General features: G+C 72.1%; 50 protein-coding genes (2 of these 50 cut by a window edge). 17 read left to right on the top strand and 33 right to left on the bottom strand.

Features of this window, described 5'->3' with window-relative positions; all coding sequences use genetic code 11:
• Window positions 1–18, top strand: the 3' end of a protein-coding gene (locus ABZW11_RS23855; protein WP_345401436.1) for a hypothetical protein. Its footprint begins 144 nt before the window's first position; the window shows 18 of its 162 coding nt (coding positions 145–162); the start codon falls outside the window, past its left edge; it ends in the stop codon at window positions 16–18.
• Window positions 19–79: 61 nt separating this feature from the next.
• On the top strand, window positions 80–1,441 hold the full coding sequence (locus ABZW11_RS23850; RefSeq protein ID WP_355420784.1) for a glutamine synthetase family protein: 1,362 nt from the start codon (window positions 80–82) through the stop codon (window positions 1,439–1,441).
• A 7-nt stretch (window positions 1,442–1,448) separates the two neighbouring features.
• On the opposite strand, the gene hisF is transcribed toward ABZW11_RS23850, so the two are convergent.
• Genes hisF through hisD form a run of 9 tightly spaced genes read right to left on the bottom strand, consistent with a single transcriptional unit; the run spans window position 1,449 to window position 7,456 of the window.
• Entirely contained in the window at window positions 1,449–2,210 is a 762-nt protein-coding gene (hisF, locus tag ABZW11_RS23845) for an imidazole glycerol phosphate synthase subunit HisF (RefSeq protein WP_345401430.1), read from the bottom strand.
• Window positions 2,207–2,617 carry a Rid family hydrolase gene (locus tag ABZW11_RS23840; RefSeq protein WP_355420781.1) on the bottom strand — a complete coding sequence of 137 codons (411 nt, stop codon included), beginning with the start codon at window positions 2,615–2,617 and terminating at the stop codon, window positions 2,207–2,209. The genes hisF and ABZW11_RS23840 overlap by 4 nt, the downstream gene beginning before the upstream one ends.
• Before the next feature lie 20 nt (window positions 2,618–2,637).
• Window positions 2,638–3,360 carry a bifunctional 1-(5-phosphoribosyl)-5-((5-phosphoribosylamino)methylideneamino)imidazole-4-carboxamide isomerase/phosphoribosylanthranilate isomerase PriA gene (gene priA / locus ABZW11_RS23835; RefSeq protein WP_355420778.1) on the bottom strand — a complete coding sequence of 241 codons (723 nt, stop codon included), beginning with the start codon at window positions 3,358–3,360 and terminating at the stop codon, window positions 2,638–2,640.
• On the bottom strand, window positions 3,361–3,702 hold the full coding sequence (locus ABZW11_RS23830; protein ID WP_355420775.1) for a hypothetical protein: 342 nt from the start codon (window positions 3,700–3,702) through the stop codon (window positions 3,361–3,363).
• Window positions 3,699–4,334: an imidazole glycerol phosphate synthase subunit HisH gene (gene hisH / locus ABZW11_RS23825; protein ID WP_355420810.1), complete on the bottom strand. Its 636-nt coding sequence runs from the start codon at window positions 4,332–4,334 to the stop codon at window positions 3,699–3,701. Before hisH ends, ABZW11_RS23830 begins: the two co-directional genes overlap by 4 nt.
• A complete protein-coding gene (locus ABZW11_RS23820; RefSeq protein WP_355420772.1) occupies window positions 4,331–4,486 on the bottom strand; it encodes a hypothetical protein in 156 nt (51 codons plus the stop codon). The genes hisH and ABZW11_RS23820 overlap by 4 nt, the downstream gene beginning before the upstream one ends.
• Window positions 4,483–5,076, bottom strand: a complete 594-nt coding sequence (gene hisB / locus ABZW11_RS23815) for an imidazoleglycerol-phosphate dehydratase HisB (protein ID WP_345401418.1) — start codon at window positions 5,074–5,076, stop codon at window positions 4,483–4,485. Before hisB ends, ABZW11_RS23820 begins: the two co-directional genes overlap by 4 nt.
• Complete coding sequence (locus ABZW11_RS23810) at window positions 5,073–6,143, bottom strand: histidinol-phosphate transaminase (protein ID WP_355420769.1); 1,071 nt, start codon at window positions 6,141–6,143, stop codon at window positions 5,073–5,075. Before ABZW11_RS23810 ends, hisB begins: the two co-directional genes overlap by 4 nt.
• Entirely contained in the window at window positions 6,140–7,456 is a 1,317-nt protein-coding gene (gene hisD, locus ABZW11_RS23805; RefSeq protein WP_355420766.1) for a histidinol dehydrogenase, read from the bottom strand. The genes ABZW11_RS23810 and hisD overlap by 4 nt, the downstream gene beginning before the upstream one ends.
• A 408-nt stretch (window positions 7,457–7,864) precedes the next feature.
• On the opposite strand from hisD, the gene ABZW11_RS23800 reads away from it, so the two are divergent.
• The 3 genes from ABZW11_RS23800 to ABZW11_RS23790 all read left to right on the top strand — a co-directional run bounded on the left by ABZW11_RS23800 (window position 7,865) and on the right by ABZW11_RS23790 (window position 10,684).
• Window positions 7,865–8,068, top strand: a complete 204-nt coding sequence (locus tag ABZW11_RS23800; protein WP_345401409.1) for a hypothetical protein — start codon at window positions 7,865–7,867, stop codon at window positions 8,066–8,068.
• Between the two features lie 48 nt (window positions 8,069–8,116).
• A complete protein-coding gene (ligD, locus tag ABZW11_RS23795) occupies window positions 8,117–9,121 on the top strand; it encodes a non-homologous end-joining DNA ligase (RefSeq protein ID WP_355420763.1) in 1,005 nt (334 codons plus the stop codon).
• 87 nt (window positions 9,122–9,208) lie between these two features.
• On the top strand, window positions 9,209–10,684 hold the full coding sequence (locus ABZW11_RS23790) for a trypsin-like peptidase domain-containing protein (RefSeq protein ID WP_355420760.1): 1,476 nt from the start codon (window positions 9,209–9,211) through the stop codon (window positions 10,682–10,684).
• Here ABZW11_RS23790 and ABZW11_RS23785 read toward each other — a convergent pair.
• Window positions 10,671–11,798, bottom strand: coding sequence for an MFS transporter (locus tag ABZW11_RS23785; protein WP_355420757.1), 1,128 nt, complete (start codon window positions 11,796–11,798; stop codon window positions 10,671–10,673). The two genes, ABZW11_RS23790 and ABZW11_RS23785, sit on opposite strands and share 14 nt — an antisense overlap.
• A gap of 55 nt (window positions 11,799–11,853) precedes the next feature.
• On the opposite strand from ABZW11_RS23785, the gene ABZW11_RS23780 reads away from it, so the two are divergent.
• Both ABZW11_RS23780 and ybaK read left to right on the top strand, forming a co-directional pair.
• On the top strand, window positions 11,854–12,591 hold the full coding sequence (locus ABZW11_RS23780; protein WP_355420754.1) for a helix-turn-helix transcriptional regulator: 738 nt from the start codon (window positions 11,854–11,856) through the stop codon (window positions 12,589–12,591).
• Between the two features lie 59 nt (window positions 12,592–12,650).
• Window positions 12,651–13,106: a Cys-tRNA(Pro) deacylase gene (gene ybaK, locus ABZW11_RS23775; RefSeq protein ID WP_355420808.1), complete on the top strand. Its 456-nt coding sequence runs from the start codon at window positions 12,651–12,653 to the stop codon at window positions 13,104–13,106.
• A 12-nt stretch (window positions 13,107–13,118) separates the two neighbouring features.
• Here ybaK and ABZW11_RS23770 read toward each other — a convergent pair whose 3' ends face one another.
• Window positions 13,119–15,782: a transglycosylase domain-containing protein gene (locus tag ABZW11_RS23770; RefSeq protein WP_355420751.1), complete on the bottom strand. Its 2,664-nt coding sequence runs from the start codon at window positions 15,780–15,782 to the stop codon at window positions 13,119–13,121.
• Between the two features lie 52 nt (window positions 15,783–15,834).
• Window positions 15,835–17,145 (bottom strand): UDP-N-acetylglucosamine 1-carboxyvinyltransferase, encoded by a 1,311-nt coding sequence (gene murA, locus ABZW11_RS23765; RefSeq protein ID WP_355420749.1) that lies wholly within the window; start codon window positions 17,143–17,145, stop codon window positions 15,835–15,837.
• A 63-nt stretch (window positions 17,146–17,208) separates the two neighbouring features.
• Between murA and ABZW11_RS23760 the strand changes: the two genes are divergently transcribed.
• On the top strand, window positions 17,209–17,763 hold the full coding sequence (locus tag ABZW11_RS23760; RefSeq protein WP_355420746.1) for a hypothetical protein: 555 nt from the start codon (window positions 17,209–17,211) through the stop codon (window positions 17,761–17,763).
• Here the strand turns inward: ABZW11_RS23760 and ABZW11_RS23755 are convergent.
• Together ABZW11_RS23755 and dnaE are read right to left on the bottom strand one after the other, a co-directional pair.
• Complete coding sequence (locus ABZW11_RS23755) at window positions 17,760–19,142, bottom strand: amidase (RefSeq protein ID WP_355420743.1); 1,383 nt, start codon at window positions 19,140–19,142, stop codon at window positions 17,760–17,762. The two genes, ABZW11_RS23760 and ABZW11_RS23755, sit on opposite strands and share 4 nt — an antisense overlap.
• A 58-nt stretch (window positions 19,143–19,200) precedes the next feature.
• Window positions 19,201–22,728 carry a DNA polymerase III subunit alpha gene (dnaE, locus tag ABZW11_RS23750; RefSeq protein WP_355420741.1) on the bottom strand — a complete coding sequence of 1,176 codons (3,528 nt, stop codon included), beginning with the start codon at window positions 22,726–22,728 and terminating at the stop codon, window positions 19,201–19,203.
• Window positions 22,729–22,888: 160 nt separating this feature from the next.
• Between dnaE and ABZW11_RS23745 the strand changes: the two genes are divergently transcribed.
• Both ABZW11_RS23745 and ABZW11_RS23740 read left to right on the top strand, forming a co-directional pair.
• Window positions 22,889–24,241, top strand: coding sequence for an amino acid permease (locus ABZW11_RS23745; RefSeq protein ID WP_355420738.1), 1,353 nt, complete (start codon window positions 22,889–22,891; stop codon window positions 24,239–24,241).
• 81 nt (window positions 24,242–24,322) lie between these two features.
• Complete coding sequence (locus ABZW11_RS23740) at window positions 24,323–25,384, top strand: SGNH/GDSL hydrolase family protein (RefSeq protein ID WP_355420735.1); 1,062 nt, start codon at window positions 24,323–24,325, stop codon at window positions 25,382–25,384.
• Between the two features lie 142 nt (window positions 25,385–25,526).
• Here the strand turns inward: ABZW11_RS23740 and ABZW11_RS23735 are convergent, their stop codons facing one another.
• A complete protein-coding gene (locus ABZW11_RS23735) occupies window positions 25,527–26,426 on the bottom strand; it encodes a chorismate mutase (protein ID WP_355420732.1) in 900 nt (299 codons plus the stop codon).
• 287 nt (window positions 26,427–26,713) lie between these two features.
• Here ABZW11_RS23735 and ABZW11_RS23730 point away from each other — a divergent pair, with 287 nt between their 5' ends.
• From ABZW11_RS23730 to ABZW11_RS23705, 6 genes are all read left to right on the top strand, one after another.
• Window positions 26,714–28,711, top strand: a complete 1,998-nt coding sequence (locus ABZW11_RS23730; protein ID WP_355420729.1) for a protein kinase — start codon at window positions 26,714–26,716, stop codon at window positions 28,709–28,711.
• Between the two features lie 10 nt (window positions 28,712–28,721).
• The gene (locus tag ABZW11_RS23725) at window positions 28,722–30,644 is read left to right on the top strand and encodes a protein kinase (RefSeq protein ID WP_355420726.1); all 1,923 of its coding nucleotides are present in this window, start codon (window positions 28,722–28,724) and stop codon (window positions 30,642–30,644) included.
• Between the two features lie 76 nt (window positions 30,645–30,720).
• Entirely contained in the window at window positions 30,721–31,575 is an 855-nt protein-coding gene (locus ABZW11_RS23720; RefSeq protein WP_355420723.1) for an AraC family transcriptional regulator, read from the top strand.
• Window positions 31,576–31,586: 11 nt separating this feature from the next.
• Window positions 31,587–32,249: an AzlC family ABC transporter permease gene (locus ABZW11_RS23715; protein WP_355420720.1), complete on the top strand. Its 663-nt coding sequence runs from the start codon at window positions 31,587–31,589 to the stop codon at window positions 32,247–32,249.
• The gene (locus tag ABZW11_RS23710) at window positions 32,246–32,557 is read left to right on the top strand and encodes an AzlD domain-containing protein (RefSeq protein ID WP_355420718.1); all 312 of its coding nucleotides are present in this window, start codon (window positions 32,246–32,248) and stop codon (window positions 32,555–32,557) included. The genes ABZW11_RS23715 and ABZW11_RS23710 overlap by 4 nt, the downstream gene beginning before the upstream one ends.
• Before the next feature lie 10 nt (window positions 32,558–32,567).
• Window positions 32,568–33,980: a protein kinase gene (locus ABZW11_RS23705; RefSeq protein ID WP_355420715.1), complete on the top strand. Its 1,413-nt coding sequence runs from the start codon at window positions 32,568–32,570 to the stop codon at window positions 33,978–33,980.
• Window positions 33,981–34,096: 116 nt separating this feature from the next.
• Here ABZW11_RS23705 and ABZW11_RS23700 read toward each other — a convergent pair whose 3' ends face one another.
• From ABZW11_RS23700 to ABZW11_RS23690, 3 genes are read right to left on the bottom strand one after another with little or no spacing between them, the layout of a single operon-like run.
• Complete coding sequence (locus ABZW11_RS23700; protein WP_355420712.1) at window positions 34,097–35,026, bottom strand: RluA family pseudouridine synthase; 930 nt, start codon at window positions 35,024–35,026, stop codon at window positions 34,097–34,099.
• The gene (lspA, locus tag ABZW11_RS23695; RefSeq protein ID WP_355420709.1) at window positions 35,019–35,621 is read right to left on the bottom strand and encodes a signal peptidase II; all 603 of its coding nucleotides are present in this window, start codon (window positions 35,619–35,621) and stop codon (window positions 35,019–35,021) included. The genes ABZW11_RS23700 and lspA overlap by 8 nt, the downstream gene beginning before the upstream one ends.
• Window positions 35,585–35,974: a TraR/DksA C4-type zinc finger protein gene (locus ABZW11_RS23690; protein ID WP_355420706.1), complete on the bottom strand. Its 390-nt coding sequence runs from the start codon at window positions 35,972–35,974 to the stop codon at window positions 35,585–35,587. The genes lspA and ABZW11_RS23690 overlap by 37 nt, the downstream gene beginning before the upstream one ends.
• A gap of 465 nt (window positions 35,975–36,439) precedes the next feature.
• Here ABZW11_RS23690 and ileS point away from each other — a divergent pair, with 465 nt between their 5' ends.
• Window positions 36,440–39,586, top strand: a complete 3,147-nt coding sequence (gene ileS / locus ABZW11_RS23685) for an isoleucine--tRNA ligase (protein ID WP_355420703.1) — start codon at window positions 36,440–36,442, stop codon at window positions 39,584–39,586.
• A 247-nt stretch (window positions 39,587–39,833) separates the two neighbouring features.
• Here the strand turns inward: ileS and ABZW11_RS23680 are convergent, their stop codons facing one another.
• The 15 genes from ABZW11_RS23680 to ABZW11_RS23610 form a co-directional block, all read right to left on the bottom strand.
• On the bottom strand, window positions 39,834–41,993 hold the full coding sequence (locus ABZW11_RS23680; protein WP_355420700.1) for a hypothetical protein: 2,160 nt from the start codon (window positions 41,991–41,993) through the stop codon (window positions 39,834–39,836).
• A 62-nt stretch (window positions 41,994–42,055) separates the two neighbouring features.
• The gene (locus ABZW11_RS23675; RefSeq protein ID WP_355420697.1) at window positions 42,056–42,934 is read right to left on the bottom strand and encodes a DivIVA domain-containing protein; all 879 of its coding nucleotides are present in this window, start codon (window positions 42,932–42,934) and stop codon (window positions 42,056–42,058) included.
• 106 nt (window positions 42,935–43,040) lie between these two features.
• A complete protein-coding gene (locus ABZW11_RS23670; RefSeq protein WP_345401346.1) occupies window positions 43,041–43,334 on the bottom strand; it encodes a YggT family protein in 294 nt (97 codons plus the stop codon).
• Between the two features lie 80 nt (window positions 43,335–43,414).
• Window positions 43,415–43,915, bottom strand: a complete 501-nt coding sequence (gene sepF, locus ABZW11_RS23665; RefSeq protein ID WP_355420693.1) for a cell division protein SepF — start codon at window positions 43,913–43,915, stop codon at window positions 43,415–43,417.
• A gap of 139 nt (window positions 43,916–44,054) precedes the next feature.
• Window positions 44,055–44,747, bottom strand: a complete 693-nt coding sequence (locus ABZW11_RS23660) for a YggS family pyridoxal phosphate-dependent enzyme (RefSeq protein WP_355420691.1) — start codon at window positions 44,745–44,747, stop codon at window positions 44,055–44,057.
• Window positions 44,748–44,873: 126 nt separating this feature from the next.
• Window positions 44,874–46,412, bottom strand: a complete 1,539-nt coding sequence (gene ftsZ / locus ABZW11_RS23655) for a cell division protein FtsZ (RefSeq protein WP_355420688.1) — start codon at window positions 46,410–46,412, stop codon at window positions 44,874–44,876.
• 336 nt (window positions 46,413–46,748) lie between these two features.
• On the bottom strand, window positions 46,749–47,417 hold the full coding sequence (locus tag ABZW11_RS23650) for an FtsQ-type POTRA domain-containing protein (RefSeq protein ID WP_355420685.1): 669 nt from the start codon (window positions 47,415–47,417) through the stop codon (window positions 46,749–46,751).
• 89 nt (window positions 47,418–47,506) lie between these two features.
• Window positions 47,507–48,904: a UDP-N-acetylmuramate--L-alanine ligase gene (gene murC, locus ABZW11_RS23645; protein ID WP_355420682.1), complete on the bottom strand. Its 1,398-nt coding sequence runs from the start codon at window positions 48,902–48,904 to the stop codon at window positions 47,507–47,509.
• Complete coding sequence (murG, locus tag ABZW11_RS23640; protein WP_355420679.1) at window positions 48,901–49,980, bottom strand: undecaprenyldiphospho-muramoylpentapeptide beta-N-acetylglucosaminyltransferase; 1,080 nt, start codon at window positions 49,978–49,980, stop codon at window positions 48,901–48,903. The genes murC and murG overlap by 4 nt, the downstream gene beginning before the upstream one ends.
• Before the next feature lie 12 nt (window positions 49,981–49,992).
• Window positions 49,993–51,282, bottom strand: coding sequence for a putative lipid II flippase FtsW (ftsW, locus tag ABZW11_RS23635; RefSeq protein ID WP_355420676.1), 1,290 nt, complete (start codon window positions 51,280–51,282; stop codon window positions 49,993–49,995).
• Window positions 51,266–52,642, bottom strand: a complete 1,377-nt coding sequence (murD, locus tag ABZW11_RS23630; RefSeq protein ID WP_355420673.1) for a UDP-N-acetylmuramoyl-L-alanine--D-glutamate ligase — start codon at window positions 52,640–52,642, stop codon at window positions 51,266–51,268. Before murD ends, ftsW begins: the two co-directional genes overlap by 17 nt.
• Window positions 52,639–53,697, bottom strand: a complete 1,059-nt coding sequence (gene mraY, locus ABZW11_RS23625; protein ID WP_355420670.1) for a phospho-N-acetylmuramoyl-pentapeptide-transferase — start codon at window positions 53,695–53,697, stop codon at window positions 52,639–52,641. Before mraY ends, murD begins: the two co-directional genes overlap by 4 nt.
• Window positions 53,694–55,334 carry a UDP-N-acetylmuramoyl-tripeptide--D-alanyl-D-alanine ligase gene (gene murF / locus ABZW11_RS23620; protein ID WP_355420667.1) on the bottom strand — a complete coding sequence of 547 codons (1,641 nt, stop codon included), beginning with the start codon at window positions 55,332–55,334 and terminating at the stop codon, window positions 53,694–53,696. The genes mraY and murF overlap by 4 nt, the downstream gene beginning before the upstream one ends.
• Window positions 55,334–56,863, bottom strand: coding sequence for a UDP-N-acetylmuramoyl-L-alanyl-D-glutamate--2,6-diaminopimelate ligase (locus tag ABZW11_RS23615; protein WP_355420664.1), 1,530 nt, complete (start codon window positions 56,861–56,863; stop codon window positions 55,334–55,336). The genes murF and ABZW11_RS23615 overlap by 1 nt, the downstream gene beginning before the upstream one ends.
• Before the next feature lie 40 nt (window positions 56,864–56,903).
• Window positions 56,904–57,671, bottom strand: the final stretch of a protein-coding gene (locus ABZW11_RS23610) for a penicillin-binding protein 2 (RefSeq protein ID WP_355420661.1). 1,158 nt of this gene lie beyond the right edge of the window; 768 of the gene's 1,926 nt are visible here — the last part of the coding sequence; its start codon lies beyond the right edge, outside the window; its stop codon occupies window positions 56,904–56,906.

The following is a 57,671-nucleotide window of genomic DNA, read 5'->3' as shown; positions in this document are numbered from 1 at the left end:
TCGAGTGTTCTGACCTGACGGGTGGTTCTGTCTGCGTGAGGTGCTTCCCCGTGCTGCCCAATCGTGTTACGCAGACAGGATGACAGATCGCCTCACCGGCACCAGACCTCATCAGCTCGACCCCGCCGCCCGGCGCGTCCTCGAACGAGCCGAGCTCGAGGGCATCGAGCTGATCCGTTTCCTGTACGCCGACCACGGAGGCGTGATCCGCGGCAAGGCGGCGGCACGGTCCCGGCTGGCCGAGCGGCTCAGCTCGGGCATCGGCCACACGGTGGCCATGATGGCGATGAACATGCTCGACCAGTTGCAGGAGGTCGAGCACATGGGCCCGGTGGGTGAGGTGCGCATCGTCCCCGACGCCACCACGTACGTCCCGCTGCCGTACGCGCCCGGCGCCGCGGCGATGCTGTCGGACCTGCGCATGCCCGACGGCTCCCCGTGGGCGGCCTGCCCCCGCACGTTCCTGAAGGACACGGTCGCCGAGCTGCGCGCCGAGGGCTACACACTGGAGGCGGCCTTCGAGCCGGAGTTCACGCTCGGCCGCCGGCTGCCCGACCCGTCGGGCGGGCCCGACCGGCTGGTGCCGATCGACGACTCGCTCTGCTACGCGGCGATCGGCTTCGACACCGCCCACGACTACGCGATCAAGCTGGTACGCGCGCTGGAGACGCAGGGGCTGCGCGTCGAGCACTACCATCCCGAGCTCGGCCCCGGCCAGCAGGAGCTGTCGATCCGCCACGCGCCCGCGCTGCGCGCCGCCGACAACCACGTCCTTTACCGCGAGACCGTGCGCGGCGTGGCCCTGCGCATGCAGATGTGGGCCTCGCTGGCCCCCAAACCGCTGGCCGACCAGGCCGGCAACGGCGCCCACCTGCATCTGTCGCTGTGGAGCGACACGCGCAACGTCTTCGCCTCCGACAACGAGGTGCGTGACGGCTTCATCGGCGGCCTGCTCGCCCACCTGCCCGCCCTGACGGCGCTGACCTGCGGCAGCGTCAACGGCTTCCGCCGGCTGGCGCCGCGCATGTGGTCCAGCGCGTACGCGGTGTACGGCCCCGACAACCGCGAGGCCGCCGTGCGCGTCTGCTCCCCGCTGGGCGAGACCGGCGAGCCCAACCTGGAGCTGAAGCCGTCGGACTCGGCGGCCAACCCCTACCTGTCGCTCGGCGCGGTCATCCACGCCGGCCTCGACGGCATCAGGCGCAAGCTCGACCCGGGCGAGGCGGTGGAGGTCGACCCCGACACCCGGCCAGGCCGCTACCCGCGCCTGCCGTCCTCACTGGACGAGGCGCTGGACGCGCTGGAGGCCGACGAGGTGCTCATGGAGGCGCTCGGACCGCTGCGGCGCAGCGCGTATCTGGCCGTCAAGCGGTCCGAGGCCGCGGCGTTCGCCGGCAAGGACACCTCCTACGAGCTCTTCCACCACCTGCGGGTGTTCTGAAGCCCGCTCAGCGGACGGGGTGGCCCGCGTTCCTGAGCGTCTCCTTGACCTCGGAGATCTTCAGCGTGCCGAAGTGGAACACGCTGGCCGCGAGCACCGCGTCGGCGCCCGCCGCCACGGCCGGAGGGAAGTCCTCCAGGCGGCCGGCGCCGCCGCTGGCGATCACCGGCACCCGCACGGCCGCCCTGACCGCGTGCAGCATCTCCAGGTCGTAGCCGTCGAGCGTGCCGTCGCCGTCCATCGAGTTGAGCAGGATCTCGCCGGCGCCCAGCTCCTCGCCCCTGGCCGCCCACTCCACCGCGTCGATGCCGGTGCCGCGCCGCCCGCCGTGGGTGGTCACCTCGAACCCGCTGGCCGTCCCCGGCGCCCGCCTGGCGTCCACGGACAGCACGACGCACTGCGCGCCGAACCGCCTGGACGCCTCGGTGAGCAGCTCGGGCCTGGCGATGGCGGCCGTGTTGAGCGACACCTTGTCGGCGCCCGCCCGCAGCAGCCGGTCGACGTCGTCGGCCGACCGCACGCCGCCGCCCACGGTCAGCGGGATGAAGACCTGCTCGGCCGTCCTGCGCACGACGTCGAGCATGGTCTCGCGCTCCCCTGAGGAGGCGGTGATGTCGAGGAAGGTCAGCTCGTCGGCGCCCTCCTCGTCGTAGCGCCTGGCCAGCTCGACGGGGTCGCCCGCGTCGCGCAGGTTCTCGAAGTTGACGCCCTTGACCACGCGACCGGCGTCCACGTCGAGACAGGGGATGACTCTTACCGCCACGGTCATGTTCGCAGTGCCTCGATCTCGATCTCTACCAGCATTCGCGGGTCGACCAGCCCGGCCACCCGTACGCCGGTGCACGCGGGGCGCACCTTGGCGAAGACCTCGTGGATCGCCTTGCCCACGGGGTCGAAGTGACGTTGCTCCACCACGTAGTAGCGGACCATGACGACGTCCTCACGCGTCAGGCCGCCCATCAGGACGGCTTCGAGCGCGATCTCGATGGAGGTCAGGGCCTGCCGGTACGGGTCTCCGACGTGGCGTACCTCTCCGTCGACCGTGGCCGTGCAGCCGGACACGATCACGCGGCCGCCCGCCACCACCGCGCGGGCGTAACCGTACTTCTCCTCCCAGATGCCGCCCGAGAACACCCGGTAACCGGTGCTCTCCATGCCGATGCTGCTGATACTCATCTCGCCCCCTCCAGGCACAGCTACACGCGTACCGCGGCAAGCGCATCTTCCAGGGTGAACGCGTGAGCGTACAGGGCCCTGCCCACGATGGCGCCCTCCAGTCCGGCGGGGACGAGGGAGGCGAGAGCAACCAGGTCGTCGAGGCTGGAAACGCCGCCGCTGGCCACCACGGGCTTGTCGGTGCGGGCCAGAATGCGCTGGTAGAGGTCGAGGTTGGGGCCCTGGAGCATGCCGTCCTTGGTGACGTCGGTGACGACGTAGCGGGGGCAGCCGTCGGCCTCGAGCCGGTCGAGCACCTCCCACAGGTCGCCGGCGTCCTCGGTCCAGCCGCGGGCGGCCAGGGTGGTGCCGCGCACGTCGAGGCCGACCGCGACGCGGTCACCGTGCTCGGCGATGACCTTGCTGCACCAGGACGGGTTCTCCAGCGCGGCGGTGCCGATGTTGACCCGCCTGCAGCCGGTGGCCAGGGCCGCGGCCAGGGAGTCGTCGTCGCGGATGCCGCCGGACAGCTCCACGTTGACGTCGAGCCTGCCGATCACCTCGGTGATCAGCTCCCGGTTGCTCCCCCGGCCGAACGCGGCGTCGAGGTCCACGAGATGGACCCATTCCGCGCCCGCCTCCTGCCAGGCCAGCGCGGCGGCCAGCGGCGCGCCGTAGCCGGTCTCGGTGCCGGCCTCGCCCTGCACCAGGCGTACGGCCTGGCCGTCGGCGACGTCGACGGCGGGCAGCAATGTGAGAGACATTCAGGTCCTCCGGTCGAAAGCGAGAGTCACGACTACGGGCACGAACAGCACCGACAGCACCAGGACCGCGAAGCTGATCGGGAAGGACCCCCACACCAGCCACGCGATCACCTGGACGAGCAGGAAGCCGAGCGCCACCACGGCGTTCTGGGCACGGTGGCGGCGGGCGAGCAGGCCACCCTGCCGGTAGAAGCGCACCGGCCGCGCCATCGGACGGGGCGTCAGGCGGGTCAGCAGGGCGCGGCGCCTGGCCGCGCGGGCCTGCCGCTCCTCGTTGGCCCGGATCGCGCGCGCCCGCTCGGCCTCCCGCTCCGCCCTGCGGCGCGCACGCTCCTTGCTCACGTCAGCGCCTTCAGCCAGTTTCGCAGCAGGGCGGCTCCGGCGTCGCCGGACTTCTCCGGGTGGAACTGGGTGGCCATGAGCGGGCCGTTCTCCACGGCGGCGACGAACGGCACGCCGTGCTCGGCCCAGGTGACGACGGGCTCGGCGAACCCGTCGCCGGGCCGCAGCACCCAGTCGCGCACTCCGTAGGAGTGCACGAAGTAGAAGCGGGTGCCGGCGTCGAGCCCGTCGAACAGCACGCTGCCGGCGGGCGCCTTGACCGTGTTCCAGCCCATGTGCGGCAGCACGGGGGCCTCCAGCCGCTCGACCGTGCCCGGCCACTCGCCGCAGCCCTCGGTCTCGACGCCGTGCTCGACGCCGCGCGCGAACAGGATCTGCATGCCGACGCAGATGCCCAGCACCGGCCGGCCGCCCGACAGACGGCGGCCGATGATCTGCTCGCCGCGCACCGACTTGAGGCCCTCCATGCAGGCCGCGAACGCGCCCACGCCCGGCACCACCAGGCCGTCGCACTCCTGCGCGGCCCGCACGTCGGACGTCACCGTCACCTCGGCGCCCGCCCTGGCCAGGGCACGCTCGGCCGAGCGCAGGTTGCCCGAGCCGTAGTCGAGCACCACGACGTTCTTCTTCACCACCACAACACCCCCGCCGTGATCGCCATCACCGCGCCGACCGCGCAGATCGCCGCGCCGATCTTCAGCCCCTGTCTGGCCAGGGAGAACACACCGCCGCCCAGGAACAGCCCGATGAACACCATCACCCCGGCGAGCAGGTTGTCGGTCATAGCACGCCCTTGGTGCTCGGCACCCCGCTGGCCCGCGGGTCGAGCTCGGACGCCTCGCGCAGCGCCCTGGCCAGCGCCTTGAACTGGGCCTCGACGATGTGGTGCGCGTTGCGGCCGTAGGGCACGTGGACGTGCAGGCAGATGGCCGCCTGCGCGACGAACGACTCCAGGATGTGGCGGGTCATCGTCGTGTCATATTCGGGGCCGATCATCGGCGCCATGCCCTCTGGCTCGGTGTGCACGAGGTAGGGGCGGCCCGACAGGTCGACGGTGACCTGGGCGAGCGACTCGTCCAGCGGGCACGACGCACTGCCGAACCGCCGGATGCCGGACTTGTCGCCCAGCGCCTCGCGGAACGCGGCGCCCAGCGCCAGCGCGGTGTCCTCGATCGTGTGGTGGGAGTCGATGTGGAGGTCGCCCTCGGTCTTGACCGTCAGGTCGAACAGTCCGTGCTTGCCGAGCTGCGCCAGCATGTGGTCGTAGAAGCCGACCCCGGTGGCCACCTCGACCCGGCCGGTGCCGTCGAGGCCGACCTCCACCAGGACCGAGGTCTCCTTCGTGACACGCTCGACGCGACCTACGCGGCTCACATTGCTCCTTCCAGGGCGGCGCGGAAGGCCGCCATCTCCTCGCCCGTGCCGATCGACACACGCAGCCACTCGGGCGGGCCCACCTCGCGGATGAGCACGCCGCGCTCCAGCATCCCCTCCCACACCCCGCGCCGGTCGGGGAAGCGCCCGAACAGCACGAAGTTGGCGTCGGAGTCGGCCACCTGAAGGCCCTTGCCGCGCAGCCAGGCCACCGTGTCGTCACGCTCGCGGCGCAGCGCGTCGACCGTGCCGAGCAGCTCGCCGCGGTGGCGCAGCGCCACCCGCGCCGCCGCCTGGGTGAGCGTGGACAGGTGGTACGGCAGCCGCACCAGCAGCAGCGCCTCGATCACCGCCGGGTGCGCCGCCAGGTAGCCGACGCGGGTGCCGGCCATCGCGAACGCCTTCGACATCGTCCGGGTGACGATCAGCCTCGGGTGGGCGGGCAGCAGGGTCAGCGCCGACGGTGTGCCCTCACGGGCGAACTCGGCGTAGGCCTCGTCGACCACCACCATGCCGGGGGCCGCCGACAGCACCGCCTCGATCGTCTCCAGCGGCTGCGCCGTGCCCGTCGGGTTGTTGGGCGAGGTCAGGAACACCACGTCGGGACGGTGCTCCTCGATCGCGGCGACCGCCTTGCCGGGGTCGATCGAGAAGTCCTCCTCGCGCGTCGCCCTGATCCACTCGGTGCTGGTGCCGCCGGTGATGATCGGGTGCATGGAGTAGGAGGGCTCGAACCCGATGGCGGTGCGGCCATGGCCGCCGAACGCCTGGAGGATCTGCTGGAGCACCTCGTTGGAGCCGTTGGCGGCCCACACCTGCGCGGCCGTCAGGCCGTGACCGAGATAGGCGGCCAGGTCGGCGCGCAGCTCGGTAGCGTCTCTGTCGGGGTAGCGGTTGAGCTCGCCGGCCCGCTCGCCGATCTCCCTGGCCAGGTCGGCGACCAGGGCGGGCGAGGGAGGGTAGGGGTTCTCGTTGGTGTTGAGGCGTACGGGCACGTCGATCTGCGGCGCGCCGTAGGGCGTCTTGCCGCGCAGATCGTCGCGGATGGGCAGGTCGTCGAGGTTCACGCGGTCTCCGTCGGCACTCGCCAGTCGAATCGGGCGCGGATCGCGGCGCCGTGTGCGGGCAGGTCTTCGGCGTCGGCCAGCACCGACACGTGGGCCGCCGCCCCGGCGAGCGCCTCGCGGGTGTAGTCGACGACGTGGACACCGCGCAGGAACGACTGCACCGACAGGCCGCTGGAGTGGCAGGCGCAGCCGCCGGTGGGCAGCACGTGGTTGGACCCGGCGAGATAGTCGCCGAGCGAGACCGGGGAGTAGGGGCCGACGAAGATGGCCCCGGCGTTGCGCACCCGCGCCGCCACGGCCGCCGCGTCGGCGGTCTGGATCTCCAGGTGCTCGGCGGCGTAGGCGTCGACGACCTTGAGGCCGTCGTCGATGGAGCTCACCAGCACGATGCCGGACTGCCGGCCGCTCAGCGCCTCGGTGATGCGCTCGGAGTGGCGGGTGGCCGAGACCTGGCCGGGCAGCTCCTTCTCGACCGCGTCGGCCAGCTCGGGGCTGGTGGTGACCAGCACGGCGGCGGCGATCGTGTCGTGCTCTGCCTGGCTGATCAGGTCGGCGGCTACGTGGACGGGGTCGGCGCTCTCGTCGGCGAGGATCGCGATCTCGGTGGGACCGGCCTCGGAGTCGATGCCGATGCGGCCCTTGAGCAGCCGCTTGGCCGCGGCCACCCAGATGTTGCCGGGACCCGTGACCATGGTCGCGGGCTCGCACTCCTCGGTGCCGTAGGCGAACATCGCCACCGCCTGCGCCCCGCCCACGGAATAGACCTCGTCCACGCCGAGCAGCGCGCACGCGGCCAGGATCGTGGGGTGCGGCAGGCCGCCGAACTCCTTCTGCGCGGGGCTCGTCACCGCCAGGGAGCCGACGCCCGCCTCCTGGGCGGGCACGACGTTCATCACGACGCTCGACGGATAGACCGCGCGGCCACCGGGGACGTAGAGGCCGACCCGGTCGACGGGCACCCACCGCTCGGACACCGTGCCGCCCGGCACGACCTGGGTGGTGACGTCGGTGCGTCGCTGGTCGCGGTGGACCAGCCTGGCCCGCCTGATCGACTCCTCCAGCGCGGCGCGCACCCGGGGGTCGAGCCCGGCCAGCGCGTCGCGCAGGGCCTCTGCGGGGACGCGGGCGGAGGCGATCTCGACACCGTCGAACCTGGCGGTCAGCTCCCGTACGGCTGCCGCCCCGCGATGGCGCACCTCGTCGCAGATGGGCCGCACCTTCTCCAGGGCGGCCTCGACGTCGAGCTCGGCGCGGGGCAGCACGTCGCGCAGGTTCGCCGGCAGGGAACCGCGCATGTCGATACGGGAAATCACCCCCACAGTCTACGGAGTCCGGGCTCCGGTTCAGGCGGCGTCCACCATGCGGACAGGCTGCTCGCTCCAGGGACGCCCGCCGTGGAAAGCCGACGGCCGCGGGGGCCGCGCTCGCCGACGCACGCCCCTCGCGGCCGTCATGACCCCGGACCGGGCCTGCCGGGGCCGGTGCCGTGGCCGTCACGGGGGTACGGCCACGGCCGGGGAAAGCCAGGGGAAACTTCATTGCCCCGCAGGCACGCCCTCTAACGCACTTCTCCAAGAAAAACGTTGTGCCGCCACAAGGTGACGTTGCGTGATTTTTGCCCACGATATCCCGCTGCCGCGCGCCGCGGGCCGGGAGCGGGTCGCCGGCGGCGGCGTCCGACATTATCTGTCCATTATGTCCGGACCTTTACCCTTACCTGCATGGGACAGTGGCACGGGCCTGACGGCCTGCTCGTCGAGGCGATCATCTTGGACGATCGCCCGCTCCTGCGTGTCTCCCACCGCGTCAACGGCCGCACCTACCTGCGCGGATACTGCGCCACCGTCGCCGAGCTCGGCGAGCACGGCGTGGACCTCGCCGAGCTCGTGGAGCGCACGGAAGACAGGCCGCTTGACCATCTGTAGACCCCTGCCCGCCACTGTCGATCAGGCGGGCGGGGTACGGCATGCACCATGGTCCGGCTGCCGGTCTACACGCCCATGCTGGCCCAGGCCGGCACCCTGACCTCCGTCCAGGGCCCCGGCTGGGCCGTGGAGATGAAATGGGACGGCGTGCGCGCCCTCGCCTACGTCGAGGACGGCGCCGTCCGCCTGATGTCGCGCAACGCCAAGGACATCACCCCCGCCTACCCCGAGATCCAGCTCATGGCCGGCGCCACCGGCGGCCACGACGCGGTCATCGACGGGGAGATCGTCGCCTTCGACGACGCGGGGCGGCCCAGCTTCGAGGCCCTGCAGCCCCGCATGCACCAGCGCAACCCGGCCGCCGTGGCCGCGCTGACCAGGGCGGTGCCGGTGACGTACATGGCCTTCGACATCCTGCACCTCGACGACGCCGCCATCGTCGCGCGGCCCTACACCGAGCGGCGCGAGCTGCTGGAGAGCACGCTCACGCCCGGCTACCGGTGGCAGGTGCCCGTCTGGTTCACCGACCACGCCCAGCGCGCCTTCGAGTCCTCGAAGCAGCTCGGGCTCGAAGGGGTCGTGTGCAAGCGGCTCGCCTCGCCGTACCGGCCGGGGCGGCGCAGCAGCGAATGGACGAAGGTCAAGAACGTCAGCACCGCCGAGGTCGTCATCGGCGGGTGGAAGCCGGGCAGCGGGCGGCGCTCGGGCACGATCGGGTCGCTGCTGCTCGGCGCGTACGACGACGCGGGCGGGCTGCGGTTCGTCGGCCACGTCGGCACCGGCTTCACCGACCAGGTGCTGCGCGACCTGCGCGACCGGCTGGCCCCGCTGGAGCTGCCCGGCCCCCCGTTCGGCGACGAGGTGCCGCGCGAGCACGCCCGCGACGCCCACTGGGTACGCCCGGAGCTGGTCGGCGAGGTCCAGTACGCCGAGGTCACCGGCGACGGCCGGTTGCGCCACCCCTCCTGGCGCGGGCTGCGCCCCGACCGCGAGCCCGCCGAGGCCCGCACCTCCGGGCTGCTCCCCCACGAGGGCGACGCCGCGGCCGGCTGACGCCCGACACGCCACCCCTGACCACACATCGTCCCCTTATGGTGACTTAGAGTGACTAAAGGTATGTCGAACGGTTCGGGGGACATAGTGCGCAGAACTCTCGTCACCACGCTGGCCGGGCTCACCGGATGCACCGGGTTCGCCGCCCCGCCCGCCACGGCCGACCAGCCGCCCCTCTTCTCCGCGGAAACCGAGCAGCAGGCCCCGCCGCCCGTCTGGGGCGCCGCGTCCTCGCCGCGCATGCGCCCAGCACAGGCCGTCAAGTACTGGACCGCCGCCAAACAGGCCGAGGCCAGAGCCGCCGACCTGCCGAAGAGCCCCAAGGGAGCCGCGCGCACCGCCGCCTCCCTCAGCGTCCCCACCGCCAAGCGCCTCACCCCAGGCGGCGACGTCAACGGCTACGCCCGCGTCCGCAGGCCGTACACCGCCGTCCCCTACAGCCGCATCAGCGGCCGGCTCTTCTTCATCAACGCGGGAGGGCAGCCCGACTCCTGCACCGCCTCCGTCGTACGCTCCGCCGGCGAGCTGCTCATCGCCACCGCCGCCCACTGCGTCTACAGCGTCGCGGAAGGCACCGCCACCGGGCAGTGGCACCGCAACTTCCTGTTCATCCCCGCCTACGACGGCCGCGCCGCCGGCCTGCGGGGGCGCGAGCCGTACGGGCGGTGGGGCGGCCGGCGCGCCTGGAAGCCCGACGGCTACACCGGACTGCACGGCGGCGACTGGAACTCCAGCTACGACATCGCCCTCATCGAGGTCGGCAGGCGCGAGCGCACCCTCCAGGACGCCGTCGGCGCCTTCACCCCCATGCTCAACCAGGGCGGCAGGCACACCATCGCCACCACCGGCTATCCCGGGCTGCTCGGCAGGGAGCCGTACGACGGGCGCGACCAGCTCTGGTGCCTCGGCAGGACCCGGCAGTCCGCCGGCGTCGCCCGGACGGAGACCATGCTCGCCGCCAACACCGCCGGCCGCCCCGCAGGAAGCGGACGCATGGAGACGCACAACTGCCACCTCTACAAGGGCCACTCCGGCGGCCCCTGGTTCCTCAAGGACACCGGCGACCTCATCGGCGTGCTCTCGGCCGGCAAGGAAGACGGCGAGGCCGACGGCAACTCCGTCGCCACCGCGCTCAACCTCGAAGGCTACGGCGCCATCGTCGGCAAGGCCGACCCCGAAGGCGTCTACGACGCGCTGTCCGTCAAGCTGAGCCGCCCCGCCAGGCCCGCGAGGCCCGTCAGGCGCGGCCGCACCACGACCGTCACCGCCACGGTCACCATGCGCGGCCTCATGGCCGCCGCCCGGGTGCCCGTCACCATCGCCGCGCCCCGCGGCGCCGCCCTGGCCGCCGTGCACGGCGTCGCCTGCGCGCCCAGCCGCCGCCAGGCCACCTGCCTCATCCCGGCCGTCCGTCCCGGGCGGCCGGTCACGATCAAGGCACGCGTGCACGTCGCCGCCGGCGCGCCGCGCCGCCTCTCGCTCGCCGCCCGCGTCACCTCGACCAGGCTCGACCCGACGCAGCGCGACAACACCGACGTGCTGCGGCTGTTCACCCGCGGCTGACCTCGGCGACGGGCTCCTTCAGCGTGCGGGCCAGCAGCCAGGCCAGCACCGGGAAGACGATCAGGCAGGCCAGCGCCGTCCGCAGCGACGAGGCCTCCGCCACCGCGCCCACCAGCGGGCTCGCCAGGCCGCCCACGCTCACCGCCAGGCCCAGCGTCACCCCGCCCGCCGTGCCCACCCGGCTCGGCAGCAGGTCCTGGCCCAGCGTGACGTGCAGGGAGAACGGGGCGTACAAGGCGATCGAGGAGGCCGCCACGAACACGTACGCGGCCGGGCCGGGCACCAGCACCGCACCCGCGACCGCCGGCACGGCCAGCGCGTACGCCAGCCGCATCGTCCGCACCCGCCCCCACCGCGCCGCCAGCCTGCCGCCCAGCACCGTGCCCACCGCGCCGCCCGCGAACAGCACGAACAGCGCCACCGCCCCTGCCGCTCCCCCGCCCATCAGCAGGGCCACGAACGCGCTCAGCCCCACGTACACCACCGAGCGGAAGACGATCACCAGCGTCAGCCTGGCGAACGCCGGCCAGTCGTCGCGCCCCCGCACCGCCGCCACCGCTCCCGGCGTCCGCGCGCCGCCCGACAGCGAACGCACCGCGGGCAACGTCACCAGCGCGCCCAGCACGGCCGGCACCACCAGGAACGGCGAGGCGCCCAGGCCGCCCGCCGCCAGCAGCGGCGTCACCAGCACCGGCGCCGAGGCGAAGCCCAGCGTCCCGCCGAGGGAGAACCAGCTCATCCGCACGTGGCCGCCCTCGCTCGCGATCCGCGCCAGGCGGGCCGCCTCCGGGTGGTACGCGGCCACGCCGAGTCCGGACAGTGCCACCGCCAGCCAGGTCAGCGCGTACGAGTCGGACAAACCCCCCGCCGCCACCCCCAGCCCCGACACCACCATGCTCACCGGGATCAGCCATGGCATCCGCCACCGGTCCGTCAGCACTCCGAACAGCGGCTGCACGATCGACGACAGCAGCGTGGCGGCCAGCACGATGCCGGACACCGCGACGTACCCGTAACCGCGCCCGGCCACCAGGAACGGCACGAGCGCCGGGACCGCGCCCTGGTAGAAGTCCACGCAGGCATGGCCGGCGGCGAGCATGGGGATGCGCTTCACGTCTTCGATGATTCCTGCGGACGCCGCTGGCACGCTTCCGATAAAATGCCAAATCATGTCGGAAATCCGCCACCTGCCCGAGGCCCCCACGGGACGCCGTCCCCTGACCTCGGGCGCCGGCATCGACGCCCACCGGCACGACACCCACCAGATCGTGTACGCCTGCCGCGGCGTCCTGTCCGTCACCACCGACGCCGGCACCTGGGTCGCCCCCGCCAACCGGGCCATCTGGGTGCCCGCGGGCACCGTGCACGAGCATCGCGCCCACGGCGACACCGACCTGCGCCTCGTCGGCCTCACCGGCAACCCGCCGCGCCTGGCCAGGCCCGCCGTGCTCGCCGTCGGGCCCCTCCTCCGCGAGCTGATCATCGCCTACACCGGCGAGCCTCCCGTGCCCGAGCCCGAGCGCGACCGGCTTCTCGCCGTCCTCCTCGACCAGCTCCGGCGCGCCCCCGAGCAGCCCTTGCACCTGCCCACCGCGCGCGACCCCCGGCTGGCCGCCGTCTGCGCCGCCCTGCACCGCGACCCCGCCGACACCAGCACGCTGGCCAGGCTCGCCGCCCGCGCCGGCACCAGCGAGCGCACGCTCGCCCGCCTGTGCCGGGCCGAGCTCGGCATGAGCTTTCCGCAGTGGCGCACCCAGCTCCGGCTGCACCACGCGCTCCTGCTGCTGGCCGAAGGGGTGCCGGTGACGGCGGTCGCCCACCGGTGCGGCTGGGGGTCGGCGAGCGCGTTCATCGACGTGTTCAGGAAGGCGTTCGGGTACACCCCCGGCCGGGCCTTTACATTGTAGATTCGCTACACTGAGGTGTCGTGAGCAAACCCAAAGGTAAGGGCGGCACTCCGGCCACCATGGCGCTGACCAGGGCCAAGGCCGAGTTCACGCTCCACCCCTACGACCACGACCCCGACGCGCAGGCCTACGGCGAGGAGGCCGCCGACGCGCTCGGCGTCCCCTACGAGCGGATCTTCAAGACGCTGGTCGCCGAGGTCGAGGGCGGGCTGGCCGTGGCCGTCGTGCCCGTCGCGGGCAAGCTCGACCTCAAGGCGCTGGCCGGCGCGCTCGGCGGCAAGCGGGCCGCGATGGCCGAGGCCGCCAAGGTCGAGCGCGTCACGGGTTACGTCGTCGGCGGCATCAGCCCGCTGGGCCAGCGCAAACAGCTCCCCACGGTGGTCGACTCCTCAGCCCTCGACTTCGACACGATCTACTTCTCCGCCGGCAAACGCGGCCTTCAGCTCGAAACCGCCCCCGCCAACCTCATCACCCTCACCCGCGCCGTGACGGCCCCCATCGGCAAATCCGCCTGATGTGAGGGCACGTCACCCGGGCCGATGAGCCTGCGGCGGCCCCCCGTTCCCTCCGGGACGATCACGCCCTGGATGATGAGCGCCGTCCTGACCGTCGGGACGCGACCGTCCAGACGGCTGAGAACGACCTGGGCCCTCGCCCGACCCCTGCGGCTGAACGCGACCGGCGGAGCCGTCCTGCCGGGCCGGCTGGGGACGGGCGGGCTGACGAGCCGGAGGGCGCGCGGGAGCCGGGGCCTCCCTCCCAGGAGCCTGCGCCCTGTCCGGAGCCTGCGCCCTCCCAGCCGGCTGGGGACGCGCGGGCTGGGAGCGGGCCGGCGGGCGCGCGGGAGCCGGGGCCTGCGCCCTTTCTGGAGCCTGCGCCCTTCCTGGAGCCGGGGCCCTCCCGGGAGCCGGTGCCCCTCCCGGAGAGACCCCTTGTGGGGTGTGGGTGGCCGGGCGATGGCGGTCGCGTGGGGGCCAGTCGAAGGTGAGCTCCGTGCGGCCCTGCCGTGGGGAGATCACTTCGTCCTGGCCCATCAGCCACTCGAACAGACGGCGGTGGCGGCGCAGGAACGGGTGGGTGCCGCGCTTCCTGCGTTCCTCGTCGGCCAGGGCCTGTTCCAGGCCGGGCGTGTGGCCGCCGCCGAAGCGGGACATGTCGGGTTGGGGGAAGCCACGCGGCTCCGTACTGCGCAAGGCCAGCCGCATCGACTCCACCCAGATCGGCCCCGGCAGCGACGCCCCCTGCACCGCCCCGTAATGCCGGTCACCGATCTGCACGCCCCGCAGCGGGAACTTGTACGACCCCCTGATGTCCCCCACGCTGACCGCCGCCGCCAGGTCGGGCGTGTGCCCGGCGAACCACGCGGAGGTGTAGCCGTTGTTGGTGCCGGTCTTGCCCGCGGCCGGCCGCCCGATGCTCTGCCCCTGCATGGTGCCCTTGTCGAAGACGCCGGTCAGCACGTGGTTGACGGCGTCGGCGACGCGCTGCTCGATGGCCTGCTCGCAGGAGGGCGGCACGTGCGTACGCCGCCCGTCCCTGCCGGTGATCTCCACGATGGCGAGCGGCCGGCAGTAGAGCCCGCGCGCGGCGAAGGCCGCGAAGGAGGCCGCCACCGTCACCGGGTCCATCTCGTTGATGCCGAGCGTGAACGTCGGCACCTCCCGCAGCGGCGCCCCGTCGGCCCTGACGACGCCGAGCTTCTTCGCGGTCTTGACGACGTTGCAGAGCCCGACCTTGCGCTCCAGCATCATGTAGAAGATGTTGACCGACTTCCAGGTGCCGGTCTCGATGCTGTGCGGCCCGCCGTCGCCCTCGCCGCTGGCGTTGGTGATGCGCGTGCCGGGGTCGTTGACGGAGCGGCCGGCACAGTTCCGGTAGCCCTGGGACGGCGACAGGGCGCCGGGCGTCTGGAAGCCGTCGCCGAAGCGCCAGCCCTGCTGCAAGGCGGTGGCCAGGGTGAACACCTTGAACGTCGAGCCCGCCTGGAAGCCCTGCCCGCCCCCGTGGGCGACGTCTGCGGGCAGGTTGAAGGTGGTCCTGGGGCCGTTCTTGCGGTCGCCCGGGTTGCGGCCGAAGCGCTTGCTCGCGGCCATCGCCCTGATGCGGCCGGTCCCCGGCTCGACCATGGCCTCGGCGGCCACCTCGGTGTCCTCGGGCGAGACGTGCCGGCGGATGGCCTGCTCGGCGGCGCGCTGGGCGACGGGGTCGAGGCTGGTCCTGACCACCATGCCGCCCTTGGCCATGCGGCGGCGCCGCTCGGCGGCGGTGTTGCCGAAGACAGGGTTGGTGAGCAGTTCCTGCTGGACGTACAGGCAGTAGAAGGGGTACTCGGACTGGGCGCAGCCGCCTGGCTCGGGCCGCAGCCGCAGCCCGAGCGGCGAGCTCTTGGCCTGCGCCGCCTCCTGCTGGCTGATCAGCTTGAGCCCGGCCATGCGGTCGAGCACGAGGTCGCGCCGCCCCTTGAGCCGCTCGCGGTGCGCGCTCCCCAGCGAGGGATCGGTCGAGTACGGCATGCGCACCGCCCCCGCCAGCGTGGCCGCCTGGGTGAGCGTGAGCCGGGCGGCGGAGGTGGAGAAGAAGCGCCTGGCCGCCGCCTGCACGCCGTGGGCGCCCGCCCCGAAGTAGGCGATGTTGAGATAGCGCTCCAGGATCTCGTCCTTGCGGTACTTGCGCTCCAGCGCGAGCGCCAGCCGCAGCTCGTTGATCTTGCGGGCCAGGTTGGGCGCGCGGGCCTTGTCGCGCTCGGCGTCGGTGCGCGCGCTCTCCACCAGGATGTTCTTGACGAGCTGCTGGGTCAGGGACGAGCCGCCCTGCCGGATGCCGCCCGCCTGGGTGTTGGTGAGCAGCGCCCGCAGCGTGCCCCTGACGTCGAGGCCGCCGTGCTCGTAGAAGCGGGCGTCCTCGATCGCCACGATGGCCTGGCGCATCACGGGCGCGACCGCGCCGAGCCGCACGGTCGTCCTGTTGGCCTCGTAGAACTGCGCGAACGGCCGGCCGTTCCTGTCGAGCAGCCTGGTCACCTGGGCGAGCTGCTCCTCGCGCGGGGCGGGGGGCAGGTCCACGAAGGAGTTGACGGCGTTCTTCGCCGCGAGGCCGCCCCCGCTCACCACCGGGACGGCCAGCGCGGCCGCCAGCAGCCCGCCCAGCGCCCCCGCCAGCCCGAGAGCCCCGATGGATCTGAGTACGCTCACGTCAGATGTGTACGACGTCCCGATCAGCGGCAAACGCCCGGCTGCGAGCTCTTTACCGTTGCCTGCGGATGTTCAGACCGAGGGAGGCGAACTGCTCGAACGGCCGGTGGTAGCCGCGTTCGATGTGGTGCACGCCGCGCAGCGTGGAGGGGCCGTCGGCGACGGCGGCGGCCAGCACGGCCGAGAAGCCGGCCCTGATGTCGGGCAGCGTCACGTCGGCGCCCCTGAGCTTGGACACGCCGCGCACGACCGCCGAGTGGCGGGCGTTGGTGTCGTGGTAGCGGCAGGCAGGGCCGCCGAGGCACTGGTCGAACACCTCGATCTCGCAGCCCATCTTCTGCAGCGCGGGCACGTACACCAGGCGGTTCTCGAAGACCGTCTCGTGCAGCACGGACATGCCCTGGCTCTGGGTGAACAGCACCATGAGCGGCGTCTGCCAGTCGGTCATGAAGCCGGGGTGGGTGTCGGTCTGCACGGCCGCCGAGCGCAGGCCCTCGGGCGGCGCGGTGGCGCACAGGTACTCGTCGTTGATGTCGAACCTGGCGCCCATCCTGGCCAGCGTGGTGATGGCGGTGACGAGGCGGTCCTGGGGGCAGCCGTGCACGCGTACCTCGCCCTGGGTGATCAGCCCCGCCGCGAGGTAGGAGAACGCCTCGATGCGGTCACCGGTCAGCCAGGTGGAGGCGCCGCGCAGGCGTTCGACGCCCTCGATGACGATCCTGCGGTCGGGCGACAGCTCGATCCGCGCCCCCATCCGCTGCAGGAACAGCGCCAGCTCCACCACCTCCGGCTCGGTGGCGGCGTTCTTCAGCACGGTCTTGCCGTCGGCCAGCACCGCCGACATCAGCACGGTCTCGGTGGCGCCCACGCTCGGGTACGGCAGCTCGATGCGGGTGCCGTGCAGCCGGCCCGCCTTGGCGTAGATGCCGGCGTCCTGCACCTCCACTTCGGCGCCCATGGCGCGCAGCGCGTCCACGTGGAAGTTGACCGGCCGCCGCCCGATGGGGTCGCCGCCGACCAGCGGCACGAACGCCTCACCCGCCAGGTGCAGCAGGGGGCCGAGCATGAGGATGGGGATGCGGTTCAGGCCGGTGAACGCGTCGGGCACCCGGGGCTCGATCGCCGCGCCCCGCTCGATCCTGATCTCCGTACGGGAGATCTCGACGTCGATGCCCAGGGCGCGCAGCATGGCGGCGGTGATCTCGACCTCGCCGACCTCGGGGGCGTTGTGGATGCTGCTCTCGCCGTCGCCGAGCATGGCGGCGACCATGTGCTTGGACACGCCGTTCTTGGAACCGCGTACTTCGACGTCACCCCGGAGGGGGCCGGAGGGTTCTATCTGCCAGACCTCTTCTGCAATCACGAAGTGAGCCTAACCGGGAGATACCATCAAGCTGATTCGGACGTACATGTGAGGGGGAGTCGCGTGGCGAGGGAAGTACGCGCCTTTGCGGTAACTGTCCTCACTCTCGCCACTCTCGGAGCCGCCGCCGGCCTGCTCTGGTCCGGGCTGACGCCCCGGGCCCCCTACCAGGTCGTCGGGCAGGACGAGCCGGTGCTCGCCGACCCCACCACGCAGGCGCTGATCGCGGCCGACGGCTGGTTCGCGGTGATCACCGGCGGGCTCGGGCTGGCGTGCGGCGGCGTCGCCTGGTTCATCGCGCGGCGGTGGATGCTGCCGGTGCTGCTCGGGCTCTGCGCGGGCGGGGTGCTCGCGGCGTTCCTGACGCTCTGGATCGGGTCCTCGGTGACGATCGGGGCGGTCACGGTGGAGGCCGCCGTGGCGGCGAACGCCGCGCCCGGGGTGTCGATCGTCCCCGGCGCGCTGGAGCTGACCGCCAAGGGCGTGCTGGTGTGCTGGCCGCTGCTCGCCGTGGGGTTCTTCGCGCTGCTCGAAGGCATGCACGGCTACCGCGAGTCGCCGCTGCGGCAGCCGTACGGGATCGAGCCGGGCAGCCTGCACACCGGCGGCTGGCGCTAGAGCTCGGGCCGCCGCCTGCCGTGGCCCGTGGCGAGCTCGAACGCCCGCGCCACCCGCAGCACCCTGGCGTCCTCGAACGGCCGTCCGATGATCTGCACGCCCACCGGCAGCCCCTCGGGGGTGAACCCGGCGGGCACCGACGCGGCGGGCGCGTGCAGCACGCTGACCCAGTACGCCGAGCGCATCCACGACAGGTAGTCGGGCAGCTTGTGACCGTTGATCTCGCTGACGTGCGGATGCTCGACGGGGAACGGCGGCACCTGGCTGACCGGCGCGATCAGCACGTCGTAGGTGTCGAAGAAGGCGGCCATGCGCTGGTAGAGGCGGCTGCGCGCGATCTCGGCCCTGGCCAGGTCGGCGCCGGTGACCTTGCGGCCCTGCTCGACGTTCCAGGCGGTGTTGGGGCCGAGACCGCTCTTGTCGCCGTGGGCCAGCAGGTAGAACCAGGCACGGTAGGTCCTGAACGCGTCGTCGGCGCCCTCCAGGTCGAGCTCGACCTGCTCGACGCGGGCGCCGAGCCCCTCGAACACGGCGGGCGCGGTCGCGGTGACCGCCGCCGTGCGCGCATCGACCGGCAGCCCGCCCAGGTCGGGGCTCCACGCCACCCGCAGCCCGGCCACGCCCTGCTCCGGCTCGGGCGCGAACACCTCCTTGATCGCGTACGGCGAGCGCCGGTCGAACCCGGCGACGGCCCCGAGCATGAGTGTGACGTCCTCGACCGTGCGCGCCATCGGCCCCGGCACCGACAGCGTGTACCAGGCGGCCGTGTCGGACGGCGCGGGCACGCGCCCCGGCGTCGGCCGCAGCCCGACGACGTTGCAGAACGAGGCCGGGTTGCGCAGGGAGCCGCCCATGTCGGAGCCGTCGGCCAGCGCGACCATGCCGGTGGCCAGCGCGACCGCCGCTCCCCCGCTGCTGCCTCCAGCCGACTTCGACAGGTCGTAGGGGTTCCTGGTGGCGCCGAACACCTCGTTGACCGTGTGGGAGCCGGTGCCGAACTCGGGGGTGTTGGTCTTGCCGACGGTGATCGCGCCGGCCGCGCGCAGCCGGCGCACCATCAGGTCGTCGCGCTCGGGCACGTGCTCGGCGAACAGCGGCGAGCCGTAGGTCGTGCGGATGCCGGCGGTGTCGTGCAGGTCCTTGTGCGCGACCGGCACCCCGTGCAGCGGCCCGGTGGGCTCGCCGGCCGCCAGGGCCCGGTCGGCCGCCTCGGCGGCTTCGAGCGCGTGGCCGGCGGCGAGGGTGACGACGGCGTTGACGGCCGGGTTGACCTTGTCGATGCGGTCGAGATGGGCGCGCAGGACCTCCACGGCGCTCACCTGCCTGGTCGTGATCAGTCGGGCCAGCTCGGTCGCGGTCAGGTAGTGCAGTTCGCTCACGTGGTGATCCTCCCCTACGCGTGGCGGGCGGGCGACGGCGAGGGCTGCGGAAGGCCGCTCACGCGTTGAGGCAGGCCGGGCCGAGGAGCTGCTTGAGGTCGCCCATGAGCGCCGGCGACGGCGTGACCCGCAGCCGGTCGTCCACCCGCAGCACCGTCGTCCTGGGCCCGTTGCGCACCTGGAGGTGCACCTCGGACGTGCCGGGGTGGGTGGTGAGTATCTCCTTCAGCCGGCCCACGACGGGCGGCGTGCAGCGCGTCAGCGGCAGGCTGACCAGCACGGGACCGCCCGCCTCCTGGGTGAGGTCGGGCGCGGTCACCTCCATGGCGATGATCTTCGCGACGTCCTCCCGCTTGTCGATGCGGCCCTTGACGAACACGATCGCGTCCTCGGCCAGGATCGTCGAGCACAGCTGATAGGCCGACGGGAAGATCATCACCTCGATCGAGCCCGCGAGGTCCTCCAGCTGGGTCAGCACCCAGGTGTCGCCCTTCTTGGTGACCTTGCGCTGCACCCCGCTGAGGATGCCGCCCACGGTCACCACCTGCCCGTCGGGGCGGCTGTCGTCCTGCACGGCCGCGATCGAGCAGTCGGCCCCCGCGGCCAGGACGTGCTCGACGCCGAACAGCGGGTGGTCGGAGACGTAGAGGCCGAGCATCTCCCGCTCGAACTGCAGCAGCGTGGTCTTGTCCCACTCCCCCGGCGGGATCTGCACGTCGAACGTCTGATCCTCGCCCGCGTCGAGCGCCCCGAACAGCGAGTCTTGGCCGATGGCCTCGTTCCTCTTGATGTCGATGATCGCGTCGACGGCCTGCTCGTGCACCATGACCAGGCCCTTGCGCCGATGCCCGAGCGAGTCGAACGCGCCCGCCTTGACCAGCGACTCGATCACCCGCTTGTTGCACACCACGGCGGGCACCTTGCGCAGGAAGTCGGAGAAGCCGGTGAAGCGGCCCTTGCTCCTGCGGGCGGCGATGATGCCGTCGACCACGTTCGCGCCGACGTTGCGGATGGCCGACAGGCCGAAGCGGATGTCGGCGCCGCGCGGCGTGAAGTCGAAGTCGGAGTCGTTGACGTCGGGCGGCAGGACCTTGATGCCCATGCGGCGGCACTCGTTGAGATAGAGGGCCGACTTGTCCTTGTCGTCCTTGACCGAGGTCAGCAGCGCCGCCATGTAGGCCGCCGGGTGGTTGGCCTTGAGGTAGGCCGTCCAGTAGGCGATGAGGCCGTAGGCGGCCGTGTGGGCCTTGTTGAAGGCGTAGTCGGAGAACGGCAGCAGGATGTCCCACAGCGCCTTGACGGCCCCGTCGGAGAAGCCGTTGTCCTTCATGCCCTGCTCGAAGGTGGCGTACTGCTTGTCGAGCTCCGCCTTCTTCTTCTTGCCCATCGCGCGGCGCAGCAGGTCGGCGGCGCCCAGGGAGTAGCCGGCCACCCGCTGGGCGATGGCCATGACCTGCTCCTGGTAGATGATCAGGCCATAGGTCGTGTCGAGGATGTCCTCGAGCGGCTTCGCCAGCTCGGGGTGGATGGGCGTGATCTCCTGCTGGCCGTTCTTGCGCAGTGCGTAGTTGGTGTGGGAGTTGGCGCCCATCGGGCCGGGGCGGTAGAGGGCGAGCGCGGCGGAGATGTCCTCGAAGTTGTCGGGACGCATGAGGCGCAGCAGCGAGCGCATGCCGCCGCCGTCGAGCTGGAAGACGCCCAGTGTGTCGCCCTTGGCCAGCAGCTCGTAGCTCTTGCGGTCGTCGAGCGGCAGCGCGGGCAGATCGACCTTCTCGCCCGTCGTGGACTCGATCAGCTTGAGGCAGTCGTCCATGATGGTGAGGTTGCGCAGGCCCAGGAAGTCCATCTTGAGCAGGCCGAGCGTCTCACACGTCGGATAGTCGAACTGCGTGATGATCGCGCCGTCGGAGTCGCGGCGCATGATCGGGACGTGGTCGGTCAGCACCTCGCGCGACATGATCACGCCGGCCGCGTGCACGCCGGTCTGCCTGATCAGGCCCTCGAGGCCCCTCCCGAGGTCCATCGTGGCCTTGACGTCGGGGTCCTCGTCGTAGAGGCGGCGCAGCTCGCCCGCCTCGGCGTAGCGCGGGTGATCGGGGTCGAAGATGCCGGCCAGCGGGATGTCCTTGCCCATGACCGCGGGCGGGAACGCCTTGGAGACCCGGTCGCCGAGCGCGTAGGGGTAGCCCAGCACGCGCCCCGCGTCCTTGATGGCGGCCTTGGCCTTGATGGTGCCGAACGTGGCGATCATGGCCACCTTGTCGGCGCCCCACCGCTCGGTGACGTAGCGGATCACGTCGCCCCGCCGGCGTTCGTCGAAGTCGATGTCGACGTCGGGCATCGACACGCGCTCGGGGTTGAGGAACCGCTCGAAGATCAGGCCGTGCGGGATGGGGTCGAGGTCGGTGATGCCCATCGCGTACGCCACCAGCGACCCCGCCGCAGAGCCGCGCCCGGGCCCGACCGGGATGCCCTGCTGCTTGGCCCACATGATGAAGTCGGCCACCACGAGGAAGTAGCTCGGGAAGCCCATCTGCTCGATGATGCCGATCTCATATTCGGCCTGCCTGCGGTGCTGCTCGTCGTAGCCCTCGGGCCAGCGGCGGGCCATGCCCTCCCAGACGGTCTTGCGGAAGAACTCGCTCTCGGTCATGCCGTCGGGGACGGGGAACGTCGGCATGAGGTTCTTGTGCTCGAAGAACCCGCTCGGATCGACCTTCTCGGCCACCAGCAGCGTGTTGCGGCAACCCTCCGCCCACAGCTCGGAGGAGTCGACCGCGCGCATCTCGCCGGCGCTCTTGAGGTAGTAGCCGGTGCCGTCGAAGCGGAAGCGGTCGGGGTCGGACAGCTGCCTGCCGGTCTGGATGCAGAGCAGCGCGTCGTGGGAGGCGGCGTCGGACTCGTGGGTGTAGTGGGAGTCGTTGGTGACCAGCGGCGGGATGCCGAGCCGGCTGCTGATGCGGGTCAGGCCGTCGCGGACGCGGCGCTCGATGTCGAGGCCGTGGTCCATGATCTCCAGGAAGAAGTTGTCCTTGCCGAAGATGTCCTGGTATTTCGCCGCGGCCTTGAGCGCCTCCTCGTCCTGGCCGAGCCGCAGCCTGGTCTGCACCTCGCCCGAGGGACAGCCGGTGGTGGCCATGAGGCCCTCGGCGTGCTCGGCGATCAGCTCGGCGTCCATGCGGGGCCACTTGCGCACGAAGCCCTCGGTGTAGGCGCGCGAGGACAGCCGCATGAGGTTGTGCAGGCCGGTCTTGTCGCGGGCCCAGATCGTCATGTGGGTGTAGTGGCCGCCCGCCGAGACGTCGTCCTTGCGCTGGTGCGGCTCGCCCCACAGCACCGGCCGCTTGGTGTGGCGCGACTCGGGCGCCACATAGGCCTCGATGCCGATGACCGGCTTGACTCCGGCCGCCGTGGCCTGCTTGTAGAAGTCGTAGGCGCCGTGCATGTTGCCGTGGTCGGTGATGGCGATCGCCGGCATGCCCAGCTCGCCGACCAGCTCGAACATCTGCTTGAGCCGGGCCGCTCCGTCCAGCATCGAGTATTCGGTGTGGACGTGCAGGTGAACGAACGAGTCACTGGACGACATGGAACCGCGCCTCCCAGCCGGCTGAACGGACGTGCGGATCCGACTTTAATCCGCGCCACCGACAGGTCCTGCGGCCTCAGGAACGGCGTGCCGAGGGCCACCCGTACCCGCTGCACCCGATACCCTCGGAAGTCACCTTAAGTAGTCGAGGAGTGACGCGGTGCGCACGGAGACGGACGAGGGATACCGAAAGGCGCTGGGCAACCGGCAGGTCCAGATGATCGCCATCGGCGGGGCGATCGGCGTCGGCCTGTTCCTGGGCGCGGGCGGCCGCCTGGCCGCCGCCGGCCCCGGGCTCGTTCTCTCCTACGCCGCCGCCGGGCTGGCCGCCTTCTTCGTCATGCGGGCCCTCGGCGAGCTGGTCCTCTACCGCCCCGTCTCGGGCTCGTTCGTCGAGTACGCCGGCGAGTTCATCGGCCCATGGGCCGCGTTCGCCAGCGGCTGGATGTACTGGATCAACTGGGCCTTCACCGGCATCGCCGAGCTGACGGCGATCGCCGCGTACATCTACTACTGGGCGCCCGCCTGGCCGCAGTGGCTGACGGCGCTGATCGCGCTCGGCATCGTCATGACCGTCAACCTGCTGTCGGTGCGGTTGTTCGGCGAGCTGGAGTTCTGGTTCGCGCTGCTCAAGGTGCTGGCCATCACGACCTTCCTGGTCGTGGGGCTGGTGCTGGTGGTGTTCGCGGTCGGCGACGCGGGGCCGCACAACATGGTCGCGCACGGCGGGTTCTTCCCGACCGGGTTCCCGCTGGTGCTGATGAGCCTGCAGTCGGTCGTGTTCGCGTACGCCTCGATCGAGCTGGTCGGCATCGCCGCCGGCGAGACGGCCAGGCCGCACGAGATCATGCCCCGCGCGATCAACGGCGTCGTGTGGCGCATCGCGGTCTTCTACGTCGGCTCGGTCGCGCTGCTCTGCATGGTCCTGCCGTGGACCGCCTACAGCGCGGGCACCTCCCCCTTCGTCACCGTCTTCGCCGGCCTCGGCGTGCCCTGGGCCGCCGACGCGATGAACCTCGTCGTGATCACCGCCGCCCTGTCGTCCTGCAACTCCGGCCTGTACGCCACCGGCCGCATCCTGCGCTCGATGGCCATGAAGGAGGAGGCGCCCGGCTTCACCGGCGTGCTCAGCTCCCGCCACGTGCCGATGGGCGGCATCCTGTTCACCGCGTCGATGCTGCTGGCCGGGGTGGCGCTGTTCTACTTCCTGCCCGAGCGGGCCTTCAACATCGCCACCGCCTGCGCCTCGCTCGGCGTCATCACCACGTGGGGCGTGCTGGTGTGGTGCCAGATCCGCCTGCGCCGCTCCGGCCACCGCTCCACCTTCCCGATGCCCGGCTCGCCCTACACCAACTGGCTGACGCTCGGGTTCCTCGCGCTGGTGGTGCTGCTGATGCCGTTCGCCGACGAGGACCAGCTCGTCGCCTTCCTCCTCATCCCGGTGCTCGCCGTCGGCATCGCCTTCGGCTGGCGGATGGTACGCCGCCGTCGCGCCGCCGTGCCCAGGGCCTGACCCGCCCGGCCATACCCGGGCCGGTGATCGGCTGGGTAGTCTCGATGGCGCAGTCGTGAGAAGACGCCGCTCGGGGAGGTCGTGCTGGACGAGGCTGGACGCGGCACCAGGGGGTCGCTCATCAGGGCCGGAGTGGCGGTCGCGATCGGCGTGGCGCTCGCGCTGGCCTGCCTGCCCCTGGGGGTCTATCCGAAGCTCGCCTGCGCGGTGCTCGACGCGGGCTGCCCGCCCGGCTCGCCCGCGGGCGACCTGCCTCGGGTGACCCGCCTGACCGCCTTACAGGCCGCCCAGAGCGGCGCCTACGTCGCGCTGGGCGACTCCTACTCCTCCGGCGAGGGGGTCTACGACCTCGACAGGCAGCCGGTCAACGAGGGCGCCGACCGCTGCCACCGGGCCACCGGCTCGTACGTGCCGCTCGTCGCCGAGACCTACCGCTTCGGCGGCGGCACCGCCTTCTACGCCTGCAGCGGCGCCACCACCCGCCAGCTCCTCGCGGGGCAGCACGGCCAGCCGCCCCAGGTCAGCCGGGTCGGGCCGGGCGCCAGCCTGGTCACGCTCAGCATCGGCGGCAACGACGCCGGCTTCACCAAGGTGCTGACCGGGTGCATCGTCAAGCTGCCCTGGTCGTCGGCCTGCGTCGATCAGGAGACCGCGGTCAACCGGCGCATCGACGAGCTGCGCACGAGCGTGCTGCAGGTGCTCAGGGAGCTGCGCGTGCGTGCTCCGCAGGCGCGGGTGATCGTGCTCGGCTACCCGCGGCCGTTCCCCCAGGACCCGGTGGCCACCGTCGACAATCTGAGCGCGGCCGACCAGCGGTGGCTCAACGGCGTGACGCGGCGGCTCAACGACACGGTCGGGTCCGTGGTGAAGGACTTCGACCGGACGATCGCCGCGTTCGGCGCCCCCGGCAGCGCCGAGTACGTCGACGCCTACGAGGCGTTCAGCGGGCACGAGGTCGGGCAGCCCGCGCCGTACCTGAACGGGCTCGCCATGGAGGTGGGCGAGCTGCGCGTCAACGCCCGCAGCTACCACCCGACCGGCGACGGCTACCGCCGCTTCGCCGAGCTGATCATCGAACAGATCGCCGACGGCCCCGGCCGCCCGCTGAACAACCTCCAGCTCTCCCAGCCGACCCCCGGCTGACCCGCAGGGGTCGCCGTGGCGATCAGGGGGCGATCAGGGGGCGGTCAGGGGACTGTCGCGGGGCGATCACTGGGCGGTCACTGGGCGGCGCGGCGCGCAGCCCCCTGCGGCGGAAGGGCCCGTCAGAAGGCGTCAGCGCGGGTCAGGGGGTGGTGCGGCGCTCCGCGAGGTGGAGGCCCGCCTCGATGACGGCGTTCATGATCGGGGTGAGGCCGGGTTCGCCGAGTGACGGGGCGCGCTTGGCCATTCTGGCGACCAGGGCGCGTTCGCGGTCCATGTCGCGTCCTGCGAAGCCGCCCACCGGCTTGATGCGCTGCACGATGCCCGCCAGCTCCACCCGGCGTTCGAGCAGCGTGGCCAGGGCGGCGTCCACCCGGTCGATCGCGGCGCGGCACTCGGGCAGCGTGGCGGGCGACTCGGGACGCAGCAGCCCGCCGGCGACGGTGACGGCCTCCTCCGCGAGCGCGCGGCCCTCGGGGCCGGCCACCAGCCCGTCCGCCCCGGCGGCGACGGCCGCGGCGGCGAGCTCCGGGCCGCCGGTGACGTCCACGAGCACGGGACGCCCTGACGCGGCCCGCGCCGCGCGTACGAGACCCAGATCGGGCCGCCCGCCCTCGCACAGGATCACCCGCCCGTCGCCCTCGACGGCGCAGTAGCCGGCCAGCCCCAGCCACTCCTCGATGGACGCCCCCGGCCGCCGCTCCACGACGACCGGCAGCCCCGTCCCGGCCGCCGCCCGGACGAGCGGGATGTCCCGCGTCCACGACGCCCCCACGACGACCGCATCGGCGTGCGCGGCGATCGCCGGCAGGTCCGCCGCGGTGGCCGGCTCAACGAGCGTGACCCCCTGGGCGAGCCCGGCGGACCGCCCATCAGGCCCCGCAGCGGGCGGCACCGGGGGCGACACCGGGGGCGGTGCCGAGGTCGCGTCGTGGGCCCGTCGTCCGCGCAGGCTGACGCGGGTGGCGATGATCGCGGGGCGCCCTTCACCCACAGGCAGGCCGCCCAGCGTGATCGCCTGCCGCTCCAAAGTCGATGACATCCCGGCTCCTCATTCGGCCGGCCCCTGGAGCCGGCGGGGGAACGAAAAAAGGCAGAGACGATGGTCTCTGCCTCGTGCCGACTCCAGGTGGTCGCTAGCTGACGACCGGCTCTCCCGGAGCCGGCTCGGTAAACGCGTAGCGACGACAAGTCATATCTGAACCTTACACCCCCGCCTCCACCTGCTGGGCGGCACTTCTCGCATGACGGAGTGGCCTTCGAGCGAGTCGCCGATGATCCCTGCCTATGGGAGTATTTCTTGGCCTAGAGGAGGGTTTGAGGCCGTTGATGTCGGATCGCAAGCAGGAGGGACGCCGCATCGCCGGCCGCTACCAGCTGCAGGAACCCATCGGCAGGGGCGGGATGGGCATCGTCTGGCGTGCCTACGACGAGCTCTTGGACCGCACGGTGGCGGTCAAGGAGGTCAGGTACGCCGCCGCCCTCGGCGAGGAGGTGCAGCTGCTGAACCGGCGCACGATGCGCGAGGCGAGGGCGGCGGCGAGGTTCGAGCATCCCAACGTGATCGTCGTGCACGACGTGATCGAGGAGGACGACCGGCCCTGGATCGTCATGCAGCTGGTCCAGTCGCGCTCGCTCGGCGCGGTGATCAAGCAGGACGGTCCCTTGCCGCCCAAGCGGGTGGCGGAGATCGGGCTGGCCGTGCTCGACGCCCTGCACCGCGCCCATGAGGCGGGGGTGCTGCATCGGGACGTCAAGCCCGAGAACGTGTTGCTGGCCGACGACGGCAGGGTGGTGCTGACCGACTTCGGCATCGCCACGCTGGAGACCGAGACGCAGCTCACGGTGACGGGCCTGGCGGGCACGCCGGCGTTCATCGCGCCCGAGCGGCTCAAGGGCCTGCCCGCGCGGCGCGAGTCGGACCTGTGGTCGCTGGGCGCCACCCTCTACACGGCGGTCGAGGGCCGCTCGCCGCACGAGCGCGGCATGGCGCTGGCGACCATGCACGCCGTGCTGACGGACGAGCCCGACCCCGCGCCGCACGCGGGCCCGCTGACCGACGTGATCATGGGGTTGCTGGTCAAGGAACCGGTGCAGCGGCTGACGTACGAGGAGACGCAGCGCATGCTGCGCGCGGCCATCGCGGGCTTCTCGCAGCCGAGCGCGCCGCCCACCGCCCAGTTCCCCACCGCCCAGTTCCCCGCGGCGCAGTTCCCGCCCGAGCAGGAGCTGCGGGTGCCGGAGCCGGCCAAGCGTCCCGCCCAGAGTCAGGCGCAGAGCCAGGCGCAGAGCCAGGCGCAGAGCCAGGCGCAGGGTCAGGCGCAGGGTCAGGCGCCTCCGAAGCCGAAGCGGCCCGGCCCCGCCAAGGCGCGGCGGCCGTACGCGCCGGTGGAGGACGACACCCCCACCGACCCGAACCTCGCGAGCGCCCGCGCGCAGGCCGCGCCCGCCGCTGAGAACGTTCCCGAGACCGGCGTGCGCCTGTCCCAGGCGCCCACCGCGGAGCCGCAGCACCCGCCGTCGGGGCCGACCGGCGAGTCCACGCTGAGTGCGTCCAAGGGCGAGCCGCGGCGCATGATCACGGTGGTCGCGGCGGCCGTGGCCGTCCTGCTGGTCGCGGGCGTGGGCGGCTATCTCGGCCTGCGTTCCGCGCCCGAGGACTTGGATGGCGAGGGCGCCCAGGCGGCGGTCGCCAGCACGGTCCCGACCGGGCCCAGCGCGTCCGCTCCGAAGACTCCCCCTGCGTCCCCGTCGGCCACTCCCTCCGATGAGGAGGAGGACGCGTCCCCGAGCCAGTCCCCGACCCAGTCCCCGACCCAGGCGGCGAGCCCCACGGCCGAGCCCGAGGAGACCAAGGAGGCCGAGCCCGCGTTGCCGTCCGGCTGGAAGAGGCAAACGGACAACAAGCTCGGCTTCTCCATCGGCCTGCCCAAGGGCTGGGACGAGTGGCAGCGTTCCGGAATGGTCGGCAGCGGCGTCGAGTACAAGGGCCCCGGCGGGGCGCCCAACGCGCACGTCCGCATCGAGCGGGCTTCCAAGCTGGGCAAGGACCCGCTGAAAGGCTGGAAGAAGCTGGAGTCGCGGCTGAAGAACCGCTTCGGCGGCTACAAGAAGCTCAGCATCAAGGAGGTCAAGTACGGCAAGGCGGCGGCCGACTGGGACTTCATCTGGCCCACGCAGACGGGCAAGTCCCGCATCCGCTACCGGGGGTTCATCGCCGAGGACGGCAAGGCGTACGCGATCTACTGGCACACCCTGAACAGCCACTGGAAGGACGACCTCCACTTCTTCGAAGGCTTCTGCGCGACGTTCTCGCCGAAGAAGTAGGCTGCGCGGCGTGCACGTCAGCAATCGTTACCGCCTCGTCGAGCCCATCGGCGAGGGCGGCATGGGGGTGGTCTGGCGGGCCTACGACGAGTTGCTCGACCGTACGGTGGCGATCAAGGAGGTCCGCTACACCGGGGTCGGCGACGCCAAGCGAGCCGAGCTCAACCGCCGCACCATCCGCGAGGCCAGGGCGGCCGGGCGGCTCGACCATCCGTCGGTGGTCGTCATCCACGACGTCGTCGAGGAGGACGGCCGGCCGTGGATCGTCATGCAGCTCGTCCGCTCCCGCTCGCTGGCGAGGGTGATCTTCGAGGACGGCCCGCTGCGTCCCGCGCAGGCCGCGGTGATCGGCGGCCGGGTGCTCGACGCGCTGCGGGCCGCCCACGCGACCGGCGTGCTGCACCGCGACGTCAAGCCCGAGAACGTGCTGCTCGCCGACGACGGGCGGGTGGTCCTCACCGACTTCGGCATCGCCTCCATGGAGGCCGAGGCCGGGCTGACCGCGACGGGCGGGCTGGTCGGCACGCCCGCGTACATGCCGCCCGAGCGGCTCAACGGCGAGCCCGCGCGGCCCGAGTCCGACCTGTGGTCGCTGGGCGCGACGCTGTACACGGCCGTCGAGGGGCGGCCGCCGTTCAAGCGCGACTCGTGGGCGGCGACCGTGGCGGCGGTGCTGCGCGACGAGCCCGAGCCGCCGGCGCGGGCCGGGGCGCTCGGGCCGATCGTGATGGGGCTGCTGCGGCGCGAGCCGGACGCGCGGCTGCCCGCCGCCGAGGCCGCCCGCCTCCTGTACGACCTCGCCGCCACCGCCCCACCCCGCCCCGCCACCACCACGGACGCCCCCTGGCACGCCACCCCACCCGCCGACGGCTCCGGGCACACCACGCCACCACCCCACGCCTCCTGGCAACCGGTGCCGCCCCCCGACGGCTCAGCACACGCCACCCCACCGCCCCACGCCTCCTGGCAACCCGTGCCGCCCCCCGACGGCTCCGTGCCCGACTCCCGCTGGCACGGCACGCCTTCTCCCGAAGGTTTCGCGCCCGCCACGCCGCCTTCTGCGGGGTCCGGAGGCGCCACGCCCGAGCCGTCCTGGGCCGCCGCACCGGCTCACGCCTCCTGGCAGGGGGCACCGCCTGGAGGCGGGTCCTCCCCGGGCGGGCAGCCGACCGGGGATCGGCGGCCCGCCGGGCAGGGCCAGGCGACGATGGACCGGCCGCGGGGCGGGCGGCGCAAGACGTTGTGGGTGGGCCTGCCCGCGGCGGTGCTCGTGGTGGCGGTGCTGGGCGCCGGCGGCGTGCTGCTGTCCGACCGCTCGACGGGCACGACCGCCGCGCAGAGCCCCTCACCCACGGCGGACACCCCGACGGGCGAGCCCACGACGGGACCGCAGGAACCGACGCAGGAACCGGCGCAGGACCTCACGGACGACCCGGCAGAGGAGCCCACGGACGAGCCCACCGACGAGCCTGAGATCCCGGAAGGCTGGCGGCCCTACCGGAACGCCGACGGCCGCTTCCAGCTCGCCATGCCCGCCGAGTGGCGGGTGAAGAAGACCGACGGCCGCGACAGCGTGTCGGTCACCGGTCCGGGCACTCCCGGCAAGCTGCTGGTGGAGTGGACGGTCCCCGACATCACCTGGACGGACCCCGAACGGCACTGGATCCGCCTGGAGGCGGAGATCAAGAAGAAGGGCGAGTTCCAGGGATACCGGCGGATCGGCATCAGGTCCACCGAGTTCCTGGGCCGCCCGGCCGCCGACTGGGAGTTCACCAGGGTCCGCGACGGCGTGACGATCCACGTGCTCAACCGCGGCCTGCGCACCGCCGACGGCCGCCCGTTCGCCGTCTACTGGGAGACCACGCATGCGCGCTGGGCCCAGGACCGCCACTACTTCTACGACTTCCTCGAGACGTTCCGGCCCTTTGAGTAAGACGCTGTAGGTAAGACGCCGTAGGTAAGACGCCCTGAGTAGCACGCTGTGAGTAGAACCCTGTGAGTATGACGCTGTGAGCAGGACGACCGAGGAGCGGGCGACGTTCTGGCGGCACCCGGCGGTGCCGGAGACCGACCTGCTCAAGGCCCGCTACGTCACCCACCGCTTCTCCCGGCACGTCCACGACGGTTACGCCATCGGGCTGATCGTCTCGGGGGTGGAGGAGTTCGACTACCGGGGCACGTTGCTCCGGGCGGGCGCGGGCGAGGTGGTGCTGGTCAACCCGGAGTCGGTGCACACCGGGCACGCGGGGGTGCCGGGCGGGTGGGCGTACCGGATGCTCTATCCGTCGATCGAGGCGGTGGCGGCGATCGCGCGTGAGCTGGGCGGGCCCGGCGGGACGCCCCACTTCCCGCGCCAGGTGGTGCGCGACGCCGAGGTGGCGGCGCTGCTGCGGCGGGCGCACCAGGCGGCCGAGCGGGGCGACGCGCTGGCCGCGTCGACGCTGAGCCGCACGCTGTTCGCCCGGCTGCTGACGCGGCACTCCGCGCCGAAGCCGCCCGCCGCGCTGCCCGGCGAGGGCAGGATGGCCGTGCGCGCGGCGCTCGACCTGCTGCACGAGAGCCTGCTCGACCCGCCGACGCTCGACGGGCTGGCGCAGGCGGTGGGGGCGCGGCCGTTCCCGCTGCTGCGGGCGTTCAAGGCGGTGACGGGCCTGCCGCCGCACGCCTACCTGATCTCCCTGCGCGTCGCCAAGGCGCGCCACCTGCTCCTGAGCGGCATGCCGCCGGCGCAGGTGGCGGCCGAGTCGGGGTTCACCGATCAGGCGCATCTCAGCCGGCATTTCAAGCGCATCGTGGGCGTGCCGCCGGCGGCGTACCAGCGGGCCGCAGGATCGTACAAGAACCGACATTCCCGCATCTCATAGCCTCGGGAGGCATGGAACCGACAACTCACCGTTCCGCGGCTGTGCGGGACGGTCTGGGCGTGGGCCTGGCCGTGGGGCTGTCCGGGCTCGCCTTCGGCGCCGCGGCGATCACCGCGGGCCTGTCCGTGGCGCAGGCGTGCGTGCTGAGCCTGCTGGCGTTCACGGGCGCCTCGCAGTTCGCGCTGACGGGCGCGGTGGGCGCGGGCGGCGACCTGCTGGCCGCCAGTCTCGGCGCGCTGCTGCTGGGCGGCCGCAACACCCTGTACGGCCTGCGCCTGGCCGACCTCCTCCAGGTACGCGGCCCCCGCAAGCTGCTGGCCGCCCAGGGCGTCATCGACGAGACGACGGCCGTGGCGATGGCCCAGCCCGACCCCCGCTCCTCGCGTACGGCCTTCGTCACCACCTTCGCCACCCTCTACCTCACCTGGAACCTGACCACGCTGGCGGGCGCGTACGGCACCTCCTTCCTCGGCGACCCCGCCGTCCTCGGCCTCGACGTCGTGGGCCCGGTGGCGTTCCTGGCGATCCTGTGGCCCCGGCTGGCGGGCAGCGCCGAGCTGCGCGGGCTGGCCGCGGTGGCGGCGGCGATCGCCCTGTGCGCGACGCCGTTCTTCCCGCCCGGCGTGCCGGTGCTGCTGTCGGCCGTGGCGGTCTTGGCGGTGATGGTGCGATGACATTGTGGTGGGCGATCGCGCTGGTGTGCGCGGGCTGTTACGCGCTGAAGCTCGCGGGCCTCGCCGCGCCGCGCGCGGTGCTGGACCATGCGAAGGTGCGCAGGTTCGCGGAGCTGGTGCCGGTGGCGCTGCTGGCGGCGCTGATCGCGGTGCAGGTGTTCACGCAGGAGGGCGGGCTGAGCTTCGATGCGGCCCGTACGGCGGGACTCGGCGCCGGAATCGTCGCCCTGCTGCTCCGCGCCCCTTTTCTGGTCGTTCTGGCGGCAGCGGCGGCAATGACGGCGCTTGTCCGGTTTTTTCTGGGGTAGTCGCCGGTGCATGTCCGAATCCGCGGTGATGGTCGGTGGGCGTTACCGGCTCCTCAGGACGATCGGCAAGGGCGGCATGGGCACGGTGTGGCACGCGCACGACGAGGTGCTCGGCCGCGACGTGGCGGTCAAGGAGGTGCCTCCGCCTCCTGAGCTGACGGGCGCCGAGCGCGAGGATTTCGCTGTGCGCACGTTCAGGGAGGCCAGGGCGGCGGGCCGGGTGGCGCACCCGGGTGTGGCCACGGTCTACGACGTGCTGGAGGAACGCGGGCACCCCTGGATCGTCATGCAGCTCGTACGATCGCGCACGCTCGGTGAGCTGCTGCGCGACGAGGGCCCCATGACGCCCCTCCGCGCCGCGGACATCGGGCTGCAACTGCTGGAGGCGCTGCGCGCCGCGCACGCGGCCGGGGTGCTGCACCGCGACGTCAAACCGGACAACGTGCTGCTCACCGAGGACGGCAGGGCCGTGCTCACCGACTTCGGCATCGCCACCACGGAGGACGAGGCGCCGGTCACGCGAACGGGCGTCCTGGTCGGCACCCCGGCTTTCGTCGCCCCTGAACGCGCGGCGGGCGGCCGGGCGCGGCCCGCGTCCGACCTGTGGTCGCTGGGCGTGACGCTGTATCTCGCGGTCGAGGGCCACTCCCCCTTCCACCGGGACAACGCGCTGGCCACGCTGGGCGCGGTGATGCACGCCGAGCCGGCGCCGCTGGCCAGGGCGGGGGTGCTGGCTCCCGTCCTGCACGGGCTGCTGCGCAAGGACCCGGCGGAACGGATGACGCTGGAGGAGACCGAGCGGCGGCTGGCCGGCATCCTGGCGGGCGGTTCGTCCGAGCAGACCGGGCCCGTCCCGCTGCCCGCGCATACCGGGCCCGTCCCGCCCGCGCGTACCGGGCCCGTCATGGTGCCGCGCCGGCGGTCACGGGTGCTGCCGCTGGCCGCGATCGCGGGCGGCGCGCTGCTCGTCGGCATCGTCACGGGCGGGGCGGCCTGGTGGTCGAAGCAGGCCCGTGAGCAGCCGCGCGGCGGGCGGCCCGTACCGGCGGTGGTGACCACCTCCGCCCCGGCCGACCGCGACACGACGGCCAAACCGCCACCGGCGGGCGAGTCACCCCGCAGCGACACCGAGGTGGTCACTCCCCGCAGCACCCCACCACCCGCGCGCACCCAGCCGAGAACCCCGGACGCGGACGAACGCTCCCAGAACCGCCGCCACCGTCCCGACGACACCCCGGCCAGGACGCGGGACGAGGCCGCCCAGGAGGACGAGACGGACCGCCCGCAGCGGCAGAGCGAGTCTCCCTCGGAGTCCCCCTCGAAATCCCCCACGAAATCCCCCACGAAATCCCCCACGAAATCTCCCACGAAATCTCCCACGGAGGAGACCCCCGGCCAGATCGAAGGCTCGGACGGCGGCTGACCCCGCTCAGGGGGCCGCCGCAAGCGTGACGGAGCAAGGGGCCGCGGGGGCACGAACCGCGCCCCGGGCGAGAGCCGCTGGGCGCGAGCCTCAGACCGGCGGTTCGACGGCTCGGGTCAGGACTCGGCGCGGACCAGGTCGAGGGCCTTCTGCAGGTCCTGCGGGTAATCCGTGCTGAACGACATCCACTCCCCGGTCGACGGGTGCTCGAAGCCGAGCGCGACCGCGTGCAGCCACTGCCGGGTGACGCCCAGGCGGGCCGCCAGCGTGGGGTCGGCGCCGTACAGCAGGTCGCCGACGCACGGGTGGCGCAGAGCCGACATGTGCACCCGGATCTGGTGCGTACGCCCCGTCTCGAGCTTGATGTCCAGCAAGGACGCGGCGCGGAACGCCTCGACCGTGTCGTAGTGGGTCACCGACGGCTTGCCGCCGGCGACGACGGCCCATCGGCCGTCGCCCGACGGGTGCCGGTCGATGGGCGCGTCGACGGTCCCCCTGAACGGGTCGGGGTGCCCCTGCACGAGCGCGTGGTAGCGCTTGTCGACCGTGCGCTCCTTGAAGGCCCGCTTGAGGAACGAGTACGCGTGCTCGCTCTTGGCCACGACCATCGCGCCCGTGGTGTTGGCGTCGAGCCGGTGCACGATGCCCTGGCGCTCGGCGGCCCCGCTGGTGGCGATGGTGTGACCGGCGCCGAGCAGCCCGCCGATCACGGTGGGCCCCGTCCAGCCGACGGTGGGGTGCGCGGCCACGCCGATGGGCTTGTTGACCACGACGATGTCGTCGTCCTCGTACACGATCGTCATGCCCGGCACCGGCTCGGCGACCGGCATGGGCGTGGTGACCGGCGGCGGCATCGTGACGTCGAGCCACGCGCCGGCGTGCACGCGGTCGGACTTGGCCGGCACGCGGCCGTCCACCAGCACCTCGCCCGCGCCGATCAGCTCGGCCGCGCGCGTGCGGGAGAACCCGAACAGGCGCGAGAGCGCGGCGTCGAGCCGCTCGCCCTCCAGCCCGTCGGGCACGGGCAGGCTGCGCTGCTCACTCATCCTTGGCCGCCTCCTCCTTCGACCCGTCGATCTGCACGTTGCGCCAGGCCAGGATCACGGCCAGGATGCCGCCGCAGACGATCGCCGAGTCGGCGATGTTGAAGACGGGGAAGTAGTCGATGACCGGGAAGTTGCCCGGCAGCACCTCGATGAAGTCGACCACGTGGCCCTGGAGCTGGGTGGAGCGCCCGAACCCCGAAGGGTAGCGCAGCAGCCGGTCGGTGAGGTTGCCGACGGCGCCGCCGAGCAGCAGGCCGAGCGCGATCGCCCACGAGAGGCTGCCGAGCTTGCGCGCCGTGCGGATGATGGCCACGACGACGCCGGCGGCGATGAAGGTGAAGACGAACGTCATTCCGGTGCCGATGCTGAAGGCGGCACCGGAGTTGAAGATGACCCTGAACTGCAGCACGCCGGGGATCACGACCAGGGGCGCCTCACCCTCCAGGGTGCGCAGCACCACCGTCTTGGTGACGAGGTCGGCCGCGTAGATCACGGCCGACAGCGCGACGAGAACGGCGAACAGGCGCCCGCGTGGCCGGCCGGCGGTGCTCTCCCGTCCTACCGGCGCTCCTCCTTCTGCTTGCAGGCCACGCACAGCGTCGCCCTCGGGAACGCCTGGAGGCGTTCCTTGCCGATCTGCTTGTGGCACGATTCGCACACTCCATAGGTCCCTGCGTCGATCCTGGCGATCGCACGTTCGTTCTGCGCGACCAGATCGCGCGCATTCAGGGTAAGGGCGATCTCGCGTTCGCGCTCGTACGTCTTCGCGCCGGCGTCCGCCTGGTCGTCGCCCGCGCCCTGTGTGACGTCTCCAGAGGCTATCTCCGACTCGTGGCGCAGGATGTCCGCCTCGAGCTCATCGATCTCCTGCTGGAGCCTGCCGCGTACCTCGGCCAGCTCCTCATCCGACCACATCGACGGTGTAGCGGTCTGCGTGACTGCCGCCATGGCTGCCTCCATGCTGATCAAGGCCGTGAAATGGTGCGGGCAGCTTAGGATCCTGATAACGGAACGGCAAACGACCCGCCGGACGGTTTACCTAGCCCGTACTATCCCGCCTCGCGCATTCAACTCCTCCACACCGGCGTCCATTCCTACATCTTTGCGCCCTTTACGACTCACGTACCGCTGGGCGGCGATGAACCTCCCGACCCGGGAAACGTGGAAGCCTTGACCCCGAGTCTGCGTTATGGTTTAAGCCTGCAAGGCGTTGATGGGGCCCGCTGTGAGGGATATCACCCCGGAGCCGCCGGAAGAACGGCTCGTCAGAGCTCATTAGACCCGGCAGCAGTCGAATGAAGAGGGCCTCGCCCGCGAGCGGGGTCAAGAAGGGTGGTACCGCGGGGCCGCGAGGCTTCGTCCCTTCACGCCAAAGCCCGACCGGCCGATTCACGCGTGGAGGTCCCGCCCGAGATGTCTTCCCCAACGTTCCGCTCTCTTCCCGCGCAGGTCGACCTGCCCGCGCTCGAGCGCGAGGTCCTGGACCGCTGGCGGGACGGGAAGATCTTCGAGCGTTCCGTCGAGCAGAACGCCGGCAACCCGTCGTGGGTCTTCTACGAGGGCCCGCCCACCGCCAACGGCCTGCCCGGCGTGCACCACGTCGAGGCCCGCGTGTTCAAGGACCTGTTCCCGCGCTACAAGTCGATGCGCGGTTTCAGCGTTCCGCGTAAGGCCGGCTGGGACTGCCACGGGCTGCCCGTCGAGGTCGGCGTCGAGCGCGAGCTGGGCCTGTCCGGCAAGAAGGACATCGAGACCTACGGCATCGCCGAGTTCAACGCCAAGTGCCGCGAGTCGGTGCTGCGCCACGTCGACGCGTTCGAGCAGATGACCGAGCGCATGGGCTACTGGATCGACCTGTCGCAGGCCTACCGCACGATGGACCCGTCCTACATCGAGTCCGTGTGGTGGTCGCTGAAGGTCGTCTTCGACAAGGGCCTGCTGTTCCGCGACTTCCGCATCACCCCCTACTGCCCGCGCTGCGGCACCGGGCTGTCCGACCACGAACTTGGCCAGCCGGGCGGCTACGAGACCGTCTCCAGCCCGTCGGTCTACGTCCGCATGCCCGTCACCTCCGGCCCGCTGGCCGAGGCCGGCGCCTCGCTGCTGGTCTGGACGACCACGCCGTGGACGCTGGTCTCCAACACCGCAGTCGCCGTCCACCCCGACGTCACCTACGTCGCCGCCCGCACCGCCGACGGCGAGGTGCTGGTCGTGGCCGAGCCGCTGCTGTCGGTGCTCGGCGAGGGCGTCACCGAGGTCTCCCGCCACACCGGCCGCGAGCTGGAGCACACCACCTACAGCCGGCCGTTCGACCTGGTCGACATCCCCGGCGCCCACTACGTCGTGCTCGGCGACTACGTCACCGTCGAAGACGGCACCGGCCTGGTCCACCAGGCGCCCGCCTTCGGCGCCGACGACATGGCCGTCATCAAGCGCTACGACATGCCCGTCGTCAACCCGATCGGCCCCGACGGCCGTTTCCTCGACGACGTCCCCATGGTGGGCGGCCGCTTCTTCAAGGACGCCGACGAGGAGCTGACCGAGGACCTTCAGCGGCGCGGGCTGCTGTTCCGCGGCGGCCACTTCGAGCACAGCTACCCCCACTGCTGGCGCTGCCACACCCCGCTGCTCTACTACGCGCTCCCGTCCTGGTACATCCGCACCACCGCCGTCAAGGACCAGATGCTGGCCGAGAACGCCGGCACCAACTGGTACCCCGACACCATCAAGTGGGGCCGCTTCGGCGAGTGGCTGCGCAACAACGTCGACTGGTCGCTGTCGCGCTCCCGCTACTGGGGCACGCCGCTGCCGCTGTGGGTGTGCACGCAGGACGAGTCCCACGTCACGTGCGTCGGGTCGCTGGAGGAGCTGAGCGCGCTCGCCGGCCAGGACGTCTCCGCCCTCGACCCCCACCGCCCCTACGTCGACGACGTCACCTTCGACTGCCCGTCGTGCGGGGCGCTCGCCCGCCGCGTGCCCGACGTCATCGACGCCTGGTACGACTCCGGCTCCATGCCGTTCGCCCAGTGGGGCGAGCGCGGCAAGCCGGAGGGCGTCTACCCGGCGCAGTTCATCTGCGAGGCCACCGACCAGACGCGCGGCTGGTTCTACTCGCTGATGGCCGTCGGCACGCTCGTCTTCGGCCAGTCCTCCTACGAGAACGTGCTCTGCCTCGGCCTCATCCTCGCCGAGGACGGCCGCAAGATGAGCAAGCACCTCGGCAACATCCTCGAGCCGATCCCGCTGATGGACCAGCACGGAGCCGACGCGCTGCGCTGGTTCATGGCCTGCTCGGGCTCGCCGTGGGCGGCCCGCAGGGTGGGGCACGGCACCCTTGAGGAGATCGTCCGCAAGGTGCTGCTGACGCTGTGGAACACGGCGTCCTTCTTCACCCTCTACGCCAACGCCGAGTCCTGGTCGCCGTCCCGGCTCTCCCAGGCCGTCCCGCCGGCCGAGCGCCCGCTGCTCGACCGCTGGGCGCTGGCCGAGCTGCACCGCACGGTGGCCGAGGTCACCGCGGCGCTCGACGACTACGACACCCAGCGCGCCGGCCGCCGCCTGGCCGACTTCCTCGACGACCTGTCCAACTGGTACGTCCGCCGCTCGCGCCGCCGCTTCTGGCAGGGCTCGGAAGAGGCGTTCGCGACGCTGTACGAGTGCCTGGAGACGGTGATCAGGCTGATGGCGCCCATCACGCCGTTCATCACCGACCACCTCTGGGACGTCCTGCGCTCCGACGACGCCCCGTCCTCGGTGCACCTGACCTCCTGGCCACAGGCCAGGGAAGACCTCATCGACCCGGTGCTGTCCGACCAGATGGCGCTCGTACGCCGCCTGGTCGAGCTGGGCCGCTCGGCCCGTGCCTCCTCCGGGGTCAAGACCCGCCAGCCGCTGCGGCGGGCCCTGGTGGGGGCGCACGACTGGCCGGCGCTGCCCGGCGAGCTGCGCGGGCTGGTCGCCGACGAGCTCAACGTCCAGGCTCTGGAGGACATGTCGGGCTTCAGCGCCGACCTCGTGTCCTACACGGTCAAGCCCAACTTCCGGGCGCTGGGCAAGCGGTTCGGGCCGCAGACCAAACTGGTGGCCACCGCCCTGGCCGCCGCCGACGCCACCCGCGTGGCCCGCGCGCTGCGCTCGGGCTCCACCGTCATGGTGGAGGCCGAGGGTGTGGGCGAGGTCATGCTCGGCCCCGACGAGGTGATCGTCACCGAGCAGCCCCGCTCCGGCTGGGCCGTCGAGACCGGCGCCATCGGCACCGGCACCGGCGAGACGGTGGCCCTCGACCTGGAGCTGACCGACGAGCTGCGCCGCGCGGGCCTGCTGCGCGAGGTCATCCGCCTGGTCCAGGACGCCCGCAAGTCGACCGGCCTGTCCATCACCGACCGCATCGACCTGTGGTGGACGACGACGTCGCCCGAGCTGGTGACGGCGCTGCGCACGCAGGGCCAGGTGGTGACCGAGGAAGTCCTCGCCACCTCCCTCACGGAAGGCACCACCGCCGGCCTCCCCACCCACACGGACGAGGACCTCGGCCTCACCTTCCAGCTCCGCCGCGCCTGAACGCTGAAGTGAGCCGGCCCCTGGCGACCACCGTCAGGGGCCGTTTCATGGGACCCCTCGGCCAGGGCAACGCCCCTCGGACAGAGCCACCCCGACCGGCCACCACCGAAGACGCCCCCGGCCAAGCCCGCCTACCTCCCCGCAGGAGCCAGGGGCACGACCGCCTCGCTCAGCAACGACCACCTCGACCGCCTCCCGCAGGAGTCAGCGGCACGACCGCCTCGCGCCGGTGAGGAGGAGCCGGTTGTCAGCTGACCGTCTGGCGGTCGTGTTGGCAGACTGGGCAGCTCGTCAGGCCGGCGGCCTCCGCGGCGGCGAGGGTCATCGTCTCCACGCCGTCGCCCGCTCCTCGGACCAGGGGGCAGGAGGTGCCGTGGTAGCGGCGGGTGCCGGTGATGACCTTGACCGTCTGCCGCCCTCGTGCCTTGCCGTTTCCGTCGTCCTTGGATCCGGCCGGCTCGTCGCCCGGCTTGGAGCTGGACGATCCGGCCTTGGATCCAGCGTCCTTGGCGTCTGTCGTCCTGGAGTCTGTCGTCCTGGAGTCTGTCGTCCTGGAGTCTGTCGTCCTGGAGTCTGCCGGTCCCGCATCGGTGGTCCTGGAAGCGGTGCCGCCGTTGGACGAGCCGCTTCCCTCAGCCCGGAGTCCTTGCCCCTGGGAAGCGCCGCCCTTGGCCGCCGGAGCCCCGTTGCCGGTGCTCCCTGAGGAGCCTGAGCCGGGTCCTGAGGAGCCGGGACGCTGTCCTGTGCCGCCGGCGGCGCCCTGTGGTCTGGTGCCGGTGCCGGTGCCGGTGGTGCTCTTGGGGTCGTCCGTCGCCGTGGACGGGGTTCCGGTCTTGGAGCCTGAGCCGCCGGACGGCGGACGCTCGGCCCCGCTCTTGCCCGGTGTGGCTCCGGGCTTGGCGCCGGGAGTCCTGGACGGCGTGCCCGGCGGCAGCGGGCCCCTGGGCTTGGCCGTCGCCTCGGCCGAGGACGCGGGCCGCTCGTGCAGGATCACGGTCTCCCCCGGCGCGGGCTCATCGCCGGCGGGACGCTTGCCCGGCTTGCTCCCGGCCTCTGAGGGACGTTCCGGAGCTCCGGGCGAGCCTGGACGCTCCGGCGCACCGGGCTTGGACGCCGCACCCGCGGGCTTGGGCGCCCCAGGGCGCTGTGGCATGCCCGACGCCGTCACGCGAGGCTGCGGCGCCGTGGCGGGCCCGGCGGCGTCATCATCAGCCTCACCGGAACCGGACGCCGGCCCGGCCTTGCCGCCACCCGACCCGGCCTGCTCACCGCCGGGCTTGCTCCCCTGTCCCGGCTTCCCGGACGCGGACCCACCGGCCGCGCCGGGCTTGGCGCCCGTGCGGCTCTGGCCGGTGCCGGTGGTGCCTAGACGGGGTGCGGTGGAGCCCTGTGCGGGCTTGGCGGGCGTGGGGACGTTGGGGGACGTCTCGTCGTCGGAGGCGCCGGTCGTGTCGCCGGAACCACCAGATGCGGTCGTGCCCTTCGCGGGCGTACCCGGCTTGGCCTTCGCGGGTCCTGACGCCGGCGCTCCGGGCTTGCCGGAGGTGGAGTCGGCTCTGCGCGCGAAAGGCGGCGGCCGGAAGTAGGAGGTCTCTGCATCCGCCTGCTCGTCGTCCGAGCCACCACCGGTGTCGGTGTCGGTATCGGTGCCGGTCTCGGGGGCGGCGGAAGGTGAGCCCGTCGCCTGGTCGGCCGGGGCGGCCGAGGGACGGCCGAACCACCCGGCGGCGCCTTCCTCGTGGGCGGCGGCAGGCTCCGGGCTGGGGGTGGAAGCCTTCGTGTCGGGCTTCGGCGGGGTGACCGGCGGACGAAGGTCGCGGGTCTCCGCGGAGTTGTCGGATCGGCTCTTGGCAGGAGCGGTGCTGGGGTGGGCCGCGGGCTCGGGGTCGGCGGCAGGCGGCAGCTGCCGTCCGCCGAGCGCGGCGTCGGGCAGGCACGTCGTGCAGGGCGTGAAGCCCTCCTCGCGTGCCTCCTCGTACGTCAGCTCCTCGTGATCCCGTCCGGCCAGCTGCCTGCACCCGGGGACGTGGTAGCGCTTGCGTCCCGGGATCACCAGCACGATCGCATCCGGCGCGATGCCGGCGGCCGCGGGGCGGCGCGGAACGGGGGCCGGAACGGTCGCCGTGCGCTGCTGCGGTGCCCGCGGATGCGGTCGGGACTGCGGGGGCGGCTGCTGAGCCATGGGGCCGGTCTGGGTGTACGGCTGCGCGGGCGGCATGAGCCCCTTCGGGGGGGTGGCCGGCGCAGCGGCCTGCCCACCTCCGGGAAAAAGCTCGTTCCGTCGCAGAAACGCCCCGATCACCAGGAACAGCGCGGACAGCACGCTGACCACGATGGACCACATGATCAGGAACGGCTTCGCCAGTACGAAGCCCGCGATCAGCAGCACCACTGCCGCGAGCACCAAACCAGCACTGATAAGGATCACAGGGGGCTCTTTCGAGTGGCAGGTCCTAGTGACCCGTTACTTTACCGCCGGTCGTTGTGGGGACCGTCACCGCCGGGGAAAGCGCCCTGCGGAGCGTCGCCGCCGAACGGGCCGGGGCCTCCGGGAAGAGGCGGCTGGCCGCCCTGGGGCACAGCGTGCGACATGGCGGGTGCCTGGCCCTGCGGACCACCGGACAGCACGGGGAACCCGCCGCTGCCCTCGGCGGAGACGTTGAGCTCGGCGAGCTGGTTCTCCAGGTAGAGCTTGAGCCTGCTGCGGTATTCGCGCTCGAAGCTGCGCAGCTCCTCGACCTTGCGCTCGAGCTCGTCGCGGGTCTGCACGAGCGAGCCCATCGCCTGGCGGTGGCGCTCCTGGGCGTCGCGCTCGAGCGTCTCGGCGCGGGCCCTGGCGTCGCCGATGACCTGCTCGGCCTGGCGGCGCGCCTTGGTGAGGATCTCGTCGGCCTCGCGCCTGGCGCGGGTCACCGTCTCGTCCGCCTCCCGGCGGGCGTCGGCGATCGCCTGGTCGGCGGTCTGCTGGGCGAGGGCGAGCACGCGGGCCGCGGTGTCCATGTTGTCCTCGGCGGGAGGCATGTTCATGGCCACGGGAACCTGCGGCTGCTGCTGCACCGGCGGCGGCTCGGGGGCCCGCATGGGCTCCGGCTGCGGCGGCTGCATCATCTCGGGCTTGGGCTGCTCCTGGACCGGCGCCGAGGCCATGGGCATGTTCATGCCGCCAGGCACCTTCCCGCGCAGGCACTCGGCCAGCTTCGCGCGGAGCTCCTCGTTCTCTTGGATCAGGCGGTCGAGCTCAGCCTCCACCTCGTCGAGGAAGGCATCGACCTCCTCCTCGTCGTAGCCCGGCCGGAGCCGGGTGGTACTGAACTGCTTGTTCCGCACATCAGCGGGCGTCAGCGGCATTTTTTGGTCTCCTTGGCGCGCTTGGAGTCTGTCCGGAGGACGGTAACCCGAATCACTTCAGCGCGGACACGAGTTGGATCACGACCGGCGGCCCCACGGGCCCCGCTCATCGTGGGCCGAGGGCCCCGGCGATCTGAATCAAGATCAGAACCACGATGAACAGGACAGTGAAGCTTAGGTCAAAGGCCACCGTACCCAACCGGAGCGGAGGAATGAAACGGCGGAGGAACTTGAGGGGTGGGTCAGTTGCGGTGTACGTGGCCTCCGCCACGACGAGCACCACTCCGGAGGGACGCCACTGCCGGGCGAACGCCTGCACCGTCTCAAAGATCATCCTGCCGATGAGCAGCACCAAATAGAGAGACAGGACTACGACCAAGATCCCACTCACGATCTCCACGGCCCGGCCGCGCCTCCACTTCCGATGTGCCTCCAGGTCTTGGGGTAGACCTGGTTGGGTCCGATAGGCATACAGAGACTCTAACTCTGATTGAAGAACCCGCGTTCCGCGATTCGAGCCTTGTCCTCGGCGGTCACCTCGACATTGGCAGGGGACAACAGGAACACCTTGTTGGTAACACGTTCAATGCTGCCATGTAGGCCAAAGACGAGACCTGCCGCGAAATCAACCAGTCGCTTGGCGTCGCTGTCGACCATCTCGGTCAGGTTCATGATGACGGGGGTGCCGTCACGGAAGTGCTCGCCGATCGTACGCGCCTCATTGTAGGTGCGGGGGTGCAGGGTGGTGATGCGGGCCAGATCGGTCGTGCGGCGCTCCACGATGGTGGTCGTGGGCCTGGGTGCCGGGACCCCCGCCTCGGGCTCGTCGTCGCGGTCCTGGACCGCCACGGGACGCTCCTCGCCGGGCCGCTGCACCTCATCGTCGTAGGCGTAGTCGTCGGGGTAGGTCTCGTACCTCTCGTAGCGGTCGTCCTCCACGAGACCGAGGTAGACCGCCATCTTGCGCATCGCGCCGGCCATCGCTACGTCGTCCTCCTGCTCATGGTCGCACTCGCTCGGGCCCGTCGCCGTGCCCTGAGGCGGTAGGCGTACCCCCTGGAGCTCACCGCTGACTCGACCTCTACTTGGTCATGGGCCTGAAGACCCACTTGAGGGGACATTACCTGACGAAGGGCTTGCGACGACCGAGCAACGCCGTACCGACCCGCACGTGTGTCGCGCCGTACGCGATCGCCTCGGCGAGGTCGGCGCTCATGCCGGCCGAGACCATGGTCGCGCGGGGGTGCTGCTCCTGCAGCGCCACCGCGAGGTCGCGGAGCCTGGCGAAGGCCTTGGCGGGCTCTTCGTCCAGCGGGGCCACGGCCATGACGCCGCCCAGCCGCACCCCGTCGGCCAGCGCCACCTCGTCGGCGAGCGCGAGCAGGTCGGAGGGCCTGGCGCCGCCCCTGCCCGGGTCGTCGTCGAGCGCCACCTGCAGCAGGCACGTGATCTCGCGGCCCTGGCGGACGGCCTCCTTGCCGATCGCCTCCACCAGCCTGAGCCGGTCGACGGAGTGGATCACGTCGGCGTAGCCCACCACGGAGCGCACCTTGTTGGTCTGCAGCTGGCCGACGAAGTGCCAGGTCAGCGGCAGCCCCGCGAGCTCGCGGGCCTTCGGGGCGGCCTCCTGGTCGCGGTTCTCGCCGACGTCGCGCACGCCCAGCTCGGCCAGGATGCGGACGTCGTCGGCGGGCCTGGTCTTGGTGACGGCGATCAGCGTGACCTCGCTGCGGTCGCGGCCCACGGCGTGGCACGCCGCGGTGATGCGCTCGTCGACCTCGGCGAGACCGGCCGCGATCTCGTCCCTTCTCACGTGCCTCTCCCTCTTCGCTTCCACCAGGTGACCGGCTTTTGGCGCGTTCCCGCCACCGTACGCACGACGGCGCCGCTCCCGGATCCCTGCGGGGAGCGGCGTCAGGCGGGACAACGTGGCTACCGGCTATTTGAGGAAGTCGGGAACGTCGAGTTCCTCTTCCTGGTCCTCGAAGATCACCCGGGGACGTTTGGGGGGCTCCGACATGCGGGAGGTGATGGGCGTGGGCGGGTTGGCGGGCTCGGGCGTGGGCCGGGGGATCGAGACGGGGCCGGACGGCCCGTCGGCGGACTCTCCCAGCTCGGACCTGTGGTCGCGATCGCCGGAACCCGGACGCTCCGGCCCCTGGTCGTGCACCGGTTCGACCGGCCGCACCGGCTCTGGCCTCGACTCGGCGCGCGGCTCCGGCCGGAACTCCGAGCGCGGCTCGGGCCGGGAGTCGACGCGCGGCTCGATGCGCGGCTCGACGCGGGGCTCCGGACGCGGCTCAGGTCTCGCCTCGGCGCGCGGCTCGGGCCTGATCTCGGGACGCGGCTCGGGCCGGAAGTCCGTACGGGGCTCAGGACGCACCTCAGCGCGCGGCTCAGCCCGCAACGGCGGCGGGTCGGACTTGATGCTCGGGGAGGCCACGCTCGGCCGCGCAGGCGACGACACGGGCGGCGCGGGAGGCGCGGCGGGACGGCCCGCCGGCCGCGGCGCCTGCTTCTCCGCCGGGCCGGGCACGTCGTCGAAGCCGGCCGCGATCACGGTGACCCGCACCTCGTCGCCGAGCGCGTCGTCGATGACCGTGCCGAAGATGATGTTGGCGTCGGGCGCCGCGGCCATCGACACGAGCTGGGCGGCCTCGTTGATCTCGAACAGGCCGAGGTCGGAGCCGCCCGCGATCGACAGCAGCACGCCGTGCGCGCCGTCGATGCTGGCCTCGAGCAGCGGGCTGGAGACGGCCATCTCGGCGGCGGCCACCGAGCGGTCGTCGCCGCGGGCGTGGCCGATGCCCATGAGGGCCGAGCCGGCGCCCGACATGACCGACTTGACGTCGGCGAAGTCGAGGTTGATCAGACCGGGCGTGGTGATCAGGTCGGTGATGCCCTGGACACCGGAGAGCAGCACCTGGTCGGCCGCCTTGAAGGCGTCGAGGACGCTGACCTGCCGGTCGGAGATCGACAGCAACCGGTCGTTGGGGATCACGATGAGCGTGTCGACCTCGTCACGCAGCGTCTCGATGCCTGCTTCGGCCTGCGATGCCCTGCGTCGTCCCTCAAAGCTGAACGGACGGGTCACGACGCCGATGGTGAGCGCGCCGAGCGACCTCGCGATGTTGGCCACGACGGGCGCGCCGCCCGTGCCGGTGCCGCCACCCTCGCCCGCCGTGACGAAGACCATGTCGGCCCCCTTGAGGACCTCCTCGATCTCCTCACGGTGGTCCTCGGCCGCCTTGCGGCCGACATCGGGGTTGGCGCCGGCGCCGAGCCCGCGCGTGAGCTCACGGCCCACGTCGAGTTTCACATCGGCGTCACTCATCAGCAGCGCCTGGGCGTCGGTGTTTATCGCGATGAACTCGACGCCCTTGAGTCCCTCCTCGATCATCCGGTTGACGGCGTTGACTCCGCCGCCGCCGATGCCGACGACCTTGATGACCGCGAGGTAGTTCTGCGGTGCTGCCACGACGAGGGGCCTTTCCGCTCGTTGACTTGCCATTTCGGTGCGGATTGTCTCCGCTTTTTGTCAGTTCGGGTAACTCTCAACCTCAGGTTGAGATTTAGATTTATGTCAACCTGAGGATTGATACGGACAGTAGGAGTTACGCTCCGGGCCGGTCAACTAACCGCGCCGCAAGCACGTCCGGCGTGTCGCGCGCTGTCCGTTTCGCTCCGCAGTCACGCCTGGTGGCGAGCCTCCTATGCCGAAAGTCCGGCTTACAGGCTCTCATGTCGCGGGCCCCGCCCGGCACAGGCTCGGCGATGCCGTTGCCCCCGACTTGCCGGGCCCTGACGATCACGATCACTTCAGCGTCACCACGTCCGGGGAGCTGACGTCGTAGAAGGTGGCGGATCGTTCCTTTTTGAGAAGCGAGGCCAGGATGCGGCCCTTCTCCTCGGGACGGTCGGGCCCGCCCCAGAGCACCGTACGCCCGTCGGACAGCACCAGCGTGACGCCCTCGGCCGTGCCCGCGCGCACCTGCCTGACCCTGCCCGCGACCTCGGGCGGCACCGCGCGTACGACCTTGAGCGCCGCCGTCATGACCGGATCGCCGGGAACGGGACGGTCGACCTTGAGCACCGGCAGCAGGGGCGGCACGGACGACTCGACCTCGATCACCACGCCCTGCCCGTCGACGATCGCCACCTTGCCGCCGGCCTCGATCGCCGCGACCGGGTCGCGCTCGACCACCTCGATCTTGAGCGTGCCCGGCCAGACGCGGTCGACCTTGGCGGAGGCGAGCTGCCTGATGCCGAGGACGCGGCCCTCGACGTCGGCGAGGTTCACGGTGGCCAGGGGATGCAGGTCGGGCACGCCCGCCTGCTGCTTGATGCGCTCGCTCGGCACTGTGAGATTTCCCACGATCTCGATCGAGCGCACCCCCAGCACCGGCGAGAAGAACACCAGCCACGCGGCCGTGCCCACCACTCCCGCCGTCAGCAGCACCAGGAACGCCGTGCGCGCCTTCATCGCCCTCCCACGTACATGCGGCTCATGTCGGCACCGAACCTACGCCGACGGCGGCGTGCGGCCCGCGCGCCACGCCCAAAGCGCGGCGCTCAGGACAGGCGGGCGACGATCTGCGGCCCCAGCTCGGTGACGTCGCCCGCCCCCATCGTCAGCACGATGTCGCCGGGCCGTGCCCGCTCGGCCACCAGCCCGGGCACGGCCGACCTGTCGGGCGCGTACGCCACCCGCCCGGCCGGCAGCGGCACCCGCTCCGCCACCATGGCGCCGGACACCCCGGGTTCAGGGTCCTCCCTGGCGCCGTAGACGTCGAGCACGATGGCCTCGTCGGCCAGGCCCAGCGCGGCGCCGAACTCGTCGGCGAAGAACCGGGTGCGCGAGTAGAGGTGGGGCTGGAAGATCGCGATGACCCGGCCGGTGCCGGAGTAGGAGGCCACCACGTCGCGCGCGGCCCGCAGGTCGGCGGCCAGCTCGGTCGGGTGGTGGGCGTAGCTGTCGAAGACCGCGACGCCGCCCGCCTCGCCCTTGGCCTCGAAGCGCCGCTTGGCCCCCGTGAAGGCGCCCAGGCCCTCTCTGATCTCCTCGAACGGCAGCCCCAGCTCGTCGGCCACGGCGATCACCGCGGTGGCGTTGAGCGCGTTGTGGGCCCCGGGAACGGCCAGCCTGACCTCTCCCCTGCCCTCGATGGAGAACACGGTGCCGAAACCGTCGGGCCTGACCTCGCCCACGCGGTAGTCGTCGCCGCGCAGCCCGTACGTCTTGACCCGCAGCCCCCGCTCGGCGGCCCGGCGCGTCAGCTCGGCCGCCCCCGGGTCGTCGGCGCACAGGATGAGCAGCGAGCCGACCCGGTCGGCGAAGCGCGCGAAGCTGTCGTGCACCGCCCGCGGGTCGCCGTAGTTGTCGAGGTGGTCGGCCTCGACGTTGGTGACCACGGCGATGTCGGGGGCGAGCATGAGGAAGGAGCCGTCGCTCTCGTCGGCCTCGGCCACGAACACCCCGCCCTGGCCGTCGTCGGCGCCGAGGCCGGTGGTGACGAGCTGGCCGCCCACGCAGTAGGACGGGTCGGCGCCGCACTTCTGCAGCGCCACCGTGAGCATGGAGGTGGTGGTGGTCTTGCCGTGGGTGCCGGCGATGGCGACCGCGGTGCGGCCGGCCATGACGGAGGCCAGCGCGGCGGCCCGCGGGATGATGCGCAGCCCCTGCTTGAGCGCCTCGCCCAGCTCGGGGTTGGAGTCGCGGATGGCGGTGGAGACGACCACGGTGTCGACGTCTCTGATGTGGGAGGCGGCGTGGCCGATGTGGACGATGGCGCCCAGCTCGCGCAGCTCGGTGATCAGCTCGGAGCTGCGCGCGTCGCTGCCGGTCACGCGTACGCCGCGCTTGAGCAGGATGCGGGCGATGCCCGACATGCCGGCGCCGCCGATGCCGATGAAGTGCACGCGCCCCAGTTCTTCGACGGCGACGGGATCGACCAGCTTCACGAGACTCATCGGGCTATCTCCAACACTTTCCTGGCAAGCATGATATCGGCGTCCTTGCTCCCGAGTCTGGAGGCGTTCTCCGACATGACGGCGACCCGCTCGGGGTCGTGGAGCATGGGCAGCACGTGATTGATGATCCATTCGGCGGACAGCTCGGCGTCGTCGACCACCAGGCCGCCGCCGCCCGCCACGATGCGCTCGGCGTTGATGCGCTGCTCGCCGTTGCCGTGCGGCAGCGGCACGTAGGCGGCGGGCAGCCCCACCGCGGTCAGCTCGGCGCACGTGAGCGCGCCGCTGCGGCACAGCGCGACGTCGGCGGCCGCGTAGGCGAGGTCCATGCGGTCGACGTAGGGCAGCAGGACGTATTGCGGGTCGCCGGGCGGCGGCTCGTGCTCGACGGTGTTCTTCGGGCCCAGCACGTGGAGCACCTGCACCCCCGCCCTGCGCAGCGCGGGGGCGGCGGCCAGCGCCGCCTGGTTGATGGAGCGCGCGCCCTGCGAGCCGCCGAACACCAGCAGCGTCGGCCGGTCGTTCTCCAGCCCGAACCACGAGCGCGCCTTGTCGCCCATGGACAGCCGGTCGAGCGAGACGATGTCGCGGCGCAGCGGGGTGCCGACGTATTCGGCCTTGGGCAGCAGCTGGGCGTCGGGGAAGCCGGTGAAGACGTGTTCGGTCAGCCGGGCGCCCAGGCGGTTGGCCAGCCCTGGACGCGGGTTGGCCTCGTGGACGACGATCGGCAGGCCGCGCCGCTTGGCCGCGAGGTAGGCGGGCGTGGCGACGTAGCCGCCGAAGCCCACCAGCACGTCGGCCCGCACCCGGTCGAGGATGCTCGCCGTGGCGTTGATCGCCCCCGCGAGCCGGCCCGGCACCGTGAGCAGGCTCGGGGTGATCGTCCTTGGCAGGGGCACGGCGGGCACCAGCTCCAGCTCGTATCCCCGGGCAGGCACGAGCCGCGTCTCCAAGCCGCGCTCCGTGCCCACGCAGGTGATGCCGACGCTCGCGTCAAGATGGCGCAGCGCGTCCGCAAGGGCGAGCGCGGGCTCGATGTGCCCGGCCGTCCCCCCACCGGCGAGGACCACCCTCATCTCGGTCACTCCCTAACGTGTCGCTCGGCCTCTGGTCGTACGCCGCAGGCCCAGCCAGCTTAGGGCCCGGGCGGCGGGTCCGGGGCCACGTGCCGCCAAGGCCTCGCGCGCGCCGGGCTCGCGCCGCGCGAACGACAGCAGCATGCCGAGCGCGGAGAGGGTGGGCAGCAGGGACGAGCCGCCGTACGAGACCAGCGGCAAGGGGATGCCGGTGATCGGCAGCACGCCCAGCACGGCCCCCATGTTGACGGTCGCCTGGCCCACCACCCAGGCCACCATGGCGGCCGCGGCGAGCCTGATGAAGGCGTCGTTGACGCGCACGGCCACGCGCAGCCCCGCGTAGCCGAGCAGGCCGAACAGCGCGACCACGATCAGCGTCCCCATCAGCCCCAGCTCCTCACCGAGGATGGCGAAGATGAAGTCGCTCTCGCCGTGGGGCAACCAGCTCCACTTCTGTCTGCTCTCGCCCAGGCCGACGCCGAACCAGCCGCCCGAGCCCATCGCGATCTGCCCCTGCACGGCCTGGTAGCCGGCGCCCCGCGCGTCGGCCCACGGGTCGAGGAAGGCGCCGATGCGCGCCATCCGGTACGGCTCGACCCTGATCATGATGACGGCGGCCAGGACCGCGAGCGCCATGATGCCGCCGAACAGCTTGATCGGCGCCCCCACGACCCACAGCAGCGCCAGGAAGATCATGAACAGCACGAGCGTGGTGCCGAGGTCGCTGCCCAGCATGACCATGACGGCCAGGATCGCGGTGCCCGGCATGAGCGGGATCAGCATCTGCCGCCACTCGATCCTGCCCTGCCTGGCCCGCCTGGCCAGCAGGTCGGCGCCCCACAGCACGAGACCGAGCTTGGCCGGCTCCGACGGCTGCACGGTCAGCGGGCCGATGTAGATCCAGCGCTGCGCGCCCAGCTCGGACGAGCCGATGAACAGCACCATGACCAGCGCGATGATCGACAGCGCCATCAGCGGGTAGCCGGCCCAGCGGAAGAACTTGACCGGCAGCCGCGAGCACACGTACATCAGCGGCACGCCGATCGCGGCCGACAGCGACTGCTTGATGAACCACGAGAACGGGCTGCCGGTCTTGTTCAGCGCCTCGATGCTGGAGGCCGACAGCACCATCATCAGGCCCAGCGCGAGCAGCAGCGCGCTGCACATGATGATCAGGTAGTAGGTGGTCAGCGGCTTGTCGAGCAGCTCCTTGAGCGCGACGAGCTGCTCGCGCACGAACTTCTGCGGGCTCTCCTGGGCGCGGGCCGGCGGCCGCACCCGCTCCTCAGCGCTCGTGCTCACGTCGTGCCCTCAGCTCGCGTACGGCACGCGCGAAGGCCTCCCCCCGCGCCGGATAGTTCGCGAACATGTCGAAGGAAGCCCCCGCCGGGGAGAGCAGCACGGTGTCGCCTGGCGAGGCCAGCCGGGCCGCTTCGGTGACGACTTTGTCCATCGCACCAGTGTCCCGATCCGCGATGTCCACGAGGGGGACATTCGGTGCGTGTCGCGCGATGGCTTCGGCGATCCTGGCGCGGTCGGCGCCGATCAGCACCGCGGCGCGCAACCTTGGGGCGGCCTGGCGTACCAGGTCGTCCACGTCGGCGCCCTTGAGCAGGCCGCCCGCCACCCACACCACCGACGGGTAGGAGGCGAGCGCCGCCGCCGCGGCGTGCGGGTTGGTCGCCTTGGAGTCGTCGATGTAATCGACCTCGCCGATCCTGTCCACGTGGGCGAGCCGGTGCGGGTCGGGGACGAAGTCGCGCAGCCCCTGGCGTACGGCCTCGGACGGCACGCCGAGCGAGCGGGCCAGGGCGGCGGCGGCCAGCGCGTTGGCCACGTTGTGCGGCGCGAACGGCTTGACGTCGTCGAGCGTGGCCAGTTCCTCGGCCGCCTCCACGGGGTCGGCCACGAACGCGCGGTCCACCAGCAGGTCCTCGACCACGCCGATCTCGCCCCGCTTGGGCACCCGCAGGGTGAAACCGACCGCGCCTGGATAGGGCGCGGCCAGCCGGGCCGCCTCGGGGTCGTCGGCGTTGAAGATCACCGTGCCGGCCCGCTCGAACAGGCGGCCCTTGGCGGCGGCGTACTCCTCCATGGAGCCGTGCCAGTCGAGGTGGTCGGGCGCCACGTTGAGCACCGCCGCGGCGTGCGGGGCCAGCGTGGAGGACCAGTGGAGCTGGAAGCTGGACAGCTCGACGGCCAGCGCGTCGTACGGCTCCCCCACCGCGCGCACCACGGGCACGCCCACGTTCCCCACGGCCAGCGCCTTGCGGCCGGCCGCCAGCAGGATCGAGGTGAGCATGCGCACGGCGGTGGTCTTGCCGTTGGTGCCGGTCAGCGCCAGCCACGGCGCCGCCTGCTCGGGGCGCAGCCGCCAGGCCAGCTCGACCTCGCCCACGACCTCGACCCCCGCCTCCAGCGCGGCGGCGATGAGCGGGTGGTGCGGCGGCCAGCCGGTGGTGACCAGCCGGGTCACGCCGTCGGGCAGCGCTATCTCGCCGAACCTGGTCTCGACTCCGACCCCGGCCAGCTCTGCCGCGGCGGCGAGCTGCCGCTCGCCCTCGGTCGCCTCGACCACCACGACCCGCTCGCCCCGGGCGGCCAGCACCTCGGCCACGGCGGTGCCGGACACCCCGAGCCCGGCCACACAGGTGAGCGTCATGGCCGCGGCATCCACTCGACGTAGAACAGGCCGAGGCCGAGCGCCGCGCACAGCATCGCGATCAGCCAGAAGCGGACCACGATCGTGGTCTCCGCCCAGCCCTTGAGCTCGAAGTGGTGCTGCAACGGCGCCATCCTGAACACCCGTTTCCTGGTCATCTTGAAGAACCCGACCTGGATGATGACCGACAGAGTGATGATCACACACAGGCCGGCCAGGATGATGAGCAGCAGCTGCGTACGCGTGGCGATGGCGAGGCCGGCCAGCACGCCGCCCAGCGCCAGCGAGCCGGTGTCGCCCATGAAGATGCGGGCCGGCGGGGCGTTCCACCACAGGAACCCGATCAGCGCCCCCAGCACGGCGGCGGCCACCACGGCGAGGTCGAGCGGATCTCGCACCCAGTAGCAGTTGGGGCCGAGCTGGTCGATGCAGTTGTTGCGCAGCTGCCAGTTGCCGATCAGCACGTACGCCGCCAGCACCGTGCCGGTCGCGCCGCTGGCCAGGCCGTCGAGGCCGTCGGTGAGGTTCACCGCGTTGGAGAACCCGACGATCATGATGAGCACCCAGATGGTGAACCCGACGATGCCGATCGAGGGGCCGATGTCGCGCAGGAACGACACGCGGGTCTCGGCGGGGGTGATGCCGTAGACGTTCGGCTGGCGTACGACGAGGACGGCGAAGACCGCGCCCACGACGAGCTGGCCGAGCGCCTTCGCGCCGCTGCGCAGGCCCAGGCTGCGCTGCTTGTAGATCTTGATGAAGTCGTCGAGGAAGCCGACCGCGCCGAGTCCCGTCATCAGGAACAGCACCAGCATGCCCGACACGGTGATGGGGGTCAGGGTGGCCAGGTGGGAGGCGCCGTAGGCGAGCAGGGCGGCCAGCACGAACACCGTGCCGCCCATGGTGGGGGTGCCCCGCTTGCCGAGATGGGCCTGCACGCCCTCCTCGCGGACCTGCTGGCCGATGCCGCGCCGCGAGAACAGCCGGATCGCCAGCGGGGTGCCCAGCATCGAGAGGATGAGGCCAACCGCGCCGGCGATGATGATGTTGGTCACTGGGGGGCACCTCCGAGCACGAGCTCGGCTGTCCGCTCGAGGCCCATCGCCCTGGGGCCCTTGATCAGCACCGCGTCACCGGGCCGCAGCCACGCGGCGAGCTGTTGCGCCGCCGCCTCGGCGTCGGCCACGTGCACGACCGTCGTCGGCTGCCCGTACCCACCGGGCGGCCCGAGCGGCGGCCCCCCGGGCGGCCCCTGCCACCCCGGCACCGGCCCTCCCTGTCCGTGGGGACCGGGCACAGGAGGCACGGGAACGGCCCCAGGCGCCTGCGGCCCGGGCACTTGCGGGGCCTGCGGGCCGGGGACGGGAGCGCCCGGGGTCTGCGGGCCCGGGGTGGGGGCGCCGGGGACTGTGGCGGGGGGCTGGAAGGTGTTCTGTGATTCCATGGCGGCGGCCGTTTCCACGGCGGCGGCGCGCGCCCCCTGGAGGACGGGCTCGGCCTCGGGGCCGGCCACGATGAGCCCGGCGAGACCGGCGGCGCCGGCCATCCGGCCCAGCTCGGTGTTGAGCGCCCCGCTCTCCTCCCCCAGCTCGCGCAGTGCCGCGATGACGGCGAAGCGCCGCCGCCCGCGCCCGATGACGTCGAACGCCTGGAAGGCGGCGCGCATCGAGTCGGGGTTGGCGTTGTAGGCGTCGTTGACCACGGTCACCCCGTCGGGCCGGTCGGTGACCTCCATCCGCCACCGGCTGCGCGGCGTGGCCGCGGACAGCTCCTCGGCGATCGTGGCGACCGGCAGCCCCAGCTCGTAGGCGGCGGCGGCGGCGGCCAGCGCGTTCTCGACGGCGTGCGCCCCGATCAGCTTGAGCGCCACGTGCGCCGACCCCGAGGGGGTGCGCAGCGTGAACGAGGCCCGCCCGCGCGCGTCGACCACGACGCCCTCGGCCCTGACCGAGGCGGACTCGCTCTGCCCGAAGTACGTGACCCGCGCCTCGGTGCGCGATGCCATGCCGCGCACGAGCGGGTCGTCGGCGTTGAGCACCGCGACGCCGTCGCGTGGCAGCGCCTCGACCAGCTCTCCCTTGGCCTTGGCGATGGCCTCCTTGCCGCCGAACACGCCGAGGTGGGCGGTGCCGACGTTGAGCACGACGCCCAGCTTGGGGGGCGCGATGCGGGTGAGGTCCTTGATGTGGCCGATGTTGCGGGCGGCCAGCTCGAGCACCATGAAGCGGGTGTCGAGGCCGGCCCGCAGCACGGTCAGCGGGTGGCCGAGTTCGTTGTTGAAGCTGCCGACGGGCGCGATGGTGGCGCCGATCCGGCCGGTGAGGCGGGCCAGCAGGTCTTTGGTGCCGGTCTTGCCGGCCGACCCGGTCACGCCGATGACGGTGACCTCGGGCAGCATGCGCGCCTGGGCGGCGGCCAGCTCGGCGAGCGCGGCGGCGACGTCGGGGACGATCACCGCGGGCGCGTCGACGGGGCGGCTCGCGAGCACGGCGACGGCGCCGTCGCGTACGGCCTGGGCGGCGAAGTCGTGACCGTCGACCCGCGCGCCCTTGATGGCGACGAAGAGGGATCCCGGTTCTACGGCCCGCGAGTCGATCACGACGGGCCCGCGCACCACCGCGCGGGGATCGGCCATGCCCGACAGGGCGCCCGAGGTCATCTCGGCGATCCTGGCCAGAGGCAACGGGATCATTAGTGCTTCCTGCTTTCCTTGCGTGCGTCGATCGCTTCGGCGACCACTTCGCGGTCGTCGAAGGGGATCACCTCGCCTGAAACGTACTGGCCCTGTTCGTGACCCTTGCCCGCTACGACGATCACGTCGCCGCGCCCGGCCCGGGCGATCGCCAGGCCGATGGCGGCCGCGCGGTCGGGCTCAATGATCACATGAGCGCGGTCGTGCTGCGGAACGCGGAGCGCCCCTTCCATCATCGCCGCGAGGATGGCCAGCGGATCCTCGGAGCGCGGATTGTCGTTCGTGAAGATGGCCACATCAGCCAGTTGTGCGGCGATTTCCCCCATGATGGGGCGTTTACCGCTGTCGCGGTCGCCGCCGCAGCCGAGCACGATCGTCAGCCGCCCCTCCGTGACCGACCGCAGTGAGCGCAGCACCGACTCGACGGCGCCCGGCTTGTGCGAATAGTCCACGACGGCCTGGAACTCGTCGTCCGCGGCCGTGACGCGCTGCATGCGGCCGGGCACCCCGGTGAGCGTGCCGAGGCCCTCCACGGCCGCCTGGAGCGGCACGCCGGCCTCGACGAGCGTCACCACCGCGCCGAGCGCGTTGGCCACGTTGTACGGCCCGGGCAGCGCCACGCTCGCGTCGGCCTCGACCCCGCCGGGACCCACCACGCGGAACGTGCTGCCGTCGGCGCCGAGCCTGGTCTCCACCGCCCGCCAGTCGGCCTCGGGATCGCCCAGCGCCGAGAACGTCGTCATCGGCACCTTCGCCAGGCCCAGCAGCTCGCGCCCGTGGCGGTCGTCGAGGTTGGTCACCCCGACGCGGCTCAGCTCGGGCTGGAACAGCTTGGCCTTGGTCATGAAGTAGTCCTCGAAGTCCTTGTGGAAGTCGAGGTGGTCCTGCGACAGGTTGGTGAACAGCGCGACGTCGTAGTAGACGCCATCGACCCGGCCGAGCGCGAGCGCGTGGCTGGAGACCTCCATGGCCGCCGCCGTGACGCCCAGCTCGCGCATGAGCGCGAACAGGCCGTGCAGCTCCGTCGCCTCCGGCGTGGTGAGCCTGGGCTGGAAGCGCAGCTCGCCGGCGTGGATCTCGACGCCGCCCACCAGGCCCGTACGGTGACCCGCGGCCCGCAGGCCCGCCTCGATCATGAACGTGGTGGTGGACTTGCCGCTGGTGCCGGTCACGCCGAGCACCTGGATGTCGTGGGCCGGCTGGCCGTAGATCCAGGACGCGATCTGCCCGAGCAGGGCGCGCGGGTCGGGCACGATGAGCACGGGCAGCCCGGTGGCCACCGCCGCGTCGCGCCCGGCGCGGTCGGTGAGCACGGCGACGGCTCCGCTCGCCATCGCGTCCGCGGAGAACGCGGCGCCGTGGACCCGGTTGCCCGGCAGGGCGACGTAGAGGTCGCCGCGCCGGACGTCGCGGGAGTCGATGGTGACGCCGGTCAGCGCGGCGTGCGGTGAGCGCGAGGTGCCCGAATCGGCATCGAGCATGGTCGCGAGCCCGCTCAGCGGGCGGGGCGGGCTGGTCGTGGGACGCATAGACGACGGGGGACGCACGGCGAGAGCGTACCTTCCCTGGTCACTGTCCCGCGCGGTTGCGCACCGGCGGGGCGGCGGAGCCTGTGGGAGGAATCTTCTTGCTCTTGATGGCGAACGTCATCACATCCTTGAACACGGGGGCCGCGAGCTGCCCGCCGAAGTGGCCGTTCTTCGGGTTCTGCAGCACCGACAGCACCACCAGGCGGGGTTCGTCGGCCGGCGCGAACCCGGCGAACGAGGCCGTGTAACCGTCGTAACGGCCGAGTTCGGCATCGTAGCGGTTGGCGGTGCCCGTCTTGCCCGCCACCCGATATCCGTCGATGGCGGCCAGCTGGCCGGTGCCCTCTTCGCCCACGGCGCTCTCCAGCATGGTCGCGATCTCCTTGGCCGTCGTCTCACTCACCACCCTGGTCTGCTTACCTGCGGGAGCGGGGACGAACCTGCCGGACGCGTCGGTCGTGCCCGCCACGATCTGCGGCTCCATCTTGACGCCGCCGTTGGCGATGGTCTGGTAGACGCTGGCCATCTGCAGCGCGGTCACCGAGACGCCCTGCCCGTAGGCGACCGTGCAGTTCTGGCTGCCCGACCACTTCTTGTAGTCGGGCAGCAGGCCGGCCTCGGCACCCGGCACGCCGCCGCCCGGCCTGGTGCCGAACCCGAACGCCTTGAGCATGGCGTGCAGCCGCTCGCTGCCGACCTTGCGCGCCGCCATGATCGTGGCCACGTTGCTCGACTGCGCCATCGCCTGGCGGAACGTCATCGACTCCACCTTGTGGCTGTGGGCGTCGCGTAGCACCTGGTCGGCGCA

Origin of the sequence: Nonomuraea sp. NPDC004580, from assembly GCF_040609855.1 — a bacterium.
Taxonomy (GTDB): Bacteria; Actinomycetota; Actinomycetes; order Streptosporangiales; family Streptosporangiaceae; genus Nonomuraea; species Nonomuraea salmonea.
This window is presented reverse-complemented; position numbering and strand designations above follow the sequence as displayed.

What these genes read in the sequence shown, in the direction of transcription:
- priA (WP_355420778.1), bottom strand. Translation starts at nt 3,360, where the DNA reads ATGTCTCTCACATTGCTGCCCGCCGTCGACGTCGCCGACGGCCAGGCC.
- ABZW11_RS23710 (WP_355420718.1), top strand. Translation starts at nt 32,246, where the DNA reads ATGACATTGTGGTGGGCGATCGCGCTGGTGTGCGCGGGCTGTTACGCG.
- ABZW11_RS23800 (WP_345401409.1), top strand. Translation starts at nt 7,865, where the DNA reads ATGGGACAGTGGCACGGGCCTGACGGCCTGCTCGTCGAGGCGATCATC.
- ileS (WP_355420703.1), top strand. Translation starts at nt 36,440, where the DNA reads ATGTCTTCCCCAACGTTCCGCTCTCTTCCCGCGCAGGTCGACCTGCCC.
- ABZW11_RS23650 (WP_355420685.1), bottom strand. Translation starts at nt 47,417, where the DNA reads ATGAAGGCGCGCACGGCGTTCCTGGTGCTGCTGACGGCGGGAGTGGTG.
- ABZW11_RS23615 (WP_355420664.1), bottom strand. Translation starts at nt 56,863, where the DNA reads ATGCGTCCCACGACCAGCCCGCCCCGCCCGCTGAGCGGGCTCGCGACC.
- ABZW11_RS23700 (WP_355420712.1), bottom strand. Translation starts at nt 35,026, where the DNA reads ATGAGTGAGCAGCGCAGCCTGCCCGTGCCCGACGGGCTGGAGGGCGAG.
- sepF (WP_355420693.1), bottom strand. Translation starts at nt 43,915, where the DNA reads ATGGCCGGCGCGATGCGCAAGATGGCGGTCTACCTCGGTCTCGTGGAG.
- hisF (WP_345401430.1), bottom strand. Translation starts at nt 2,210, where the DNA reads ATGACCGTGGCGGTAAGAGTCATCCCCTGTCTCGACGTGGACGCCGGT.
- ABZW11_RS23730 (WP_355420729.1), top strand. Translation starts at nt 26,714, where the DNA reads ATGTCGGATCGCAAGCAGGAGGGACGCCGCATCGCCGGCCGCTACCAG.
- ABZW11_RS23850 (WP_355420784.1), top strand. Translation starts at nt 80, where the DNA reads ATGACAGATCGCCTCACCGGCACCAGACCTCATCAGCTCGACCCCGCC.
- ABZW11_RS23840 (WP_355420781.1), bottom strand. Translation starts at nt 2,617, where the DNA reads ATGAGTATCAGCAGCATCGGCATGGAGAGCACCGGTTACCGGGTGTTC.
- ABZW11_RS23735 (WP_355420732.1), bottom strand. Translation starts at nt 26,426, where the DNA reads ATGTCATCGACTTTGGAGCGGCAGGCGATCACGCTGGGCGGCCTGCCT.
- ybaK (WP_355420808.1), top strand. Translation starts at nt 12,651, where the DNA reads ATGGCGCTGACCAGGGCCAAGGCCGAGTTCACGCTCCACCCCTACGAC.
- murG (WP_355420679.1), bottom strand. Translation starts at nt 49,980, where the DNA reads ATGAGGGTGGTCCTCGCCGGTGGGGGGACGGCCGGGCACATCGAGCCC.
- ABZW11_RS23690 (WP_355420706.1), bottom strand. Translation starts at nt 35,974, where the DNA reads ATGGCGGCAGTCACGCAGACCGCTACACCGTCGATGTGGTCGGATGAG.
- ABZW11_RS23820 (WP_355420772.1), bottom strand. Translation starts at nt 4,486, where the DNA reads ATGACCGACAACCTGCTCGCCGGGGTGATGGTGTTCATCGGGCTGTTC.
- murF (WP_355420667.1), bottom strand. Translation starts at nt 55,334, where the DNA reads ATGATCCCGTTGCCTCTGGCCAGGATCGCCGAGATGACCTCGGGCGCC.
- ABZW11_RS23715 (WP_355420720.1), top strand. Translation starts at nt 31,587, where the DNA reads ATGGAACCGACAACTCACCGTTCCGCGGCTGTGCGGGACGGTCTGGGC.
- ABZW11_RS23675 (WP_355420697.1), bottom strand. Translation starts at nt 42,934, where the DNA reads ATGCCGCTGACGCCCGCTGATGTGCGGAACAAGCAGTTCAGTACCACC.
- ligD (WP_355420763.1), top strand. Translation starts at nt 8,117, where the DNA reads ATGGTCCGGCTGCCGGTCTACACGCCCATGCTGGCCCAGGCCGGCACC.
- ABZW11_RS23780 (WP_355420754.1), top strand. Translation starts at nt 11,854, where the DNA reads ATGTCGGAAATCCGCCACCTGCCCGAGGCCCCCACGGGACGCCGTCCC.
- murC (WP_355420682.1), bottom strand. Translation starts at nt 48,904, where the DNA reads ATGAGTCTCGTGAAGCTGGTCGATCCCGTCGCCGTCGAAGAACTGGGG.
- dnaE (WP_355420741.1), bottom strand. Translation starts at nt 22,728, where the DNA reads ATGTCGTCCAGTGACTCGTTCGTTCACCTGCACGTCCACACCGAATAC.
- murD (WP_355420673.1), bottom strand. Translation starts at nt 52,642, where the DNA reads ATGACGCTCACCTGTGTGGCCGGGCTCGGGGTGTCCGGCACCGCCGTG.
- ABZW11_RS23705 (WP_355420715.1), top strand. Translation starts at nt 32,568, where the DNA reads ATGTCCGAATCCGCGGTGATGGTCGGTGGGCGTTACCGGCTCCTCAGG.